54 protein-coding genes (1 of these 54 running past the window's edge) are annotated in these 55,805 nt (G+C 63.6%); 22 read left to right on the top strand and 32 right to left on the bottom strand.

Annotated features, from left to right (window positions below):
* Positions 1–314 carry the beginning of an HAL/PAL/TAL family ammonia-lyase gene (locus NKI37_RS28615; protein WP_352790996.1) on the bottom strand. Its footprint begins 1,195 nt before the window's first position, so only the first 314 of its 1,509 coding nucleotides appear in the window; it begins with the start codon at positions 312–314; the stop codon falls past the left edge of the window.
* A complete protein-coding gene (locus NKI37_RS28610; RefSeq protein ID WP_352790994.1) occupies positions 311–1,312 on the bottom strand; it encodes an ornithine cyclodeaminase family protein in 1,002 nt (333 codons plus the stop codon). Before NKI37_RS28610 ends, NKI37_RS28615 begins: the two co-directional genes overlap by 4 nt.
* Before the next feature lie 109 nt (positions 1,313–1,421).
* Between NKI37_RS28610 and NKI37_RS28605 the strand changes: the two genes are divergently transcribed.
* The 7 genes from NKI37_RS28605 to NKI37_RS28575 all read left to right on the top strand — a co-directional run bounded on the left by NKI37_RS28605 (position 1,422) and on the right by NKI37_RS28575 (position 10,594).
* A complete protein-coding gene (locus NKI37_RS28605; RefSeq protein ID WP_352790992.1) occupies positions 1,422–2,855 on the top strand; it encodes a DHA2 family efflux MFS transporter permease subunit in 1,434 nt (477 codons plus the stop codon).
* A 272-nt stretch (positions 2,856–3,127) separates the two neighbouring features.
* Positions 3,128–4,114, top strand: a complete 987-nt coding sequence (locus NKI37_RS28600) for an ABC transporter permease (protein WP_023668176.1) — start codon at positions 3,128–3,130, stop codon at positions 4,112–4,114.
* A gap of 59 nt (positions 4,115–4,173) precedes the next feature.
* The gene (locus tag NKI37_RS28595) at positions 4,174–5,199 is read left to right on the top strand and encodes a sugar ABC transporter substrate-binding protein (protein WP_023668177.1); all 1,026 of its coding nucleotides are present in this window, start codon (positions 4,174–4,176) and stop codon (positions 5,197–5,199) included.
* Between the two features lie 79 nt (positions 5,200–5,278).
* Positions 5,279–7,402, top strand: coding sequence for an ABC transporter permease (locus NKI37_RS28590; RefSeq protein ID WP_352518736.1), 2,124 nt, complete (start codon positions 5,279–5,281; stop codon positions 7,400–7,402).
* Positions 7,399–8,442 carry an SMP-30/gluconolactonase/LRE family protein gene (locus tag NKI37_RS28585; protein WP_023696217.1) on the top strand — a complete coding sequence of 348 codons (1,044 nt, stop codon included), beginning with the start codon at positions 7,399–7,401 and terminating at the stop codon, positions 8,440–8,442. Before NKI37_RS28590 ends, NKI37_RS28585 begins: the two co-directional genes overlap by 4 nt.
* Complete coding sequence (locus NKI37_RS28580) at positions 8,442–9,938, top strand: sugar ABC transporter ATP-binding protein (RefSeq protein ID WP_023736014.1); 1,497 nt, start codon at positions 8,442–8,444, stop codon at positions 9,936–9,938. The genes NKI37_RS28585 and NKI37_RS28580 overlap by 1 nt, the downstream gene beginning before the upstream one ends.
* A gap of 248 nt (positions 9,939–10,186) precedes the next feature.
* Complete coding sequence (locus tag NKI37_RS28575) at positions 10,187–10,594, top strand: carboxymuconolactone decarboxylase family protein (RefSeq protein WP_023736013.1); 408 nt, start codon at positions 10,187–10,189, stop codon at positions 10,592–10,594.
* Positions 10,595–10,639: 45 nt separating this feature from the next.
* Here NKI37_RS28575 and NKI37_RS28570 read toward each other — a convergent pair whose 3' ends face one another.
* The 12 genes from NKI37_RS28570 to NKI37_RS28515 form a co-directional block, all read right to left on the bottom strand.
* Complete coding sequence (locus NKI37_RS28570; RefSeq protein WP_023687944.1) at positions 10,640–11,527, bottom strand: amidohydrolase family protein; 888 nt, start codon at positions 11,525–11,527, stop codon at positions 10,640–10,642.
* The gene (locus tag NKI37_RS28565) at positions 11,527–12,663 is read right to left on the bottom strand and encodes a vWA domain-containing protein (RefSeq protein ID WP_023736012.1); all 1,137 of its coding nucleotides are present in this window, start codon (positions 12,661–12,663) and stop codon (positions 11,527–11,529) included. The genes NKI37_RS28570 and NKI37_RS28565 overlap by 1 nt, the downstream gene beginning before the upstream one ends.
* A 235-nt stretch (positions 12,664–12,898) precedes the next feature.
* On the bottom strand, positions 12,899–13,780 hold the full coding sequence (locus NKI37_RS28560; RefSeq protein WP_352790989.1) for an AAA family ATPase: 882 nt from the start codon (positions 13,778–13,780) through the stop codon (positions 12,899–12,901).
* A 7-nt stretch (positions 13,781–13,787) separates the two neighbouring features.
* Positions 13,788–14,792, bottom strand: coding sequence for a xanthine dehydrogenase family protein molybdopterin-binding subunit (locus NKI37_RS28555; RefSeq protein ID WP_023696212.1), 1,005 nt, complete (start codon positions 14,790–14,792; stop codon positions 13,788–13,790).
* A 1-nt stretch (position 14,793) separates the two neighbouring features.
* Positions 14,794–16,161, bottom strand: a complete 1,368-nt coding sequence (locus NKI37_RS28550) for a xanthine dehydrogenase family protein molybdopterin-binding subunit (protein ID WP_023673042.1) — start codon at positions 16,159–16,161, stop codon at positions 14,794–14,796.
* An 11-nt stretch (positions 16,162–16,172) separates the two neighbouring features.
* The gene (locus NKI37_RS28545; RefSeq protein WP_023673043.1) at positions 16,173–16,655 is read right to left on the bottom strand and encodes a (2Fe-2S)-binding protein; all 483 of its coding nucleotides are present in this window, start codon (positions 16,653–16,655) and stop codon (positions 16,173–16,175) included.
* A gap of 60 nt (positions 16,656–16,715) precedes the next feature.
* Positions 16,716–17,510 (bottom strand): FAD binding domain-containing protein, encoded by a 795-nt coding sequence (locus NKI37_RS28540; RefSeq protein WP_023673044.1) that lies wholly within the window; start codon positions 17,508–17,510, stop codon positions 16,716–16,718.
* A gap of 16 nt (positions 17,511–17,526) precedes the next feature.
* Positions 17,527–17,970: an SRPBCC family protein gene (locus NKI37_RS28535; RefSeq protein WP_023673045.1), complete on the bottom strand. Its 444-nt coding sequence runs from the start codon at positions 17,968–17,970 to the stop codon at positions 17,527–17,529.
* Positions 17,971–18,083: 113 nt separating this feature from the next.
* A complete protein-coding gene (locus NKI37_RS28530; protein WP_023712094.1) occupies positions 18,084–18,911 on the bottom strand; it encodes an AraC family transcriptional regulator in 828 nt (275 codons plus the stop codon).
* Positions 18,912–19,061: 150 nt separating this feature from the next.
* On the bottom strand, positions 19,062–19,832 hold the full coding sequence (locus NKI37_RS28525) for an SDR family oxidoreductase (RefSeq protein WP_023712093.1): 771 nt from the start codon (positions 19,830–19,832) through the stop codon (positions 19,062–19,064).
* 39 nt (positions 19,833–19,871) lie between these two features.
* Complete coding sequence (locus tag NKI37_RS28520; RefSeq protein WP_023673048.1) at positions 19,872–20,870, bottom strand: ABC transporter permease; 999 nt, start codon at positions 20,868–20,870, stop codon at positions 19,872–19,874.
* Positions 20,871–20,911: 41 nt separating this feature from the next.
* Positions 20,912–21,652 (bottom strand): ATP-binding cassette domain-containing protein, encoded by a 741-nt coding sequence (locus NKI37_RS28515; RefSeq protein ID WP_023682237.1) that lies wholly within the window; start codon positions 21,650–21,652, stop codon positions 20,912–20,914.
* Positions 21,653–22,118: 466 nt separating this feature from the next.
* On the opposite strand from NKI37_RS28515, the gene NKI37_RS28510 reads away from it, so the two are divergent.
* Positions 22,119–23,108 carry a sugar-binding protein gene (locus NKI37_RS28510; RefSeq protein WP_023673050.1) on the top strand — a complete coding sequence of 330 codons (990 nt, stop codon included), beginning with the start codon at positions 22,119–22,121 and terminating at the stop codon, positions 23,106–23,108.
* Positions 23,109–23,287: 179 nt separating this feature from the next.
* The gene (locus NKI37_RS28505; RefSeq protein WP_023673051.1) at positions 23,288–24,070 is read left to right on the top strand and encodes a FadR/GntR family transcriptional regulator; all 783 of its coding nucleotides are present in this window, start codon (positions 23,288–23,290) and stop codon (positions 24,068–24,070) included.
* Positions 24,071–24,088: 18 nt separating this feature from the next.
* Here NKI37_RS28505 and NKI37_RS28500 read toward each other — a convergent pair whose 3' ends face one another.
* Positions 24,089–25,027: an NAD(P)-dependent oxidoreductase gene (locus NKI37_RS28500; RefSeq protein ID WP_023687954.1), complete on the bottom strand. Its 939-nt coding sequence runs from the start codon at positions 25,025–25,027 to the stop codon at positions 24,089–24,091.
* Positions 25,028–25,144: 117 nt separating this feature from the next.
* Between NKI37_RS28500 and NKI37_RS28495 the strand changes: the two genes are divergently transcribed.
* Complete coding sequence (locus NKI37_RS28495; protein ID WP_023699664.1) at positions 25,145–26,035, top strand: NAD-dependent epimerase/dehydratase family protein; 891 nt, start codon at positions 25,145–25,147, stop codon at positions 26,033–26,035.
* Between the two features lie 107 nt (positions 26,036–26,142).
* Positions 26,143–26,919, top strand: coding sequence for a FadR/GntR family transcriptional regulator (locus NKI37_RS28490; protein WP_023736007.1), 777 nt, complete (start codon positions 26,143–26,145; stop codon positions 26,917–26,919).
* A gap of 140 nt (positions 26,920–27,059) precedes the next feature.
* On the opposite strand, the gene NKI37_RS28485 is transcribed toward NKI37_RS28490, so the two are convergent.
* The 5 genes from NKI37_RS28485 to NKI37_RS28465 form a co-directional block, all read right to left on the bottom strand.
* A complete protein-coding gene (locus NKI37_RS28485; RefSeq protein WP_352790985.1) occupies positions 27,060–28,166 on the bottom strand; it encodes a Gfo/Idh/MocA family protein in 1,107 nt (368 codons plus the stop codon).
* A 33-nt stretch (positions 28,167–28,199) separates the two neighbouring features.
* Positions 28,200–29,036, bottom strand: a complete 837-nt coding sequence (locus NKI37_RS28480) for an ATP-binding cassette domain-containing protein (RefSeq protein WP_023712088.1) — start codon at positions 29,034–29,036, stop codon at positions 28,200–28,202.
* Complete coding sequence (locus NKI37_RS28475; RefSeq protein WP_023815614.1) at positions 29,033–30,148, bottom strand: ABC transporter permease; 1,116 nt, start codon at positions 30,146–30,148, stop codon at positions 29,033–29,035. The genes NKI37_RS28480 and NKI37_RS28475 overlap by 4 nt, the downstream gene beginning before the upstream one ends.
* A gap of 157 nt (positions 30,149–30,305) precedes the next feature.
* Positions 30,306–31,274, bottom strand: a complete 969-nt coding sequence (locus NKI37_RS28470; protein WP_023687959.1) for a rhizopine catabolism ABC transporter substrate-binding protein — start codon at positions 31,272–31,274, stop codon at positions 30,306–30,308.
* A gap of 62 nt (positions 31,275–31,336) precedes the next feature.
* Positions 31,337–32,248 carry a polysaccharide deacetylase family protein gene (locus tag NKI37_RS28465; protein ID WP_352790983.1) on the bottom strand — a complete coding sequence of 304 codons (912 nt, stop codon included), beginning with the start codon at positions 32,246–32,248 and terminating at the stop codon, positions 31,337–31,339.
* 345 nt (positions 32,249–32,593) lie between these two features.
* On the opposite strand from NKI37_RS28465, the gene NKI37_RS28460 reads away from it, so the two are divergent.
* Positions 32,594–33,838 (top strand): DegT/DnrJ/EryC1/StrS family aminotransferase, encoded by a 1,245-nt coding sequence (locus NKI37_RS28460; protein WP_352790981.1) that lies wholly within the window; start codon positions 32,594–32,596, stop codon positions 33,836–33,838.
* 21 nt (positions 33,839–33,859) lie between these two features.
* On the opposite strand, the gene mocR is transcribed toward NKI37_RS28460, so the two are convergent.
* The 4 genes from mocR to NKI37_RS28440 all read right to left on the bottom strand — a co-directional run bounded on the left by mocR (position 33,860) and on the right by NKI37_RS28440 (position 37,156).
* A complete protein-coding gene (gene mocR, locus NKI37_RS28455) occupies positions 33,860–35,326 on the bottom strand; it encodes a rhizopine catabolism transcriptional regulator MocR (protein WP_352790980.1) in 1,467 nt (488 codons plus the stop codon).
* 1 nt (position 35,327) lies between these two features.
* On the bottom strand, positions 35,328–35,534 hold the full coding sequence (locus tag NKI37_RS28450; protein WP_352790978.1) for a LacI family DNA-binding transcriptional regulator: 207 nt from the start codon (positions 35,532–35,534) through the stop codon (positions 35,328–35,330).
* Positions 35,535–35,748: 214 nt separating this feature from the next.
* Positions 35,749–36,660: a myo-inosose-2 dehydratase gene (iolE, locus tag NKI37_RS28445; protein WP_023752959.1), complete on the bottom strand. Its 912-nt coding sequence runs from the start codon at positions 36,658–36,660 to the stop codon at positions 35,749–35,751.
* A gap of 208 nt (positions 36,661–36,868) precedes the next feature.
* Complete coding sequence (locus NKI37_RS28440; protein WP_023673065.1) at positions 36,869–37,156, bottom strand: DUF3175 domain-containing protein; 288 nt, start codon at positions 37,154–37,156, stop codon at positions 36,869–36,871.
* A gap of 231 nt (positions 37,157–37,387) precedes the next feature.
* Between NKI37_RS28440 and NKI37_RS28435 the strand changes: the two genes are divergently transcribed.
* From NKI37_RS28435 to NKI37_RS28405, 7 genes are all read left to right on the top strand, one after another.
* Positions 37,388–38,560, top strand: coding sequence for an MFS transporter (locus tag NKI37_RS28435; RefSeq protein ID WP_050589864.1), 1,173 nt, complete (start codon positions 37,388–37,390; stop codon positions 38,558–38,560).
* 159 nt (positions 38,561–38,719) lie between these two features.
* Positions 38,720–39,748 (top strand): HTH-type transcriptional regulator GntR, encoded by a 1,029-nt coding sequence (gene gntR / locus NKI37_RS28430; RefSeq protein WP_023682222.1) that lies wholly within the window; start codon positions 38,720–38,722, stop codon positions 39,746–39,748.
* Between the two features lie 324 nt (positions 39,749–40,072).
* Positions 40,073–41,197 carry a sugar ABC transporter substrate-binding protein gene (locus NKI37_RS28425; protein WP_023682221.1) on the top strand — a complete coding sequence of 375 codons (1,125 nt, stop codon included), beginning with the start codon at positions 40,073–40,075 and terminating at the stop codon, positions 41,195–41,197.
* Positions 41,198–41,290: 93 nt separating this feature from the next.
* A complete protein-coding gene (locus NKI37_RS28420; RefSeq protein ID WP_023714808.1) occupies positions 41,291–42,856 on the top strand; it encodes a sugar ABC transporter ATP-binding protein in 1,566 nt (521 codons plus the stop codon).
* A complete protein-coding gene (locus NKI37_RS28415; protein ID WP_023725417.1) occupies positions 42,853–43,833 on the top strand; it encodes an ABC transporter permease in 981 nt (326 codons plus the stop codon). The genes NKI37_RS28420 and NKI37_RS28415 overlap by 4 nt, the downstream gene beginning before the upstream one ends.
* Complete coding sequence (locus NKI37_RS28410; RefSeq protein ID WP_023673071.1) at positions 43,830–44,816, top strand: ABC transporter permease; 987 nt, start codon at positions 43,830–43,832, stop codon at positions 44,814–44,816. The genes NKI37_RS28415 and NKI37_RS28410 overlap by 4 nt, the downstream gene beginning before the upstream one ends.
* A 2-nt stretch (positions 44,817–44,818) precedes the next feature.
* Positions 44,819–45,373: a gluconokinase gene (locus tag NKI37_RS28405; RefSeq protein WP_023725416.1), complete on the top strand. Its 555-nt coding sequence runs from the start codon at positions 44,819–44,821 to the stop codon at positions 45,371–45,373.
* Here NKI37_RS28405 and NKI37_RS28400 read toward each other — a convergent pair.
* Positions 45,368–46,516: a hypothetical protein gene (locus NKI37_RS28400; protein WP_023725415.1), complete on the bottom strand. Its 1,149-nt coding sequence runs from the start codon at positions 46,514–46,516 to the stop codon at positions 45,368–45,370. The two genes, NKI37_RS28405 and NKI37_RS28400, sit on opposite strands and share 6 nt — an antisense overlap.
* 113 nt (positions 46,517–46,629) lie before the next feature.
* Here NKI37_RS28400 and NKI37_RS28395 point away from each other — a divergent pair, with 113 nt between their 5' ends.
* On the top strand, positions 46,630–48,171 hold the full coding sequence (locus NKI37_RS28395; protein WP_502896411.1) for an acyl--CoA ligase: 1,542 nt from the start codon (positions 46,630–46,632) through the stop codon (positions 48,169–48,171).
* 65 nt (positions 48,172–48,236) lie between these two features.
* On the opposite strand, the gene NKI37_RS28390 is transcribed toward NKI37_RS28395, so the two are convergent.
* The gene (locus NKI37_RS28390; RefSeq protein ID WP_023673075.1) at positions 48,237–48,686 is read right to left on the bottom strand and encodes an RrF2 family transcriptional regulator; all 450 of its coding nucleotides are present in this window, start codon (positions 48,684–48,686) and stop codon (positions 48,237–48,239) included.
* Positions 48,687–48,947: 261 nt separating this feature from the next.
* Positions 48,948–49,934: a sulfate ABC transporter substrate-binding protein gene (locus tag NKI37_RS28385; protein WP_023699658.1), complete on the bottom strand. Its 987-nt coding sequence runs from the start codon at positions 49,932–49,934 to the stop codon at positions 48,948–48,950.
* Positions 49,935–50,174: 240 nt separating this feature from the next.
* On the opposite strand from NKI37_RS28385, the gene NKI37_RS28380 reads away from it, so the two are divergent.
* On the top strand, positions 50,175–50,447 hold the full coding sequence (locus tag NKI37_RS28380) for an AbrB/MazE/SpoVT family DNA-binding domain-containing protein (protein WP_023682213.1): 273 nt from the start codon (positions 50,175–50,177) through the stop codon (positions 50,445–50,447).
* Positions 50,447–50,845 (top strand): type II toxin-antitoxin system VapC family toxin, encoded by a 399-nt coding sequence (locus NKI37_RS28375; protein WP_023699656.1) that lies wholly within the window; start codon positions 50,447–50,449, stop codon positions 50,843–50,845. The genes NKI37_RS28380 and NKI37_RS28375 overlap by 1 nt, the downstream gene beginning before the upstream one ends.
* A gap of 14 nt (positions 50,846–50,859) precedes the next feature.
* Here the strand turns inward: NKI37_RS28375 and NKI37_RS28370 are convergent, their stop codons facing one another.
* The 5 genes from NKI37_RS28370 to NKI37_RS28350 form a co-directional block, all read right to left on the bottom strand.
* A complete protein-coding gene (locus tag NKI37_RS28370) occupies positions 50,860–51,900 on the bottom strand; it encodes a sulfate/molybdate ABC transporter ATP-binding protein (RefSeq protein ID WP_023673079.1) in 1,041 nt (346 codons plus the stop codon).
* A gap of 69 nt (positions 51,901–51,969) precedes the next feature.
* Positions 51,970–52,854: a sulfate ABC transporter permease subunit CysW gene (gene cysW, locus NKI37_RS28365; protein WP_023690809.1), complete on the bottom strand. Its 885-nt coding sequence runs from the start codon at positions 52,852–52,854 to the stop codon at positions 51,970–51,972.
* On the bottom strand, positions 52,847–53,698 hold the full coding sequence (gene cysT / locus NKI37_RS28360; protein ID WP_352791675.1) for a sulfate ABC transporter permease subunit CysT: 852 nt from the start codon (positions 53,696–53,698) through the stop codon (positions 52,847–52,849). The genes cysW and cysT overlap by 8 nt, the downstream gene beginning before the upstream one ends.
* A gap of 18 nt (positions 53,699–53,716) precedes the next feature.
* The gene (locus tag NKI37_RS28355) at positions 53,717–54,745 is read right to left on the bottom strand and encodes a sulfate ABC transporter substrate-binding protein (RefSeq protein ID WP_023673082.1); all 1,029 of its coding nucleotides are present in this window, start codon (positions 54,743–54,745) and stop codon (positions 53,717–53,719) included.
* A 230-nt stretch (positions 54,746–54,975) separates the two neighbouring features.
* A complete protein-coding gene (locus NKI37_RS28350; protein ID WP_023826563.1) occupies positions 54,976–55,659 on the bottom strand; it encodes a M15 family metallopeptidase in 684 nt (227 codons plus the stop codon).
* Between the last annotated feature and the right edge of the window lie 146 nt (positions 55,660–55,805).

The following is a 55,805-nucleotide window of genomic DNA, read 5'->3' as shown; positions in this document are numbered from 1 at the left end:
GCTGCGCGCGCAAGCATGGTCGCCCGCACCGCCTCTTGGGGCAACGGTTCGCCGACAGCGCCGCTTCGCCCTTCCAGCAACTGGCGCTGGAAGGCGCTGGCATCGCCCTCGACCGATGTGCCGAGATTGGCGCCGAGCCCGGTGTTGAGCCCATAGATTTGCTGACCGGACGCGGCGACCTGATCGAGCACTTTTCGCGCTTTGTCGAGCCTCTCGATGACTGTCGGTTCAACCTCGACCTTGCGGCCGCCGCGGGCGACCTGCGCAACGTCCTCGACGCTGACGCCGGCGCCGGTGAGGACGAGCGCGCTCATGCGAAGCGCAGCCTCTGGCCGATGCCTTTATCAGCAGCCTTGGCCAGCATCGCCTTGCCCAGCGCAATGTCGGACAGCGACAGGCCGCGATGCCAGAACAGGATCGTCTCGTCGTCGCTCTGGCGTCCCGGCTTGAGACCGGCAGCGATCTGGCCGAGCTCGGCGTGCAGCGTCGCTTCGCCCAGCCGCCCGGTCTCGACATGGGCGCGCAGCGAGCCGAACTTGCCGCCTTTGCACTGGCCCCAGTCGTCGACGACCATTTTCTGCATGATGTCGGTCAATGACAGCTCCACCGCGCTCATCGTACCATAGGGCACGACCAGCGCACCGGGCTTGATCCATTCGGTCTTGAGCAGCGGCTGCGGCTCCGGCAGCCGCGAGGCCTCGACGACGATGTCGGCGCCCTTGACGCAGCTCTCCCAGTCGGCAACCGCGGTAACTTTCTTGCCGAGATCGGCCGAGAGTTTGGCAGCGAAGCCGTCGCGGCTTTTCGGGCGGCGCGAATGAACGCGGATCTCGTCGAAGTCGAAGAGATGGTCGAGCAGGCGGACATTCCAATAGGCGGTGCCACGTGCGCCGATATGGGCCAGCACCTTGGAGTTCTTGCGCGCCAGATGTTTGGCGCCGATAGCGGTGACGGCGCCGGTGCGCATGTCGGTGATGACGGTGGCGTCGAGAATGGCGCGCGGCGTGCCGGTGCGCGGATCGAACAGGTTTAGAATGCCAAATTCTGAAGGGAGCCCGTGCAGATAATTGTCGACATAGTCGCCGACGATTTTCACGCCCGCCGTATCGAGCGGCTCAACGTAGCCGCGCAGAACGTTGAAATGGCCATGGAAGGAAGGGTCGGGTTCAAGATGGACGCGCGGCTCGATCACCGTCTGGCCATTGCCTTGCGCGATAAGCCCGGCTTCGACAGCGGCAATGATTTCGCCGTCGGTCATCTCCAGGGCTTCGATATCGAGGCCATTGAGGTAGTCGATATAGATAGGCTTCATGCAATGTCCTTGGCCGCCCGCCCATCCATAACAGGCTGCGAGCCGACACGGAAGTTTGTTGGATAAGCTCTGGACGGGGCCAGCCATATGCTGTTCAACGCGGTTCGCCATGACTGCCGTTCCCGACACCGAGGCCTCCGCCGTAACCGCCAGCAATGCGCGGCGCGTGGCGTTGATCGTTGCCATCGCCTTTTTCATGCAGCTGCTGGATTCGACGATCATCTCGACCTCGCTGCCGCAGATGGGACAATCCTTCGGCGTGCCGGCGGTGGCGATGAGCATCGGCATCACCGCCTATATGCTGACCATGGCAGTGTTCGTGCCGCTGTCGGGCTGGCTTGCCGACCGCTTCGGCGCGCGCAACATCTTCCTGCTGGCGATCGTACTGTTCACGCTGGCCTCGCTGGCCTGCGGCTTCTCGCAAAGTCTGCCTCAGTTCGTTGCCGCTCGCGTCGTGCAAGGCCTTGGCAGCGCGCTGATGACGCCGGTCGGGCGAATTCTGGTGCTGCGCAATGCGTCGAAATCGGAGCTGCTCAACGCCACGGCGCTGATCACCTGGCCGGCGTTGTTTGCGCCCGTGGTCGGGCCGGTGCTTGGCGGCTTCATCACAACCTATCTCTCCTGGCACTGGAATTTCTTCATCAACATCCCGCTTGGGCTGGTCGGGCTGGCGCTGGTCGCGCGCTTCATTCCGGGCGACCGCGCGGCCGATCCCAAGCCGCTGGATTGGCCGGGGTTTTTCCTCACGTCGCTGGGGCTCGCGCTGCTGCTCTACGGCCTTGAGCGCATCGCACATCCGGAAGACGGCGCTTTGCCCGCCGTGCTGCTGATTGCCGCCGGCATCGTCATCGGCTGGCTGGCGGTGCGGCATCTCCGGCGCGCGCCGCATCCGCTGCTCGATCTCAGCGCGTTCAGGGTGCAGACCTTCGCCATCTCGACGCTTGCCGCCGGCACCATTTTTCGCGTGGCGATCAACGCCACGCCGTTCCTTTTGCCGCTGCTGTTTCAGGTCGGCTTTGGCCTTTCGCCGGTCGATGCCGGCTTGATGATCCTGGCCTACTTCCTCGGCAATCTCGGCATGAAGACGGTGACGACGCCGACGCTGCGGCGCTTTGGTTTTCGCACGGTCATGGTCGTCAACGGCCTGATCGCCTCGGCCTCGATCATGGCCTGCGCGGCGATCTCGCCGGAGACGCCGCAGGCGCTGGTGGTAGCGCTGATGCTGATCGCCGGCCTGACGCGCTCGATGCAGTTCACAGCGCTGAATACTCTGGCCTTCGCCGATATCGATGCGGCGCAGCGCAGCTCGGCGGCAACTTTGTCGTCCATGCTGCAGCAGATGTCGATGCTGTTCGGCGTAGCGGTGGCGGCTGCCATTCTGAACCTGTCGCAGATCGTCAGGCACCGGCCGGCGCTCGACCTCGTCGATTTTCGCATCGCCTTCCTGGTCATCGGCGCCATCGGGCTGGCGGCGGCGTTGCGGTTCCTCGTGCTGCCGCCCGGTGCAGGCGCCGAAGTTTCAGGCCACACGTCCAGGACCTGAATTCGCAATTTTCGCCGCTCAGGCGGCAATTAATTCCGCCTTGTGCTTTCGCCTCAGAACGGCACCTTCGCGCATACGCGCAATGGTGCAACCAAATGCCAAAAGCGCAGCCTTTTCCTAGGATTGCGCCAGTTCTAGCAATCGGTGCGTCCACTGGAAGATTATCACTGCCAACGGGTGTTCCGAGCGCGGATTCATTTGACGAAGCGGCGCCGAGCCGATTAGCTTTCTTCGGAAGGGGTGGCAGAGCTGCCATCGGGGCGAATGCAGACATGAACACGATTGGCTGGCCAAATGTCAGGAGCCTGAATCAGGAAGGCATTGTCTTTGCCATCGCCGTGGTGCTGTTCGTCGCCGCTGCCATTGGGCTGCCTGGTTTCATCGCTGCCAACAATCTCGTTGCCATCGTCCGCTCGGTGTCGGTGCTGGGCATTTTGGCGCTCGGCATGGCGGTCGTCATAATCGGCAGGGGCATCGACCTGTCGGCGGTGGCGATCATGGCGATGTCGGTCGCCTGGTATCTACAATTGCTCAACGCCGGAACGCCTGATGGGCTCGCCTTCGCCTATGTGCTGGCAGGCGTGCTCGCCATCGGCCTGCTCAACGGTTTTCTCGTCGCTTATGCCGACGTGCCGGCGATCTTCGTGACGCTGGCGACCGGCTCCTTCGTCTTCGGCTATGTCCGCTCGCAACTGATCACACAGGATGCGGTGCCGGTGCCTCAGGGCCATTGGGTGGAGTTGCTCGGCGGCCTGCGTTTCCTCGACATTCCGATCGAAGTGTTCGTCTTCGCCGGGCTCGCCTTCCTGTTCTTCCTGTTCCTGCGCTACACCAAATGGGGCCGCTACATCTATTTCGCCGGCGACAATCCGGTCGCCGCGCGCAACATCGGCATTCCGGTGCGGCCAATGCTGGTGCTGCGTTATGTGGTTTCGGCCTTCGTCGCGCTGATCGCCGGCCTGCTGACGGCGTCGAGCCTGCACTCGATCAACACCCGCGTCGTCAACTCGACGCTGCTCTATGACATCGTGCTGGTGGCGGTGATCGGCGGCATCGGCCTGTCCGGCGGGCGGGGCGGAGTGCGCAATGTGCTGGTGGGCGCTGCACTTATCGGCATCCTGTCGAACGCGATGACCATCATCGACATTCCGCTGCTCTATCAAAACCTGATCAAGGCGGCGATCCTGCTCGGAGCCATCATCGTCGACGGCATCATCAATCCGCGCGACGAACAGACCGCGCAGCAGGGCGACATCTAAGGGGTACCCGACGGGTCATGCGGACCGGCCGGCAATAAGTGAAAAACAGAGGATGTGACATGAAACTGATCAGAACACTGATGGCGGCCGCCACGGCGCTTGCCGCTACCGCCTTCGTCGCGCCGACCTTCGCCGCCGACGATCCGGGCCCGGCCGCATACGCGCAGGCGCTCAAGGGCAAGCGCGTCATGCTGGTGCCGCTGGCGATGGGCTTCGACCTTGCGCAGGGCTGGTCGCACTATCTGAAGACGGAAGTCGAGGCCTGGGGCGGCACCTTCGAAACACGCGATCCGAACTGGGTCGTCGATGCCGGCGCACAGGCGATCACCGACGCGATCTCGTCCGACACAAGGCCGGACGTGCTGATCATCCATGCGCCGGATCTCAACTCCTATTCCAAGCTGATGAAGAAGGCGCAGGCTGCCGGAACCTACGTCATACTGGTCGACAATCCCGCCAACTTCCCGGCCGACGCCTTTGTCGGCAGTGACTGGGACCGGCTCGGCCAACTCGAGGCCGAAGCGGCGATCAAGGGCTGCGGCGAGAATTCGTCGAAGAAGATCGGCCTTGTGCAGGGTGATCAGGCCAACTCGTCCAGTCTCTACCAGTATGCCGGCATCATGAAGGTGCTGGAGAAGCACCCCGACTTCAAAGTCGTGGCCAAGCCCGACTCCAACTGGGATCCGACGACGTCGCGCAACGTGACGACGACAATGCTGCAGCAGAACCCGGACATCTGCTCTATCATCGACTTCTGGGATGGCGACGCCACCGGCGCATCCGCCGCCATCCGCGACGCTAAGCTCGACGGCAAGGTGTTTTTGGTCACCACCGGCGGCGGTGAAAAGGCGGCCGATTGCGACAAGCTGCAGGACGGCACCTATGGCGCCGTTGTCATGACAGACCTTGCCCGCCAGTCCGGCGACATGAACGCTATCATCAAGTTCCTGCTGCAGAGCGGCCAGCCGGCCGGCACGTCGCACACCTACATCTACACACTGGAGAAGGCTACGACCAAGGCCGACCTCAAGCCCGACAGCTGCTGGGACCTGAAGGCGCTGCAGGCCGAAGCGGCGGCGAAGTAAGCCGCGCTTTTTCGACTGAAATAAACGAGGTGGCTGGACAATCCGGTCACCTCGTTCCCTCATGGAATAGCAGCCGCCGATGTCCTTTCGCGAACGCCTCCAGTCCTGGCGCTACAATCTCGTGCCCGACCATCTGGTCGGCGAAATCCTGACAAAACGCTGGACCGACAACGCCATTCCGTTCCTGGCGCTGGTGGCGACGCTCAGCGTGTTCGGCTCGATCATTCCCGGCTTCTTCAAGCTGACCTCGCTACAGGAATCGACCCGCCAGCTCGGCGAGTTCTCGATGGTGGTCACCGGCATGACGGTGGTGATGCTGGGCGGCGGCATCGATCTGTCCGTCGGTTCGATCTTCGCGCTGTCCTGCTTCTCCGCCGTCTATGTCTTCTTCATTCTCGAACAGTCTATCTGGCTGGCGGTGGCGGCATCGCTCGCCACCGGCCTCATCTTCGGCGCCGTCAACGGCTACCTCGTCGGCTATCTCAGGCTGCGCGCCTTTCTGACTACGCTGGTCACCTTCATTTTTGGCCGGGCGCTGTTCGATATTCTCGTCACCACCTATGCCGCAGACGTGCAGCTTTCCCAGGCGACATCCGATGTGCTCGACTTCATCGGCGACAGCACCTTCTGGGGGCTTTCGGTCTCGGTGTGGCTGGCGATCATTCTTGCCATCGTCACCCATATCGCGCTGACGCGCTCACGGCCGGGCTGGCATGTGCTGGCGGTCGGCGGATCCAGGCGCTCGGCGCACAATGCCGGCATTCGCGTGCGCCGCACCGTGTTCATGACCTATGTCTTTTCCGGCTTCTGCGCCTCGATCGGCGGCTTCCTGATCGCTTGCCGCCTGAGTGGGGCAGGGCCGGGCACCGGCCTCAACCTTGAGATCATGGCGCTGACGGCGGCGGTGGTCGGCGGCGTCAGCCTGGGTGGTGGCCGCGGCTCGGTCATCAAGGGGCTGATGGGCGCCATCATCGTGCTGACCATGACCAACGGGCTGATCCGGCTGGGCTATGGCACCGGCACCAACCAGATGGTGCTGGGCATCATGCTGGCGGTGGCGGTGACGATCGACATTCGCTGGCTGAAGAACCGCCATAAGGTGCTCAACGAAGTCTATGTCGCGCCGGTCTATCTCAAGATGGGCGAGACACAGTCTGCGGTGCCGGGCTCAGGCACGCCCTACGCGCTCGACAACCGGCTGTCGGCGGCCGACCATATCGGGCTCGGCGAGTTGGAAGGGCCGGAAGACGTCATCCTCGACCGCGACGATCACCTCTATTGCGGCACGCGCCATGGCGAGATCGTCCGCTTCTTCGCGCCGGACTATGTGAAATCGGAGGTGTTTGCCCACATCGGCGGCTTTCCGCTGGGCCTGGCCTTCGACAAATCGGGCAATCTGATCAGCTGCGTCGGCGCCATGGGGCTCTATTCCGTCTCGCCGGATCGGGAAGTGAAGCGCCTGTCGGCCGAGACGTCGCGCTCCTGGACCTCGATCGTCGACGATGCGCGGCTGCGCGACCCCAATGATTGCGACATCGCGCCGGACGGGCGCATCTATTTCACTGACTCCACCAAGCGCTATGACGCCCACGATTGGGCACTGGACTCGATCGAGAACCGCGCCACCGGCCGGCTGCTGGTCTATGACCCGAAGGACGGTTCGACGAAGACACTGCTCGACGGCTACCGCTACACCAACGGTGTGTGCATGGCGCATGACGGCAAGTCGCTGTTCTTCGCTGAGAGCTGGGCCTGCCGCGTGCATCGCTACTGGCTGGAAGGGCCGAAGGCGGGCGCCGCCGAATGCGTCATCCGCGACATGCCGGGCTATCCCGACAACATCAACCGCGCCTCCGACGGCAATTACTGGATGGCATGGCTCGGCATGCGCACGCCGAGCTTCGACCTGTCGCTGCGCCATCCCGATATGCGCAAGCGCATGACGCGCCGGCTGCCGCAGGACGAGTGGCTGTTCCCCAACATCAACACCGGCGGCGTGGTGAAATTCAACGACAAGGGCGGCATTATCGAGGCGATGGGCGACCTCACCGGCGGCGCGCATCCGATGGTCACCTCGATGCGCGAGCACAAGGGTTTCCTGTTCGTCGGCGGCATCCTCAACAACCGCATCGGCCGCTACAAGATTGCGGGCGCGGACCCGACCTGGACCAGCTCCGCTTCTTATTGGGGAACGCAGCCATGATCCTCGATCCCATCTTGGACATGTTTCGCGGCAAGGCCGTCACCATCCCGCCGCTCGACGGCGCCTTCCGGCCCAACACGCGGCTCGATGATGCGCCGGTTTTTGCCGGACTGATCGAACCCGACAATCTGCTGGTTGCCGATGGCCGGCTGCTCGCTTCCAGCGGCAACGCCATCTATTCGCTTGCCGCAGAAGTGGAGCCGAAGGTTGTCGAGACCTTTCCTTCCCCCATCACTGCGCTGGCTCTATCACTGTCGGGAGAACTGACGGTCGGACTTGAGAGCGGCAAGCTGCTGGTCGCCGGCAAGGAGGTTTCGCTGCCGTCTGGCGTCAGCTGCATCACCGCGCTTGCCTATGCCGAGGACGACACGTTGTGGCTGGCCAATGGCTCGGCTGAGCATGCGCCGTCGCTATGGGCCGCCGACCTGATGAAGAAGGGCGCGTCCGGATCGCTTTGGAGGCGGGACGCAGCCGGCGGCGGGTTCCGCAAAGTGGCCGGCGAGATCGCCTTTCCCTATGGGCTCCATCCCACGGGGCGAGATGTGCTGGTCAGCGAAAGCTGGCGTCACCAGCTCGTTCGCTTCGATGGTGCAACCGGTAGCCGCTCGACCGTGCTGACGCATCTGCCCGGCTATCCCGCGCGCCTTGCGCCGGCCGGCGATGGCGGCGCGTGGCTGGCCCTGTTCGCGCCGCGCAACCGGCTGATCGAATTCGTGCTGCAGGAAACGCATTACCGGCGCGACATGATCGACCAAGTGCCTCCGGCCTATTGGATCGCGCCGGCGCTGGCCTCCAACCGCAGCTTCCTCGAACCGCTGCAATGTGGCGGCATCCGCACCATGGGCATCCACAAGCCCTGGTCGCCGAGCCGCTCCTACGGGCTGGTGGTGAAGCTCGACCGGACCATGCAGCCGCAATTCAGCCTGCACAGCCGCGCCGACGGCACGCGCCACGGCATTTGCAGCGTGGCGGAGAAGGACGGACTTCTATTCATCGCCTCCAGGGGCGGCGATTGCGTGCTCGACGCGGGAGGTTTCTGATGGAACCGATCGTGCGCCTGGAAAATGTCACCAAGAACTATCGCGGCGTGCCCGCGGTCAGACAAGTCAGCTTCGAACTGCGCAAGGGCGAAATCCACGCGCTGCTCGGCGAGAATGGCGCCGGAAAATCGACACTGACCAAGATCATTGCCGGCGTCGTCGACGCCACTTCCGGCAAGATGTTCCACAAAGGCCGCGAGATCGCCTACGCCTCGCCGCATGCGGCGCTCGAGGCCGGCATCGCCATGGTGTTCCAGGAGACCAGCCTGGTGCCGTCGATGACAGTGGCGCAGAACCTCTATCTCGGCACCGAAAAGTTTCTCAACCGGCTGCGCGGCACCTACATTTCGGCGCAACAGTTTTTGCAATCGCTGAACTTCCCGGTCGACCCGAACGCCATGGTGGCAACGCTCGGCGCGGCCAAGCGTCAGATGGTCGAGATCGCGCGCGCCGTTCACCACAATGCCGAGATTATCATCTTCGACGAGCCGACGGCGACGCTGACGCCGGAGGAGAAGCGGCACTTTTTCGCACTGATCCGGCGGCTGAAGGCGAACGGCGTCTCGATCGTCTTCATCAGCCATGCATTGGAAGAGGCGCTAATGATCGCCGACCGCATCACAATCCTGCGCGATGGCGAGTTGGTCATAACCGACGACACATCGGCCTTCGATCGCGACAAGATCGTCGCCGCCATGGTAGGGCGCACTTTGTCGGGACAGATCTACCGCCAGCGCGACGAGGCGAAGCTGCGCAAGGCCGGCAAGAAGGTGCTGTCGGTGCAGGACATTTCGATGAGCAATGTCGTGCGCAACACCTCCTTCTCGATCTTTCAGGGACAGATCACCGGCGTGTTCGGGCTGATCGGCTCGGGCCGCACCGAGACCTTCAAGATCGTGTCGGGCATCTACAAGCGCGATTTCCTGCGCGGCGGCGCCATCGAGCTGGACGACCGGCCGGTACGCTATCTCGTGCCGAGCGAAGCGGTCGCCGACGGCATCGTCTACGTCTCCGAGGACCGCAAAAGCGAGGGCATTTTCGAGACGATGGGCATTGCCGAGAATTTGTTCGGCGGGCTCCTGGCGGCGGGCCGCGAAAAGGCCTGGGTGATCAACCAGCAGGAGATGCGCACGCTTTCCGCAGAATGGACGAAGACGCTGAACATCAAGGCGATAAACGACAACGCCCGCGTGGTCGAGCTTTCCGGTGGCAACCAGCAGAAGGTGGTGATCGGCAAGGGGCTGGTGCAGCAGCCGCGCATCGTCATCTTCGACGAGCCGACGCGCGGCGTCGATGTCGGCGCCATCGCCGAGATCCACCAGATCATCAACCGGCTGGCCGATGAGGGGCTGGCGGTGGTGGTGATCTCGTCCTACCTGCCGGAAATCATGAACCTGTCGGATCGGATTCTGGTGTGCCGACAGGGGCGCATCGTGGAGGAGTTCTCGCCGGCGGAGGCGACGGAGGAGAAGATCATGTATGCGGCAGTGCACTAGGTTGCCGGTCGGTGTTTGACGGTGCGCATACGTCACCAATTGGCGAAGGCCTCAGCGCCTTCGTCATCCTCGGGTCTCCGCGACGGCGCTTCGCGCCTGCTTCGCCCGTGAATGACGAAGCTGAGATGCTTCGGCCAATCGCCATGGTTCTGTCAGCATCAAAAACTGAATCGGAATAGCCGGTTAGCCGCCCTTGCTCGAAACCTGATTCAACCACCTGATCCACCGATTCAACGAAAGGAAACGCCATGGCCGCCACAAAACTCCTCAGCGATGCCGAGGTCGAAAAAATCCCGGTTGCGAAGGCTGTGTTCGACGACATCCGCGCGACGCGCAAGTCGGACTTCGTCAACAATTTCTGGCGCGGGCTGGCCAACGATCCGGCCTTGCTGAAACGGACATGGGACCAGGTGAAAGTGGTGATGGCTACGGAAAGCGCCATCGATCCGCTGACCAAGGAGATGATCTACATCGCTGTGTCGACCGCCAATGGCTGTTCCTATTGCGTCCATTCGCATACGGCAGCTGCCCGCGCCAAAGGCTTGACCGATGCGCAGCATGGCGAGCTGGCGTCGATCATCGGGCTGGCCGGGCAGACCAACCATCTGGTGACTGCGATGCAGATTCCGGTCGATCCTGAGTTTGAAGTGAAGTGAGGGGCGGCTTTCGCTTCTCCCCTGTGGGAGAAGGGAAAGCGTGCGCTATGCCGGTCTGTAAACCTTCTCTGCTGTATTCCAAAAGATATCCGCTTCCGCCACCGGACCGTGCTTCGCCACGGCTGCACGATGCGCCTTGATCAGTTCGGCGTGGCTGGTCCAGAGCTTCTCTATCGGGAAGTTGGAGCCGAACATCAGGTGGTCAGCGCCCAGAATGTCGATCGCATTGTCGACGATGTAGGCAATCAACGCCGGATCGTTGCGGTGGGCGAAGGTGCCGAGGCCCGACAGCTTGGCGTAGAAGTTCGGCGCTGTTGATAGAGTACTCAGGCCGGCTTTCCAGGCCTCGGTGGTTTCCGGCTCCATGCCGGTCAGCATGCCGGCATGGGTGAGGATGAAGTTGATCTGCGGGTTCTCGCCGACCAGCGTCAGCCCGTCCTTCATCTGGGCAGGGAAAAGCTGCAGGTCGAAGGACAGGCCATAGTCTTTAAGCCGCGCGACATTGGCCCGCACCTTGGGGTCGATGACCTGATCGGCCGAGGCAGCGAAGCGGAAGGCCGGCGTCTCGTGCCAATGCAGCTGCATGCGCACGCCGCGCAGCAGCGGGTACTTTTTCAATCGATCGATCTGGGGCCGGACATCGTCGACAGTCATATCGGTATAGCCGACGATAGCGTGCGGCCAGCCGGTCTCGTCGGCAGTCTTCTGCAGGAAGGCGACTTCTTTTTCGAAATCCTCCTTGGCCCAGTTGGTCTGGACATAGACGGCCTTCTCGACACCTGCGCCTTGCTGATCGGCGAGAAATTCCTCGATCGGATAGTCGCGGCGAATCGGCTCGTAGGGGCCAAAAATGCGCGGCACCATCGGGCCGACCAGCCAGGGCTGATCCTGCTGGCGCCAGATGTGGAAATGCGCGTCGATGGCTTTCTGCATCACGATACCCTTTTCCAGATTGCCGACGCCGCCGGGGCAGGGCGGGCGAGCGACAGGATGAAATCGGTGAGGCTCCCGGGCGACGAGCCGTCGATGAGATCGTCGAGATCAGGCAGGATGGCGCGGAGTGCTGCCGTGGCGGGAAGGAAACGCGGGTCACCGGCCAGCGGTGTGGCCAGCGACAGGCGAAAGGCGCGGGCGCTCAGGCGGCGTATCGCGGTCTCGAGATCGGCATGGTCGCCGCGCTCCAGCGCGTCCGACAGGATGATCACAGCGGCACCGCGCGTGAAGGCCGAGAACCGCGGCACAGAGAGGAAGGCGAGCAGGGTCGGTCCCATGCGCGTGCCGCCGTCCCAGTCGTCTACGAGTGCCGCCGCTCGGGCGAGAGCCTGGTCGCGATCGCGGATACGCAGTGCGGACGTGATTCGGGTGAGCTGCGTGCCGAAGGTGAAGATTTCGGCACGGTCAGCACCTTGTACGGCGGCGTGCGCCAATTTGAGATAATCCGATGTGTGCAGCTTCATCGAGCCGGAGACGTCGATGAGGATCAGCAGTTTGCGCGGCACCGTCTGGCGGCGGCGGAGCTGCGGCGAGGGGATATCGCCATCGGCGCTGACGATTTCCCTGAGCGAGCGGCGCAGGTCGAGCTTGCCGCGCGAATGGGTGCGCACGGTGCGGAATGAGCGGCGCGCGGGGAGGGCAGCCGACAGCTTGCGGCGAAAGGCGGTCAGCCTGTCATCGTCGCGCTGAAAATCGCGCGTGCTCAGTTGCTCCAGGCCCGACGACAGCTCGCCGCCTTTCTCCTGGCGCGTCGTCTGTTTCTCCTCCTGGCGCGTGCCGTGATCGTCTTTGATGCGGGTTTCCTCGTCTTCCTCGCCTTCGATCGAGGGTTGGCCATCGCCATGGAAGTGATTGCGAAAATGCGCCTCGAATTCGCCGCGGCGATCGGGCGGGGGGGCAAGCGTTGCGAGCGCCGCCTCGCGGATGTCGGCCATGGAGCGCGGGCCGAGCAGGGTTATGGCCTGCATGAAGCTGCAGACCTGCTCGGGGGCGACGGCAAAGGCGTGGCGGCGCAGCAGCCGGGCGAAGTCGAGGAAGGGCGCGGAGGCGAGAGGAAGGGTTCCCTGACGCATCATTCCTTCGCGCCCCCCTCTGTCCTGCCGGACATCTCCCCCACAAGGGGGGAGATCAGCAGCTTTGGCGCTTCGGTTCTTTCTGCGCCGCTGGAGATTGGCGAAAGCCAGGATGACGGCTGATCTCCCCCCTTGTGGGGGAGATGTCCGGCAGGACAGAGGGGGGCGCTGTCCCGCCAGCGTTGCAGAGTGCCCAGGTGAGGCCACCTCGCTGTGAACGAGCTGTTGACCTCACACGTCACCCCAGCGCCTCCTCGACGATGGCACCAAGCTCCGGCGCGATCGCGGACAAATCCTCCTCGTCCTTGATCAGCACGCCGATGGCGCGGCGGAAGGCTTGCGGCCATGGGCTGCCGCCTTTCTCCAGTATGGTGGCGGCGTTGGCCCATTCGACGGCCTCGGAGATGCCGGGCGGCTTGGCCAGTGGCCGCGCGCGGATCGACTGCACGGCATTCGCCACGGCGCGCGCGGTGGTCTCGGCGACATCGCCGGCGCGCAGCATGATGATGGCGGCTTCGCGCTCGGCGTCGGGATAGCCGATCCAGTGATAGACGCAACGCCGACGCAGCGCCTCCGCCAGTTCGCGGGTTCGGTTCGAGGTCAGGATGACGATCGGCTGCGCCTCGGCGCGGATCGTGCCGCGCTCAGGGATGCTGATCTGGAAGTCGGAGAGGAATTCGAGAAGCAGCGCTTCGAATTCGTGGTCGGAGCGGTCGATCTCGTCGACCAGCAGCACGCGCTGCTCCGGCGCCCGCAGCACCTGCAGCAATGGCCGCGCGATCAGAAAGCGGTCGTCATAGATGTCGATCTCATGCTCGCCGGCATGGCGGATGGCGAGCAGCTGGCGCTGGTAGTTCCATTCGTAGAGCGCGTGTGCTGCGTCGATGCCTTCATAGCATTGCAGCCGCACCAGATCGCGGCCAAGCAGTTGCGCGATCGCCTTCGCAGCTTCGGTCTTGCCAACGCCGGGCGCGCCTTCCAGCAGCAGCGGCTTGCCGAGCCGTATGGCCAGGAAGATGGCGGTGGCCAGGCTGTCGTCGGCGAGGTAGCGCGATCCAGCGAGGTGGCATGCCACCGCCTCCGGCGAGGTCGCGACAGTCTCGGCATTCGGCTCCTGCATGTCGTCCTCAGTTCGCCGCTTGCGCCTTCAGCGCGCGCAATATGCGCTCCGGTGTGATCGGCAGCGTGTCGATGCGCACGCCGACGGCGTCGAAGACGGCATTGGCAACCGCGGGGATCTGCGGGTTCGCGCACATTTCGCCTGGTCCTTTGGCACCGTAAGGACCATCCGCCGACGGCCGCTCCAGCACGATGATCTCGGTTTGGGCGAGATCGCCCGGTCCCGGCATCAGATACTGGTTGAAGTCGGTGCCGCCATGGTCGCGGTTGGGATAATAGGGCTCGGTCGTTTCGTAGAGCGCGTGGCTGATGCCCATCCAGGAACCGCCGACCAGTTGCTGCTCGACCATTTTCGGGTTCAGCGCGCGGCCGATCTCAAAGACGTTCTTGACGGTCAGCACCGTAACCTCGCCCGTCTCGTCATCGACCTCGACCTCGGCCACCGTGCAGGCATGGGCGTAGCAGGTCGACGGCTTCATCGCGCCGGTCTCTTTCTCCGGATAGGAGCGCGGGATCAGGAACATGCCGCGGCCTGAGATCGAGCGGCCACGCTTGAAATGAGCCGACAGCGCGACATCGAAGATCGAGATCGACTTTTGCGGCGCGCCCTTGACCAGAATGTTGCCCTCGCCATCAGTTTCGAGATCGGAGGCGTTCACCTCCAGCTCTTCCGCCGCCACTTCCAGCATCACCTGGCGCGCTTCCTTGGCCGCCTGGATGACGGCGTTGCCGGCGCGGTGGGTGCCGCGCGAGGCGAAGGTGCCCATGCAGTGCGGACCGGTGTCGGTGTCGGCGGTGTCGATGGTAACCCGGTCCGTCGGCACGCCGATGGTCTCGGCGCAGATCTGCGCCATGATCTGCTTCAAGCCCTGACCGAGATCGACGCTGGAAAGCGTCACCATGAAATTGCCGGTCGGCGTCGAATGCACCAGCGCCTGCGTCGGGTCGCCGCCAAGGTTCATGCCCGTCGGATAGTTGATCGCGGCGACGCCGCGTCCGCGCCTTAGCGCCATCTCAAGCTCCCTTCTTGTAGGAGGACATCGCCATATACTTCTCCGCCACAGGCCAGTTGGCGGCGCGCGACGCCTCCTGCATACACTCGATCAGCGCCGCTCCTTCGGTCGGCTGGCGATGCGCCTTCATGTCGCCATCGCGATAGGCGTTGATGAAGCGGAATTCGAGCGGGTCCATGCCGATCAGCCGCGCCAGCTTGTCCATCTGCACCTCAAGCGCGAAGTCGCCGATGGTGACGCCGAAGCCGCGCATCGCGGAGGAGGGTGTGCGGTTGGTGTAGACGCAGTAGGTGTCGATCCAGACATTGGGGATGGTGTAGGGGCCGGGATAGTGCGCGGCACCCTTCTGCGCCCCATAAGGCGAGTGGCGCGAATAGGCGCCGGCATCGGTATAGCCGGTCACCTTGCGCGCAACGATGCGGCCATCGTTCATCACGCCGTCCTTGATGATTATCTTTTCGGCGGCGCGGGGTGAGGAGATCTGCATCTCCTCTTCGCGGCTGTAGATGAAGGAGACGGGACGTCCTGTCAGCCTGGCGCCAAGAATGGCGATCGGCTCGACGATGACGTCGACCTTGCCGCCAAAGCCGCCGCCGACAGTGCCGCCGACGAAATGCAGTTTGGAGCCGGGCATCTGCAGGATGATCGACGCGTTGTCGAGGGTGAAGAACATCGCCTGGGTGTTGGTGTAGCAGGTGAAGCGGTCATTGCCTTCGGGCACCACGACGCAGCCCGTGGTCTCGGTCGGCGCATGCTCGATCGGCGAGGACTGGTAGCTCTGTTCCAGGATGTGGTCGGCGCCAGCGAAGCCCGCCTCGACATCGCCGAAGCGCACCTTGCGGCATTCGCCGCTGTCATAGAGGTAATAATTCTGGCCGTGATATTCGTTGACCAAAGGCGCGCCGGGCTTCAGCGCTTCTTCCATGTCGAAGACGGCCGGCAGCACCTCATAATCGACCTTGACCTTGGCTGCCGCTTCCTGAGCCGCGCGCTCGGTCTCGGCCAGCACCGCCACCACGGCCTCGCCCTTCCAGCGCACCTTGCCGTCGGCCAGCACCGTTTCGTCTTCCGGTCCGACCTGGATCAGGATCAGGATGGTGTAGACATTGTGCGGCACATCCTTGGCGGTGAGGATTTTCACCACGCCGGGATGCTTCTCCGCTTCGGAAGTGTCGATCGAACGGATGCGGGCATGGTGGTGCGGACTGCGCACCATTTTCAGGTGAAGCATATTCGGGAAGTTGCGGTCGGCGAAATAGGCGGTCTTGCCCGTCACATGTCCCGGCGAATCCAGCCGAGGCCGCCCATGGCCGATCTCGTGCAGGCCGTCCTTGCGCTGATCGGCGAAATAGTTTTTGCGCAGTTCCATTCTTTTGGTCCTTAGGCCGCGTTCTGCGAATTGGCTCGGGCCGCGGTCAGCACCGCCTGGATGATCGGCTCGTAGCCGGTGCAGCGGCAGATATTGCCGGACAGCGCCTCGACCACATCCTCGCGGCTCGGATTGGGCGTGTGGTCAAGCAGCACCTTGGCGGCCATGATCATGCCCGGCGTGCAGAAGCCGCATTGTGTGGCGAAGGCGTCGAGGAAGGCACGCTGCAGCGGATGCAGGACGCCGGCCTCAGCGAGGCCCGATGTGGTGCGAATGTCGGCGCCGCCGCAGGTCTCGGCCAGCGTCAGGCAAGAGAGCCGGAGTTCGCCGTCGATGATGACCGAACAGGCGCCGCAGGTGCCCTGGTGGCAGCCGCCCTTGGGCGAGGTGTCGCCGATCTTGTCGCGCAGCGCGTGCAGCAGCGTCGTGCCGCTGTCGACAAATTCGGCCTTCTCCGAGCCGTTGAGCGTGAACTGAACCGGAACCTTTGCCATGTTTTCCTCCCAGCGCGCCTGCCCGGTTGATCGGACAGACGCGCGCCCCCCAAGCGGTGGTTAAGTAAGCAGCAGCCGGCCGAGATGGACCGGCAGAACCTCGGCGCGATACCAGGCGCTGGCGATCGGGTCGGTGATTGGCGAGGTGCCTTCACCGGCTGCAGCCAGCGCCGCTGCGACGCCGTCCTGCTCGAGCCTGCTGCCGATCAGTGCCTTTTCCGCAGCACGGGCGCGCATCGGCCGGTCTGCCATGCAGCCGAGCGCGATCCGCGCCGAGGAGACAGTGCCGTCGCCGGCCTGTTCGAGAACGGCGGCGATGCTGAGCACGGAGACGCCCTTCGGCTTGACCCGCGACACTTTCAGGAAGCGGAAATTCTCGGCCTTCGGCAACGCGAAGGCGACTGATGTGACGATGGCGCGGCTGTCGTCCCGCCTGGCCAGAAAATCCTCGATAGGCAATTCCCCATCATCGGTGCCGACCGTCGCATCCAACGCCAGCAGGGCGACAGCGAAATCACCGTAGGGCGCGGGTGCGAACAGATTGCCGCCGACAGTCGCCATATTGCGGATCGCCGGGCCGCCGACGGCGCGCGCAGCCCTGGACAGCGCCGCAAGCTCGGGATGGCGGGCGATGGCCGCCATTGTCACCGAAGCTCCGATGCGGACCTTGCCGCCGGCAACGGTGATCCCGGAGAGGGCCGGATCAGTCGAGCGGACGAGGCCGGTGACGGAGACATCGCCTTCATTGGCGGCGCGCACGACCAGCGTGCCGCCGCCGAGATAGCGGGTGCCGGGCGCCTTCAGCGCCGCGTTGGCATCCCTGACGGCCGAAAAGGTCTGGAGGGCAAGCGCCATGGCAGTCTCCCCTGACTCAGCTCTGGCCAGAAAAATGGCTCTTCAACGCATTGAAGCCACCCTGGAAGACATTGGCGGCCATGCCGGCGGCGATCTTGTCGGCCTCTTCGGGCGCCGCGTCGAAAGTTGCTGTCCATTCGGCATAGGTGCGGTCGCCGTCGGTAACGCGGCGCAATTGCAGCGTCGCTTTGTGATTGGTCAACGGCTGCGGCGTCTCCAGGATGGAGTAGCTGACGCGGAAATTCGCGTCGGAGAAGTCGAGCAGTTTTTCGCGGATACGCGCGCCGCTGGCGAGCTCGAAATTACGCACGCAGCCGATGGTTTCGGCGCTCTTGCCGTCTTCGATATGGCTCTTGACCATGCGCGGATGCCAGCCCGGCAGGCCGTTGAAGTCGCGTATGCGCGCCCAGACCTTTTCGACCGGCGCGTCGATGACGCTGGAGACGGTGACTTCAGCCATATGATCATTCCCCTACGAATTCGATACGCAGCAGGGTAGGGCGGCGGCCGGTGCTGCGCTTATCAATGGGTCTTGCGGCCCTATCAAGGAGTCTGAAAAACGAGCGGCTTGGCTCAGGCCATAGCCCGCGCCGCCTCGCGGTAAAGCGTCGGCGGCACGCCGACATGGTCGCGGAAGAAGCGCGAGAAATTGCCCTGGGTGGTGAAGCCGAGATTGCAGGCGACCGAGATCAGCGGCTCCTGCGACCACTGCAACTGCCGCACGGCTTCCTCCATGCGCAGCGTGTTCCAGTAGACGTTGGGCGTCAGATTGGTCTGTTCCTTGAACAAAGCGAAGAAATGCGGCCGCGACAGGCCGACGCTGCGGGCGACGTCGTCGAACGAAATGCGCTCGCAGACATTGGCCTTCATCAGCTGGATCGCCTTGCGGACGCGGAAATCCTGCATGGTGTTGACGCGGATGCGCGTCTCCTGCGGCGCCGAGGCGTCGGCGGCGTCGAGCACGCTATCGATGAAGCGCTCGATCTCGTAATTGGCGACGTCGTCGATGCTTTCATTATCGCTCAAATGATCGAGCAGGTTGGCGGCGGCCTGGTGCAGCCATGGTTCGAGCGTGATCGCAGCCTGTGCAAACAACGGCGCCGACGAAGGCAGGTCGCGGCGCCGGCGCGCCCAATCCGGATCGATGTAGAAGGCGAGGAACAGGCCGGGCCTGCCGTTGTGCGACAGAATGTGGCTGTGTGGCTGGTAGGAATTGATGCCGGCGGCGGTGCCGGGACCCAGCGGCACCGTCTCGCGGCCGACGGTCATCTCGCCGGCCGTGCCCTCCAGCCAGATGATGATGTGGGCCTCGACATGCGCATGGGTGACGAAGTCGCTGGCGACATTCAGGACAGAAACATGTCCGAACCGGCCCCAATAGAGCCTGATCGCGTCCGTCATGGGTTATACCTCCCGCAGACGACTGGCCTCCCTTCGCCTGCAACGGGATTGTGCGGCTGAGTTCGGGCTCGCGTCAAGGCGCGGGGCGAAAGCCGCTGTGTGCTGCCGGCCGTAGTGGTGGATTTTCAGACTGAGCGATAGGGTTTCCCGTCAAACCGAAGCCGTCATGCCGCCGTCGACATAAAGCGTATGGCCGTTGACGAAGGATGAGGCGTCGGAGGCGAGGAACACGGCGGCGCCGATCAGTTCGTCGACATACCCCCAGCGGCCAGCCGGCGTGCGCTTTTCCAGCCAGGCGGAGAATTCCTGGTTGTCGACCAGCGCCTGGTTCATCTCGGTGCGGAAATAGCCGGGGGCGATGGCATTGATCTGCAAGCCGTATTTCGCCCAGTCGGTGCACATGCCACGGGTCAAATTGCGGATCGCGCCCTTGGTCGCCGTATAGGGCGCGATGTTGGGCCGGGCGAGTTCGCTCTGCACCGAGCCGATGTTTATGATCTTGCCTTTGCCGCGCGCGATCATGTTGCGGGCGACCGCCTTGCCGGCATGGAAGGCGCCGGAGACATTGGTCTTGAACAGCCGCTCCCACTGCTCCTCGGGAAAGTCCTCGAGCGGGGCGCGAAACTGCACGCCGGCATTGTTGATCAGGATGTCGATGGCGCCGATCTCGGCCTCGATGCGGGCGACATCGGCATCGACCGCGCGAAAATCAGTCACGTCGAAGGTCGAGGGGTGCGCTTTGAAGCCGGCGTCGCGCAAGCCGGCGACAGCACCGGCAACCTTGCCGGCATCGCGGCCGTTGAGCACGACACTTGCGCCATGCTCGGCAAGGCCGCGCGCCAGCGCCAGGCCGATGCCTTGGCCGGAGCCGGTGATCAGCGCCAGCCGCCCGTTGAGGTCGAACAGGGATTTCGATGTCAAGGCAACGGTTTCCAGCCGGAAGATTCAGTCCAAAAACATTCAGTCATTGCGCCTGAAGTTGCGGATCCGGTCGAACAGCACCGCGAGCAGGATGGCGCCGCCGATGAACACGCCTTGCCAGAAAGCATTGATGCCGAGCAGACCAAGGCTGTTGCGGATCACTTCGATGAGCGCGGCACCGACAATGGCGCCGAAGGCGGTGCCGACGCCGCCGGCGAGATTGGCGCCGCCGATGACGGTGGCGGCGATGACCTGCAGTTCCATGCCGGTTCCGAGATTGGTGGTGACGGCGCCAAGCCATCCGGTCTGGATGATGCCGGCAATGCCCGCCGCCAGCGCCGAGATCATATAGACGGCGACCTTGATCTGCTTGACGGGAACGCCGGTCAGCGTCGCGGCGTGCTCATTGCCGCCAATGGCGAAGATGTGGCGGCCAAACTTGGTCCAGCGCAGCGTGAAGCCGGTGATCAGCGCCAAAAGGATCATGTAGAGCACCGGATTGGCGATGCCGAACACCCAGGCGCCGCCGCCCAGCGCCAGAAGCTTGTCGTGATCGGGGCCGAACTGGAAGACGACGGTGTTGTTGGAGGCGACCATGGCGAGGCTGCGCGCAATCGACAGCATGCCGAGCGTCACCACGAAGGGTGGAAAGCCGAGATAGGCGATCATGATGCCGTTGAAGGCGCCTATGGCGAGCGCGGTGGCGATCGAGGCGAGGATGCCGACCTCGATGGAGTAGCCGGCATGCATGGTGACGGCCAGCACCATTGACGACAGGCAGAGCACCGAACCGACCGACAGGTCGATGCCACCGGTGATGATGACGAAGGTCATGCCGAGCGCGATGATGGCGACGAAGGTGATGTTGCGGGTGATGTTGTAAAGGTTCTTCGACGTTGCGAAGGCGTCGGTGGCAAAAGACAGGAACAGGCAGGCCAGGATGACCGCGATCACCACCCAGAAGGTCTGGCTGGCAAACAGTCTTGCCGGCAAGGATTGCTGCTTTTGTTCGATCGGCTGGTCAATTGTCAGTGCCATCGTCGACCTTCATCTGCTGTGCGTGGTGAAATTCGCTGAGATCAAACCTGTTCGATGGCGCCGGTGATCAGCCCGGTGACTTCCTCGGGCGAACTTGACGCAATCGTCTTGTCGGCGACCTTGCGGCCGCGCCGCATGACGATGACGCGGTCGGCGACGGTGAACACGTCAGGCATGCGGTGGCTGATCAGCACCACTGCGATGCCCTGGTCGCGCAAATGGCGGATCAGGTTCAGCACTTCGGCGACCTGGCGCACCGAGATCGCGGCCGTCGGTTCGTCCATCAACACGATCTTGGCCTGCGACAGCATGGTGCGCGCGATCGCCACCGCCTGACGCTGGCCGCCCGACATCTGCTTGACGAGGTCGCGCGGACGGGTCTCGGACTTCAACTCGGCGAATAGCTGGCCGGCGCGCTTGTACATGGCGGCATAGTCGAGGATGCGTAAAGGGCCGAGGCCGCGGCGCAATTCACGGCCGAGATAGACATTGGCGGCAGCGGTCAGATTGTTGCACAGCGCCAGGTCCTGGTGGACGATCTCGATGCCGTGCTGGCGAGCTTCCGCCGGCTTGTGCAGGATCAACTCCTTGCCGTCCATCCGCATGACGCCATGGCTGGGGCGGAAATTGCCGGCGATCATCTTGACCAGCGTCGACTTGCCGGCGCCGTTGTCGCCCATCAGGCCGACCACCTGTCCGGGCTCGATCGACAGCGATACGTCGTTGACCGCCTGGATTGCGCCGAAATGCCTCGAGATATTGGTGAGTTCGAGAACCGCCACCAGTCTTTGCCTCCCCGTGTTTTGCGACCCGCTGCTGTTCCCGGCGTGAATGCCGGCGCTGCTTTGGCCCCGCTCTCCCCATCTCCTCCCGGAAACAGCGTCAGCGTTGTTTTACGCAAAAGCCGGCGCTCGTCAATCAATTGTCGGACGAATTGAAGCGTTGGTTATCCAAAAATCCGTTTTGTAGGACAAATAGCATTGACGTTGGCCGCAAGCCGATATTAGCTAAGCGTCGGAGGAGATTGTGCCGATGTCGCTGGCGGTTAGCCGGGCGGAATCGGCGGAGGTTTATCGGTCGAGGTTGCGGCGCCACCCATGTGTTGAGCCGGGCCAATGCCGCATCTGGAAATGCTTATCGATCTGTCTTGGCGACACGAGTGCTCGTGAAACGAACCTCGGTCATTAAGCATCCGGTCGATCTGTGTGGCGGGCACGCCGTGTCCGTCTGTTTCAAGGGAGGACTGACATGAGGAAAACACTTTTGCTCGCCGCCGTCGCCGCCATGGCGCTGGGCGCCGGGCCGGCTTTGGCCAAGAAACAGCTCGTCATCGTGGTGAAGGGTCTCGACAATCCATTCTTCGAAGCCATCCACCAGGGCTGCGAGAAATGGAACAAGGAAAATGCAAGCTCGGAATATGAATGCTTCTACACCGGCCCGGCATCGACCTCCGACGAGGCCGGCGAAGCGCAGATCGTTCAGGACATGCTGAGCAAGGCCGACACGGTGGCAATGGCGATTTCGCCATCCAACGCGCCGCTGATCGCTCAGACGATCAAGACCGCCAATCCGACGATCCCGATCATGACGCTCGACGCCGATCTCAGCAAGGAAGATGCCGCGCTGCGCAAGACCTATCTCGGCACCGACAACTATTTGATGGGTCACAAGATCGGCGAGTACATCAAGAAGGGCAAGCCGAACGGCGGCACGATCTGTACCATCGAAGGCAATCCCGCGGCCGACAACATCCTGCGCCGCGCGCAGGGCATGCGTGACGCGCTGTCGGGCAAGGAAGGCCTGGCGGCACTTGCCGGCGAAGGCGGCTGGACCGAAGTCGCCGGTTGCCCGGTGTTCACCAATGACGACGGCGCCAAGGGCGTGCAGGCGATGACCGACATCCTCGCCGCCAATCCCAAGCTCGACGCCTTCGGCATCATGGGCGGCTGGCCGCTGTTTGGCGCACCGCAGCCCTATCGCGACCTGTTCGGGCCGCTCAAGGACCGCATCGCCAGCAACGACTTCGTCATCGGCGCCGCCGATACGATCGGCGATGAAGTAGCGATCGCCCGTGACGGCCTTGTGACTGCTCTGGTCGGTCAGCGGCCGTTCGAAATGGGCTACAAGGCACCGTCGGTGATGATCGATCTGGTCGAAGGCAAGGCCGTCGCCGATCCGGTGTTCACCGGCCTCGACGAATGCACCAAGGACACGGTCGACACCTGCATCCAGAAGTAGGTTCTCGATTTCGGGGCGCCCTTTGACGGGCGCCCCGTCTCTTCCCGGACGGACGCAACGGTTGGGGCAGCAGGCTCCGGCTTTGACGCGTCTGTAGTTTGGATTTTCGGCAACGAGATCGGCGCGCCGTGCAGGTTCGGACCAGTCCGGACGCAGACGGCCGACGCATTGGAACGTGAATGCCGGACGAGAAATCAAAGAAGCGAACCGAGCGGGCCAAGGCACAAGCCAGCCGCGGTCCGGCTGTCATGCGCAGGGCCGGTGCCGCGCATTTTCCGGGAGCGAGCGTCCATGTCTCGCTGGCCGGCGAGATCGGCCTCAGAATCGTGCGCGGCGATTATCCGCCCGGCACCATTCTGCCCAACGAGGCCAAATGGGCCGAGATCTTCGATGTCAGTCGTTCGGCGGTGCGCGAAGCCATCAAGATGCTGATGGCCAAAAGCCTGCTGGCTTCACGGCCCAAGATCGGCAGCTGGGTCGAGCCCAGGGAACGCTGGAACCTGCTCGACCGCGATGTGCTGGCCTGGTACGCGACCGGGCCGGACCGGGAAGCCTTCCTGCGCACGGTGCAGGAGTTCCGTCACATCATCGAGCCGGAAGCGTCGGCCTTTGCCGCTACGCGGCGCAACGACGAGCAGATGGACGAGATCAGCCAGGCCTGTCGTGAGATGGGCGAGGCTCTGAACCTGCAGGAGCGTATCCGCGCCGATACGCGTTTTCACCTCGCCATACTGCGCGCCTCGGGCAACGATCTGCTGGTGCCGCTTGGCGTTCTGATCGAGTCGGCGCTCGATCATCTCTTTGTCTTCGTCACACGCGAGACCAGCGATCAGCGGCGGGCGCAGGCGCTGCATGAGGCGATCGAGAAGAACATCCGCCTGCAGCGTCCTGCGGCCGCGCGCAATGCGGTGCACAAACTGCTCGCCAACACCGACGATGTTATCGGCCGGTCGAGGCGCTGACACAGGCTTTTCGCCACCTCAAATCGTCTGCTTCTTGCCATCCTTGCTGGGCATCAGGTCGACGCCGTTGACCTTGCCGATATATGTCGCCAGCATCGGCACGAATTGCTCGGCCGGGCCAGTGGCATGGGCACCGGCGAAGGAGTTCTTGGTGGCGTTGCCGAGCGGGTTGGCGATGCCGGCCGCGCCCGCCATCGATTCCAGATAGGTCAGGTCCTTGAAGGCGTTGGCGATGGTGAATTTATGTGCGTCGCGGTCGCCCTCCAGCGTCCAGCGCATGAAGGTCTGGTAGAAGCCGCAATCCATGCGGCCGTTGCGGATGACGCTGTCGAAACGCGGTGGCGAGATGCCGACCTTTTCGGCCAGCGCCAGCGCCTCGGAATAGATCGCGGCATAGCCCAGCGAGATGAAGTTGTTGAGCAGCTTCATGCGGTGGCCGTCACCTGTATCGCCAATATGAACGATGCGGCCGGCCCAGGTTTCGATGACCGGCTTCACACGGGCAAACAGCGCGTCGGGCGCGCCGACCATGGCGTCGAGCGTGCCTTCCCAGGCTTCCTTCGGGGTGCGGCTGAGCGGTGCATCGACGAAGTCGACGCCGATCTCCTTCAGTTCCGCCGCCAGCGCCACCGTCGAGACCGGATCGGCGGTCGAGCAGTCGACGACGACCGAACCCTTCTTCAAGCCCTCCTTGAGGCCGCCGGGGCCGCGGATGATGGCTTCCACTTCGCGCGAGCCGGTGACGCAGATGAAGACGATGTCGGACGCCGCCGCCACGTCGCGCGAAGTCGCCGCCTCCTTGGCGCCCCGGCCAATCAGGTCCTCCGCCGGCTTGCGGTTCTTGCGGCCGAGGAAGGTCAGGCCATAGCCCTTGTCGACGATGTTCTTGGCAATGCCGTGCCCCATCAGGCCAAGGCCGATAAAGCCGATCTTTTCGCTCGCGGCGGTCGTGGTCATGTCTTGAAGTCCTGTTGCGATGATTGATAGTGGGCGCCGCCGTGTGGCGGGCGAGGGTGGTTGCGGAATGCCATATTGTCTGACAATACACGGAAATCCTAGGCATTGGAGACGAAAATGACGAAGCGGATCATGTTCACCGGCGGCAGCGGCAAGGCCGGTCGCCATGTCGTGCAATATCTGGTCGAACAGGGCTGCCAGGTGCTCAACATCGACACCAGGCCGCTCGACAATCCCAAGGTGCGCACGCTGATCACCGACATCACCGACAGCGGCCAGGTGTTCAACGCGCTGTCGAGCTATATGGGCCTGCATGAATTCGATCCGTCGCTGCGCCCGCAGCCGGTCGATGCCGTGGTGCATTTCGCCGCCATACCGCGCATCATGATCACGACCGACAATGAGGCGTTCCGCATCAATGCGATGGGCACCTACAACGTCATCGAGGCGGCGGTGAAGCTCGGCATCCCGAAGGTGGTGATCGCGTCCAGCGAGACCACCTACGGCGTGGTGTTCGCCAACGAGCCGCGCGATCCCAAATATTTCCCACTCGACGAAGAATACGACGTCGATCCGATGGACAGCTATGCTCTGTCCAAGGTCGTCAACGAGCACACGGCGCGCGCCTTTGCGCAGCGCAACGGCACCGATATCTATGCCTTGCGCATCGGCAACGTCATCGAACCGCACGAATATTCGCTGTTTCCGAAGTGGTTTGCCGATCCGGGCTTTCGCAAGCGCATCGCCTGGAGCTATGTCGACGCGCGCGATCTCGGCCAGATCACGCTGCGCGCCGTTGAAACGGACGGGCTCGGCTTCCAGGTGTTCAACGCCGCCAATGACGACACCTCGTCCGACCTGCCGACGGCCGAACTTTTGAAGCGGTTTTACCCCGACGTGCCGGTCAAGGCGGATCTCGGCGAATATGAAACGCTGCTCTCGAACCGCAAGGCCAGGGACATGCTCGGCTTCCGTCCCGAGCACAGCTGGCGCAAATACGTCAAATAGGACGGCCGGGGGCAAGGTTGCGACCTGATCTGTGCACAGCCGCAGGCTTTGCCGTCAACGTCCCGTCCTTTGCTTGACAGCTTTCGAAATCCGGACTTTGTGGACGCATGAGGGACGGAAAGCCGAATAAGGGAAAGAAGCCTGAAAAGGCGGCATCCGGCGAGCGCCCGGCGACCCTTCGCCGGGCTGACGCCACCCGGATGCCCGGCACCAGCGTGCATGCCTCGCTGGCCAGCGAAATCGGGCTTCGGATCGTGCGCGGCGACTATCCGCCAGGCACCATCCTGCCCAATGAAGCCAAATGGTCCGAAACCTTCAACGTCAGTCGCTCTGCGGTGCGCGAAGCGATCAAGATGCTGATGGCCAAAAGCCTTTTGGCGTCGCGCCCCAAGATCGGCAGTTGGGTGGAGCCCAGGGAGCGCTGGAACCTGCTCGATCGCGATGTGCTCGCCTGGTACGCGACCGCGCCCGACCGTGAGGTGTTCCTGAAGACGGTGCAGGAATTCCGCCACATCATCGAGCCGGAAGCGACTGCCTTCGCAGCCATGCGACGCACCGAGGAGCAGATGGCCGAGATCAGCCAGGCCTGCCGCGAGATGGGCGAGGCGCCGAGCCTGCAGGAGCGCACGCGCGCCGATACGCGTTTCCATCTGGCCATCCTGCGCGCCTCCGGCAACGATCTGCTGGTGCCGCTCGGCGTGCTGATCGAATCCGCCTTCGATCATCTGTTCACCTATACGACGCGCGAACTCGACGATCTGCAGCATGCACAGCAACTGCACGAGGCGATCGAGAAGGCCATCCGCCTGCAGCGGCCGGAGGCGGCCCGCAACGCGGTGCGCAAGCTGCTCGCCAATACCGACGGCGTCATCAACACCCGGTAGGATATGCTGATATTCAGGTGAGGCCGGCCTGCAAACGCCGGCTTTCGCGCTTCACGTACTTAAGTACGCTCCGCTCCGGTTCTCGAAATCCAACGTTTTCGGCGCGGCCTGACCTGAATCTCAACACATCCTGCGAGCGCTCAGCCGGCCTGCGAAGTGGCCAGGTGCTGCCTGGTCAGCGCGACCAGCAGCGCCTGGTCGCGGGCGGCGTGCTCGGGGCGGTTGACCACCTCGTCGCCATTGACGATCGCACCCCAGAAGCCGCGCAGTTCCTCGACGAAGGCTTCGCCGTAGCCGGCACGCAGATCCTTCGTCGACAGTGTGTGGCCGTCCGAGGTCTTCACAGTCAGCCGGGTCGGATGATGGTTGAGCCAGGGCGAGGGGAATTCGAGCTCAAGGCTGGCATCGTCGAAGAACAGCGTGATGCGTTCCTTGTAGTCGGCGAGCTTCGGCACGGTGAGATGCGTCATCGTCCACAGCGCCTGGCCGTCGAGCAGTTTTACCGCGCCCTGGCCGCCATCGCCATTGGCGAAGATCTGCGCGCCGACAACCTCGCCCTCCGGCACGCTGAGCGCGTCGAGCAGGCCGTGCACGGCATTCACATCGTGAATCAAGGCGGAGCTGTAAGCGCCGGTAAACCCACGGAAAGCCAGATCGGTCATGGGCTGGCCGATGGCGCGCTCGACCTGTTGTTTCTGCTTGCTTTGCGCGGCGGCAATCAGCTCCTCGGGAATGTCGTTGCCTCGCTTGTAGCGCTGGTGGGCGATGAACGGCCAGGCATCGGGATCGTTGACCTCGACCGAGACGGACCGCAACGTCTTTGCCGTGCCGGGCAGCGAGGCCAGCGCCAGCCGGTAGCTCGGATCGAAGCGTTTCATATAGCCGACCTGCATGACCTTGCCGGCCTTGTCGCGCGCGGCGATGATCTCGGCGATTTCCGCCGGGGAATAGCAGAGCGGCTTTTCGCAGAAGACATGCAGGCCGCACCCAAGGGCGGCCAGTACCTGCTCGTGATGAAGCGGGTCGGGCGAGCCGATGACGACGGCGTCGAGCTTCTGGCCGAACAGTTGCTCCGGCGTTTCGAAATTGGCGATGCCGTGAATTTCGCTGACATATTCCCGCGAAATCCTTGACGGGTCGGCAACGCCGACCAGTTCGAACAGGTCGCCGAGCCGCAACAGGTTTGGAATATGCTCGACCTGCGAAATCATGCCGGCGCCGATGACGCCGACGCGTATCCTGCTCATGCTGTTAATACTCTCTGCAAAAGTGTTCCAGGCTCAGGGTGCGGCGGCCGGCCGGTTGCCGATCTGCGCCAACAGCCCGGCAATCTCAGCTTCCACCGCCTTCAAATCCTCGCCGCCCGACATGATGGAAATCACCTCGTCGCGCGAGATCTCGGACTTGGCGTATGTACCGCGATTGCGGCCGCGGTTGAGCAGCGTGAAAGTGTCACCTACAGGGTAGGCGTGGTGGATGTTGTGGCTGATGAAGATCACGGCCAGGCCGCGCATGCGCGCCTCGATGATGAATTTCAGCACCATCGCCGCCTGATGCACGCCGAGCGCCGAGGTCGGTTCGTCCAAAATCAGCACCTTGGCGCCGAAATGCACGGCGCGTGCGATCGCCACCGACTGGCGCTCGCCGCCCGACAGCGTGCCGACGGCCTGCGTCGGGTCGCGCACGTCGATGCCGATATCGGCCATCGCCTGGCGGGCAATTGTGTTGGCGCGCTCCTTGTCGAAGCGCGAGAAGGGCAGGCGGCTTCTGGTCGGCTCGCGGCCGAGGAAGAAGTTGCGCGTGATCGACATCAGCGAGATCATGCCGAGGTCCTGGAAGACCGTCGCGACGCCGAGGTCCTGCGCGTCGCGCGGGCTGCGGAACGTGACGGGCTTGCCGTCGACGAAAATCTCGCCCTTGGTCGGCCGGTGCACGCCCGACAGAACCTTGATCAGCGTCGACTTGCCGGCGCCGTTGTCGCCCAGCAAGCAGTGCACCTCGCCGGGATAGACCTTGATGTCGATATCCTGCAGCGCGCGCACCGAGCCGAAATTGACCGATACACCACGCAATTCCATGGCTGGCTGGATGGCCGGGGATGGGTTTGGATAGGTCATTTGCCACCTCCGCGTCCGAGCGCCTTGAGGCGGATGTAGTTGTTGACGAGCACGGCCATCAAGATGACGATGCCGAGGAAGACCTTGAACCAGTCGGTGTCGATGCCGGTGTAGAAGATGCCCATCTGCACCAGGCCGAAGATCAGCGCGCCGAACAGCACGCCATAGACGGTGCCGTAGCCGCCGGTGAGCAGCACGCCGCCGATGACCGCGGCGATGATCGCCTCGAATTCCTTGAGCAGGCCGCGCGTGGTGTCGGCGGAGCCGGCCTCCATCACCTGGATGGTGGCAAGCAAGGTCGCGGCACAGGCGGTGTAGATGAACAGCGCGATCTTAACCCGGTCGACCGGCACGCCGACATTGCGGGCGGCATTGAGGTCGCCGCCGGTGGCGAAGATCCAGTTGCCGTATTTGGTCTGGGTCAAGACATAGCCGGCAAGCGCTGTCAGTCCGAGCCACCAGACGATCGACATCGGAATGCCGACGACGAAGGGAATGCCGTCGGTGCGGGTGGCGATCCAACCTTGCGTGCCCATCCATTGGAAGAAGCCAGTCAGGAGATGGCCGTTGAACAGGCCCGCGGTTGCCGGGTCCGGCGCGCCGTCGAGGATGTAGGGGATCTGCGTGCGGCCGGTGACGGCGCGGGTGATGCCGATCGACAGGCCGCGCAGGATGTAGAGCGACGCCAGCGTCACGATGAAGGAGGGCAGGCGGGTCTTCACAACGATCAGGCCGTTGACGTAGCCGGTGAGGATGGCGACAGCGAAGGCGCAGGCGATGCCGCCCCACAGCGGCAAGCCCCAATATTTCACCGTCAGTCCGATGACGACGCCGGCGAAGCCGACCATCGAGCCGACGGAGAGATCGAACTCGCCGGCGATGATGAGAAGGGCTGCGGCCGTGGCGATGATGCCGAGTTCGGCTGCCAGCGTCAGGAAGGTCATCGACCCCTGCAGCGAATAGAGGTTCGACGCACCCGGCAGCAGGGCGAAGATGATGATGGTGGCGATGAGGCCGCCGGCGGCACCGGCTTCGGGCCGGCGCAGCCATTGCGTCAGCCGGCCGGTGCTGGCCAGCCGCTCGTCAGTGCCGGCAGCCCGTTTCGACGTCATGCCGAAACGGTCCTTGCCCAGTACCCCGGGGGCCGGCGCTTCTGGAGGTATCGCCTTGTCTTCCACAACAGCCATTAGGCTCCCCAATCGCTCACTTCGCAATCTCGACCAGAGACGGGGAGCGCATGGCGGCTCCCCGATCCGTTTTGGTCTTGCCTTAGCGGATGCCGTCCTTGGCGAGCGCCAGGATCGCCTTGGCCTTGTCGGGCGAGTCGATGAACAGCGGCCCGGTGTAGGCGTTGTTCTGCGGCCAGAAGCCATGTGTGGCATGCTCGACCAGATAGATCACCGGCAGGTATCCCATCAGATATTGCTGGGCGTCCATGCCGAAGCCCATTTCGCCGGCGACGACGGAATCCAGGACTTCGGGGCTGATGTCGAAGGTGTAGAGCTTGATCTTGCCGAACAGTTCCTTCTGCCGGAAGAACGGGATCAGCGGATTGGCGGCGGTGGCGCCGAGCGCAAACACCGCCTGGGTGTCGGGATGCGCCGACAGATAGGCTTCGGTGCGGCGCTGGATGTCGGCCGGATCGGGCGACACGGTAAGCACCTCGGTGCCGCCGCCTGACGGCTTCAGCCCGTCATTCAACCCCTGGCAGCGCTGGTCGAGACTGACATTGCCGACCTCGTGGTTGATGCAGACGACCTTGAGTGTGCCTTCCTTGGCCAGCCGCTCGCCGGCCTTCTTGCCGGAATCATATTCGGAGACGGTGCCGACATAGAGAGAGGTGCCGAGTTCGGCGCCTTCCTTCTCGCCGGAATCCAGGACGACCATCGGAATGTTGGCGGCAAGTCCGGCCTTGACCGATTTACCAAGTGCATTGGCGTCGGCAATGGAGACGGCGATGCCGTCTGGATTGGTGGCGATGGCCGCGTCGAGCAGGCGGGCCTGCTCGACCACGTCGAACACTTGCGGCGCATAATATTCGACCTTGGCGCCGGTGAGCGCCGCCGCATCGTCGACGCCGCGCTTGACCACCGACCAGTAGGGATCGGAGGCCGAGCCATGCACCACGAAGGTGATGCGGACATCCTTCGGGTCCTTCAGGCCCGCGGCCTGCACGACACCCGCCAGCATACTCATCGAGACAAGCGCGCCGAGCGCCAGTTTCAGAACAGTCTTCATGTCATTCTCCCATTGTCGTTGCAGTTCCAATTCCCTCTTTGCGCCTCGGCCGACGGATCGGCTTACGGCGCTGACCGGGTGGCCGCTTTGCGGGCCTTTGCCGGTGTCGATGCCCCGAGCCGTGCACGAAGCTCCTCGCGCAGCGGCTTCATGCCGATGATGTCGATGTCCTGCGCGCCGAGCCAGTCGCGGAAAGCCTGGTCGCGGAAGAGTTCGTATTCCTCGGTGCGGATATAGGCGGAGCGCGGCTCGATGAGTTCCAACTCGCCCGGCGCGTTGAAGTGCAGGCAAAAGAAGGTCAGGCCTTCGCGCACCCCTTCGACCAATGCCCTGTAGGCGGGCCCTATCGGCTTGGAGCGTGGACGGCCCCAGGTCGTCTGAATGGCGGCGTCGAAGATGACAAAGCCCTTGGCCCGGGCTTCAGTGACGCCGCGCTGGAACGCCGCTTCGGTGACGCCAACCAGATTGTCGTTGGGCGAATAGGCCGACAGCGTTTTGGTCAACAGCACCGGCAAGCGATATTCCAGGCCGAGCTTGATGTAGACGTCGCAAAATTCGGGCGACAGCGCTGCCCCCATATGGGCGTCAAGATGAGTGACGTCGATGCCGGCGCGGTAGGCGGTGTCGATCTGGGCGCGAAGCTCGGTTTCCACCGCTTGCGGTGCTGCCTTGCGGCGGGTGGTCGCGACATCGGGCCAGAAATAGCCGAACTCGTCCGTCAGGCCGGCCGCGCGCGACGGCGACGTCAGCGGCCGCCATTTGTAGTGCTGCTTTTCGCTGTTCAGCGTCAGGTGGACGCCGAGATCGAGCCGGGGATCGGCGGCTGCCGCTTCGGCCATCTCAGGGAACCATGGGCACGGCACCATCACGGCGCCGGAGCTGCAGGCGCCGTGTGCGGTCAGTTCGAGGAAGGCGCTGTTGGCGCCATGGCACATGCCGACATCGTCTTCATGCAGGACGAGCTGTCGCGTCATGGACGGCCACCGTCTTGCCGGCCACCATCTTGCCGGCACCCCGGTTTCGAGGGTCTTCCAAAGTGTGTCCCGTGCTGCATGGAACCGACCGTTTGCCCAACTGGACGCGATGGAACGCCCAAAGCCGGCCTTCCGACAGGGCCACTTCAGCGAATTCGGATGGGTACGATTTTTCCGTGAGCCTGCGTTCTGGAATGTCGATTTCATTCGATATGCCCACATTCGGCGTCAAACCCGGCCATCAAGCAACCGGGATGGCTTGGTCAGATCGCAGCGGAGTGGTTCTTTCAAACAGCGGCCGCAGGCGTACTGCTTTCATACCATCAGCGATGTGGGGGACTTGCCATGTACACTGCCGGCGAAGAAGAGATCGAAGCCATTGCCAGGGTGATCCGCTCGGGTGCGCTGTTTCGCTATGGCGAGAACAGCGAGTGCAACCGCTTCGAGGCGCGCTATGCAAGGCATCTCGGCGTCGAGCATTTCGCGCTTGCCGCCAGCGGCACCTATGGGCTCGCCGCCGGCCTGATCGGCCTCGGCATCGGCCCGGGCGATGAGGTGCTGGTGCCGGCGCACACCTATATGGCGACCGCCACAGCAGTGCTGTCGGTCGGCGCCATTCCGGTCATTGTCGATATCGACGAGAGCCTGACCATCGACCCGGCCGCTCTGCGCGACGCCATCGGCCCGCGCACCAAGGCGGTCATCCCGGTACATATGTGGGGTGCGGCCTGCAACATGAACGCCATCATGGACATCGCTAAAAAACGCGGTCTGCTCGTGCTGGAAGATGTCTGCCAGGGCATTGGCGGCGGCTATGAGGGCAGGAAGCTCGGCTCCATCGGCCATGCCGGCGCCTACTCCTTCAACTACTTCAAGAACATCACGTCGGGCGAGGGCGGCGGCATCGCCACCAGCGATCCGAAAGTGGCCGAGCGCGCGCGCTGCGCCATCGACCCCTGCCACTTCTACTGGCAGGGCCGCAGCGACAGCATCAAGCCGTTCGCCGGCATCGGCGCGCGCGCCTCGGAATTGATGGGCGCGATGCTCAATGTCCAGCTCGACCGTCTGGACGGCATCATCGAGGCGATGCGGGCGGAGAAGAAGAAGGTGCTGGCCGGCACGCGCCATCTCGGCAATCTCGGCCTGACGCCGTCGCCGATGAACAGCCCCGACGACGATTGCGCGGCACAGGCAATGTATCTGCTGCCCAGCGAACAGGCGGCGCAGACTTTTTCGAAGACCATTCCGAGCGTCATTGCCGGCCAGACCGGCCGCCACAATTTCACCCAGTGGGACCAGGTGCTGATGCATGAGGGCGCGCATCATCCGGCGCTCAATCCGTACACGCTGCCGGAAAACAAGGGCCTGCGGCTGACCTATGCCGACGACCTCGGCAAGGGTTCTCTCGACATCCTCAACCGCACGGTGATGATCGCGATGAATCCGGCGCATGGCGACGCCGACATCGACGACATGATCCATAACATCGATGCGGCGGCCCGTGTGGCGCTGGAGAATGCCTCGCTGGACGATGTCGAGGTGCGCAAGGCAGCGCCCGTCGATCTGCAGAAATTCGATAGTGTGAATTGAAGCGCTCAGCGCTGGATCGGCCTATTGCCGGTCCAGCCGCATGAAGGCAGCGCGCAACGCCAGCACCGCGCGCAGGATCTGGCGTTCGTCCATCGCGGCGTAGCCAAGCAGCAGGCCGTGTTCCGGCTCGCTCGAATGGTAGTTGATCGAGATGCCCTGCACGTCGAGGCCCTCCTTGACGGCAGCGGCGACGACGTCACTGTCCTTGTAGGGTCGGACGAAACTGGCCAGCAGTTGCATGCCGGAATCGTTCTCGGTCACTGTCAGCCATTCGGCCAGATGCTCTTGGCACTGCTTGACGAAATTGGCTTGCCGGCGCGCATAAAGGCGGCGCATGCGTTTCAGATGTGTGGCGAAATAGCCTTGCGTGATGAAGTCGTTGACCGTCGCCTGCAGGATCAGCGGCGCGAACTGGCCGGTGATCGAGACGGCACGGTCGAAGGGCACGGACAGTTCGCGGGGTACGATGAGATAGCCGATGCGAAGCGCCGGGATCAGCGTCTTGCCGAAGGAACCAATATAGACGACGCGGTCGGCATGATCGAGGCCGCGCAGCGCCGGCACCGGCCGGCCACGGTACCGGTACTCGCCGTCATAATCGTCCTCGACGATCCAGGCGCCGTGGCGCTCGGCGATGTCGAGCAGCTGCAGCCGTTCCTCGATGCGCATGATGGTGCCGAACGGCCACTGGCAGGATGGCGTCACATAGATCAGGCGCGGCGGCGGCAGCTCTGGGTCTGCGAGATGCCATCCAAGGCGATCGACCTTCAAGGGCGCAAGCTGCGCGCCGCTGGCGAGAAAGGCGCTCTTGGCGCCGAGATAGCCGGGCTCCTCCATCCAGACATGGTCGCCTTCGTCCATCAGCACGCGCGAAGCGAGGTCGAGTGCCGCCTGCGCGCCGGTGACGATGATGACCTGGTCGGCGGTGCAGTTGATGCCGCGCGACAGGCTGATGGTCGACGCAATGGCCTGGCGCAGACCGGGATGGCCGGCAAAGGAGATATAGCCGAGCAAGTTCTCGTCGCGGCTGCGCGCATTGCGCACCAGAAGGCTGGACCAGATGGTGAAGGGGAAGGAGGCGGTTTCCGGCACGCCGGGATGGAAGTTGATGACGCCGGCATTGCGTGGCGGCTGCGGGCCGTTGACGATGGTCTGACCGCGCCGCGAGAGTTTTTGCGGGGCGGCGAGGCCGGCACGCAGCGCGGTCGGCGGGCGTTTCTGCTGGATCGGCGCCACCCAGGTGCCGGACCCGGCGCGCGCCTCGATAAAACCTTCGGCGAGCAGCTGGTCGTAGGCGGCGATCACCGTGTTTCGGCCGACCTTGAGATCCTCGGCCAGCGAGCGTGTCGATGGCAGCAGCGTGTTCTGCTGGATCTGGCCGTCGAGGATGAAGCGCCGCAGGGCGCCATAGATCTGTCGGTGCATGGGTTCGTCCGAGCCGCGGTCGACCGACATGATGTCGAGGGAAAGGCGCATGTGGTCGGCCAAGCTAGTCTCCGACGAGCCTGGCTGCGCGCGCGATCTTTGCTTCGTTAAGCAGGCAAACGGTCTCGAGCACCAGCCGTCTGGTTGCGGGACGGACCTCACGGCTGTTCTTCAGCGCGCGGTGAACGGTTGCCGCGCCGAGTTCCGCCTTCTCGGCGATCTCACGGATGGTGCAAAGCCGTTCCATGCCGAGTGCCGCCTCGAATGCCATGTCGCTCCTCCATCCGCATCAAGGCATGCCTCGTCGCCAGCCTCAAGCTTGAAACGCCGGGCCGGCAACTCGGGGGCAAAAATTTCGATGCCAAGAACTGTGCGATCCGCGCCGCCAAGGGAGGGCGGCGGCGCGGATCGCCGGGCGCTTTCGCGTCGCTACCCCTACCGAGGCGCGCGCCCAACCGGCCCAACCACCAGCCCCCCGGCGGTGGTTAGGCCAAGTCTCGTATCGCGACGTCGAACCCGGCCGCGCAGGCCGATTTGAGAAGCGAAGCGTAACCTTTCGTCGCATAGGTCAAGGGGTGTGCCTTGGCCGGATCCTGCTCGGCCTCGACGACGATCCAGCCTTCGAAGCCGCGCTTGGCCAGCGGCTTCAACAGCGACAGGAAATCGACGGAACCGTCGCCGGGCACAGTGAAGATTCCTTCCATCACTGCCGCCATGAAACTCATGTCCTCGCGCCGTGCCTTCTCCAGCACGGCCGCGCGGACGTCCTTGCAATGGAAATGCACGATGCGGTCGAGATGCCGGTTCAGGAGGGAGGCCGGGTCGCCGCCTGAGAACAGACAATGGCCGGTATCGAACAGCAGGCCGACGCTCTTGCCGGTTGCGGCTATCAGCCTGTCGACCTCGTCATCGCTCTCGACGATGGTGCCCATATGGTGATGGAAAGCCATGCCGACGCCGAAGGCAGCCATGCGGTCGGCGAGTTCGGTCAGCTTCTCGCCATAGGCGGTCCATTCGCCGTCAGCGAGGCGCGGACGCTGTGAGATCGGCGCGAAAATGCCGTCATGACGGCCGCGCGAGGTGTCGGCATAGACGACGACCTTGGCGCCGAGGTCGCGCAGCAGGGTCAGATGCGAGGTGAGGGCGGCGAATTCCTCGTCGACCGTGCGGTCCAGAATGCGGCCGTCATACCAGCCGGAGACGAGCTCCAGTCCGTAAGAAGACAGGATCGGTCCAAGCTCGTCGCTTCGCCTGGGGAATTTGCCGCCGAGTTCGGTGCCGCGATAGCCGGCCTGCCTGGTTTCCGACAGGCATGTCGCGAGCGGCGTATCGCCGCCGAGTGCGGGAACATCGTCATTGCTCCAGGTGATGGGATTGATGCCGATCTTGACCGTCATGCCGCTACTTCAAAGGGCTCGGGGAAACACAAAGCCGAGGCCGGCAAACTGAGGGGAAAGAGGACCTGTCACTAGGTCCAGTTGAGGTGAATTTGGTAGAGCCAATCGGGAGCGCTAAAGCGCGTCCCGTTTGAACGGACTAAGTCGACGCGCTTAGGTCTTTGCATGTCGTTGTCTCAAAACCGGCGCCACTTTTGAGCGACATGCATTAATCCTGCTGCGGCCTTCCGAAGGCCGCGCGCAGTTCGTCCTTGGCGTCCTCGAGCACTTTCCGGCGCGCCTGCGGCAGGTTCTTGCCGGCGCGGTTGATGTAGAAATTCAGCATCGACATGGCCGACTGAAACGGCTCGGCCTTGCGGCGGTCGCTGTGCTCGGCCGAGCGCTTGAGCGAGGCCGCGATCTTCCTGGCGTCGTCGGCTTCGAAGATGTGGTCCTCGAGGTCCATCGCATCGCTGTGCTCGGTCACCTCGGCCGACCATTTCTTTTTCGCGGTCATGACAAACTCCTTCCTGTCGCAAAAACTCGGGCAGGCCGCCGCCGGTTCCCGAGAAAGTCGCCGGGCCGCTGGAGCCACGGATCATGGCCCTGTGGCGCTGCCCGTCGCGGTGAATGCGCCGATAGTGGCGACACAACGGTCGACTTCCCAGGACCGTAGACAGGAAACGCCTTGACCCCGATCGTCGCCAATCAGGCGGATAGCCCCGGCATCGACAGCAGCTACGCCTGGATGCGGCTTGCCATCTCCATGCTGCTGGCGACGATCGGTGCAGTCGGCATGTGGGCCGTCGTCGTCGTGCTGCCGGCCGTGCAGGCCGAGTTCGGCGTTGACCGCGCCGCGGCATCGATGCCCTACACCGCAACCATGGTCGGCTTCGCCGCCGGCAATGTGCTGGTTGGCCGCGCGGTCGATCGCATGGGGTATTGGATCCCGGCACTGCTATCCTCGGTGGCTCTCGCCGCCGGCCTGCTGCTCGCCGCGCTGTCGACCTCTATCCTGCAATTCACCCTTGCCCAGGGCGTGCTGATTGGTGTCGGCACATCGGTGATCTTCGGGCCGCTGATCGCCGACATCTCGCACTGGTTCAACCATCGGCGCGGCGTCGCCGTCACGGCGGCGGCTGCTGGCAACTATCTCGCCGGAGCGCTCTGGCCAACCATCATGCCGACACTGATCAAGGCGGAAGGCTGGCGCTTCACCTATGCCGGCATCGGTGTCTTCTGCCTGGTCACCATGGTGCCACTGGTGCTGTTGTTGCGGCGCGCTGCTCCGACGGCGGCTGCCGCCGGTTCGCCCGGAAGCCGGCCAGTGCAGTCGATTTCGCTGTCGCCGGCGGCGTTACAGGTGCTGCTGATCGTTGCCGGTCTCGGCTGCTGCGTGGCGATGTCGATGCCGCAGGTGCACATCGTCGCCTATTGCATGGATCTTGGCTACGGCATTGCGCATGGCGCCGACATGCTGTCGATCATGATGGCGGCGGGCGTCGTCAGCCGGCTTGCCTCCGGCTTTGTCGCCGACCGCATCGGCGGCGTGAAAACCCTGCTTATCGGTTCCGTGCTGCAATGCCTGTCGCTTTTGTTTTACATCCCGTTCGACGGGCTTGCCTCGCTCTATGTGGTGTCGCTGGTGTTCGGCCTGTCGCAAGGCGGCATCGTGCCTTGCTATGCCATCATCGTGCGCGAATACCTGCCCGCCAAGGAGGCCGGCCAGCGTATCGGCATCGTCATGATGGCGACCATCTTCGGCATGGCGATCGGTGGCTGGATGTCGGGCTGGATCTACGACCTGACTGGCTCTTACGCCGCCGCGTTCCTCAACGGGATCGCGTGGAACTTGCTGAACATAGTGGCCATCGGGCTGCTGCTGTGGAAAGCAAAACGCAGTGCTGCCCTGATGGCTTAGGAAGGCAGGATTGCCCTGTTGCTTGACAAGGGCGATTGGCTGCGCGACGCCAGCAGGCGAGTGGGTGCGGCAGCAGCCGGTTGGCATGGTGGCAGTGGAAAAGCTGGACATGGTTTCGCAAGGGCGCAGCGGCCGGGGCCCGGCACGTGGAGGATGTCCATGACCAAGCCGCGCTCGCGTCGTGGGGGCGGCCGCCCGACCCTATCAGATGTGGCGCGCAAGGCCGGCGTCGGCGCCATCACCGTGTCGCGGGCGCTGCGCGAACCGGAACGCGTCAGCCAAGATCTGCGGCGCCAGATCCAGGCCGCCGTCGACGAACTCGGTTATGTCCCGGATCCCAATGCACGGGCGCTGGCCTCGGCGCGCGCCGATGTGTTCGGCGTGCTGGTGCCGTCGCTGACCAACAACGTCTTCGCAGAAGTGGTGCGCGGCATCTATGACAGCCTGTCGGACGGCCCGTTCCGCGTCCAGCTCGGCAACACCCATTATTCCGGCCTCGAGGAGGAGCGCCTGCTGCAGGTGTTCGCACCGCAGCGCCCGGCGGCGCTGATCGTGGCCGGCATCGACCAGACGCCGACCTCGCGAAAGCTGCTGGAGAGCGCGGGCTGCCCGGTGGTGCAGGTGATGGAGACCGGGCCCGATCCGGTCGACATGCTGGTCGGCTTCTCGCATTTCGACGGCGGCCGCACCGCGACCGAGCATCTGATCGAGGCGGGCTACCGGCGGATCGGCTTCATCGGCGCACGCATGGACCCGCGCTCGCAGCGGCGGCTTGCCGGCTATCGCGCGGCAATGGAGAAGGCCGGCCTGTTCGACCCGCGGCTGGTCACCACCACGCCGCTACTGTCCAGCGTGACGCTCGGCCGCGAGCTGCTTCGCGATGCGCTGGCCAAGATGCCGGCGCTCGACGGCGTCTTCTGCAACAATGACGACATCGCGCTCGGCGTTTTGTTCGAATGCCATAGCGCCGCGCTCAACGTGCCGAAAACAATCGGCATTGTCGGCTTCAACGACCTCGAAATGATGCAGGCGGCGTTCCCGCCGCTCACCAGTATCCGCACCCCTCGCTATGAAATCGGCCGTCGGTCTGTCGCCATGGCGCTGGCGGCGATCGCAGGACGAAGGCCTGAGCAGCGGGTCGTCGATCTTGGTTTCGAACTCAAGCCCCGCGAGAGCACCGCACGCTGAACACGCTTTGGCCGGCCTCAGCAAATGGTGCTTTACACAACGTCATGGTAGCGCTACCATTTTCGTCGGGCAGACGTTTTGATGAAAGGCCGCCCCTGTTTATTATACATAAGCAACAGCTCATGCTTGTTTATTATGTATAATATGCTAGTTTCGTTTCTCGCCTGTGAAGCGGCGAGGGGGAGGGGATCGGGCCGGCTTCGGCCCTTGAGACGTGGCGCCGGCCAGGCTGGAGGGCCTTCGGCAGGCGTGGAAACACACCACGACAAACAGCATCAAATAAACAAGCAGCAGCAAACAAAACTACAACTGGGAGGAATATCGATGATCAAGTCACTTGTTGGTGGCATCGTTGCCGCCACTGCATTCGTCATGCTGAGTTCGTCGGCCATGGCCGACCCGGAAGTTGTCAAGGGCCCGTCGGCTGAGCCGGATTGCTTTGCGCCCTGGGCGGCCGATACGCAGTTCTTCAAGTTCCCCAAGAAAGACGGCCCATACCGCATCGCGCTCGCCAATGGCTATATCGCCAACACCTGGCGCATCCAGATGGTGCAGACCGCCAAGGCCTATGCGGCCCAGCCGGAGGTCGCCGCTAAACTGAAGGAATTCAAGGTCGTCTCGACCGGCGAGGACGTGCCGGCTCAGATTTCGGCGATCAACAACTTCATCGATTCCGGCTATGACGCGATCGTCGTCAACGCCCAGAACCCGACCGCTTTCGGGCCGGTCATCAAGCGCGCCAAGGAAGCTGGCGTCATCCTCGTCGCCTTCGACAATATTCTCGATACCAAGGACGCCATCAACGTCAATGTCGACCAGAAGGGCCTTGGCGAATTGTGGGGCAAATGGCTGGTCGGCCATGTGCCGAATGGCGGCAAGGTGCTCGAAGTGCGCGGCGTTGCCGGAACTTCCGTGGACACCGACCGTCACAACGGCATCCATGAAGCGCTCGATGCCTCCGGCAAGAAATGGGACGTCACCGAGGTGGTCGGCAAATGGGACGACGGCGTGGCGCAGAAAGCCACGGCCGACGCCATTGCCACCAACGGCCCGTTCGACGGCATCACCGGGCAAGGCGGCGACACCGGCATCGTGCAGGCGATGATCGATGCCAAGCATGCTTTCGTGCCGTTCGGCGGCGAGACCGAGAACGGTTTCCGCAAGTTCTGCGCGGCACATGCCGGCGACGGGCTGAAATGCTCATCGGCCGGCACCGGTCCGGCGCAGGTCGCGGTCGCCATCAAGACGGCGATTGCCGCGCTCGAAGGCAACGTTGTGCCGCAAGCGGTGAAGCTGCCGCTGGCGATCGTCGAGGACCCGAACTTCAAGGCCGGTCAGGATTTCTTCCCCGACCAGTCCGACAATTTCTTCGTCGGCAATTCCTTCCCGACCTGCGGCATCAATTTCACCGCGCAGGAAATTATGGGCCAGACCAAAGCTGACCAATAGGGCTGACCAATAGGCGGCATATCCGGCGCCGCGGGATCTCCGCGGCGCCGGCCACTCGATATCCCTTGAAGTCAAACTGCCTCGGGAGGGCCGATGGACGGTGCGGTTCCGCTCTTCCGGATGGAAGGCATATCCAAGCGCTATGGTGGTGTGCGGGCGCTGGAAAAGGCCGAGCTTTCGGTCTCGTCCGGTAGCATCCACGCCATTCTCGGCGAAAACGGCGCCGGCAAATCGACGCTGATCAAGGTCATGGCGGGCGTCGTCGCGCCCGACGAAGGCCGCATGATGCTGAACGGCAGCGAGGTGACGTTCGCTTCGCCTGCTGCTGCAAACAAGTCCGGCATCGTCTGCATCTTCCAGGAGCTGTCGCTGGTTCCCGAACTCAGCGTTGCCGACAACATCGTCATCTCCGATCCGCCGAAGCGTTTCGGCATGATCGACCGCAAGGCGCAGCGCCGCATTGCCGAGGATGCGCTGGCACGCGCAGGTGCGGCCGACATCCATCCATTGGCGCTGGTCAAGGATCTTCCGCTTTCAAGAAGACAGATGGTCGAGATCGCCAAGGCATTGGCCAGGAAGCCGCGCATCCTGATCCTCGACGAGGCGACCTCGGCCCTGACCGCGACGGACGTCGCCAGGATATTCAGCGTGCTCAAGCGATTGCGCTCGGAAGGGCTGGCGCTGCTTTACATTTCGCACCGCATGAACGAGATCGCCGAGCTTGCCGACCACTGCACGGTGTTTCGCAACGGCCGCAATGTCGCCAGCTACAAGGCAGGCACAAAGAGCGACAACGAAGTCGTCGAACTGATGATCGGGCGCGAATACAGCCATATTTTCCCGCCGAAACCCGCGCGCGCTGCCGCCGCCGCCGTTCCTGTGCTGGAGGCGCGCAAGCTGTCCTGGACGGACCGGCTGGACAATGTCTCGCTGACCGTCGGGGCAGGCGAGGTCGTCGGCCTTGGCGGCCTGGACGGCCAGGGCCAGCGCGAATTGCTGCTTGCCTTTTTCGGTGTGCTGCGCGGCCTCGGCGGCCAGATCCTTATCGACGGCAAGCCTGTTTCGATCGCCAGCCCCCAAGCGGCGCGCGACGACCGCATCGGCATGGCGCTGATCCCGGAGGACCGCAAGACCGAAGGCCTGATGCTGCCGATGACGGTGCGCGAGAACCTCTCCTTTGCCGCCCTAGACCGGCTGTCCAAGGCCGGCATCATCGACCGCGCCGCCGAACAGCGGCTGATCGACGACATGGTCGGGCTGCTGGCGATCAAGACGGCCGGCCTCGACATTCCGGTCGGTGCGCTGTCGGGGGGCAACCAGCAGAAGGTGGTCATCGCCAAATGGCTGATGCGCCAGCCGCGGATCATCCTGCTCAACGATCCGACGCGCGGCATCGACGTCGGCACCAAGCAGGAACTCTATCAACTGATGCGCAAGCTGGCGGATGCGGGGGCGGCGATCCTGTTCTATTCGACCGACTATGACGAACTGATCGGCTGCTGCGACCGCGTGCTGGTGCTCTATGACGGCGCGGTCAAGCGCGAGCTGGTCGGGGCCGAGATCACCGAGCGGGCGCTCATTGCAAGCGCGCTCAACATCCACGGCGATGACGGCGGCGCGAGAGACGATGCCGGCGCAAGACAGGGAGCGGACGCGTGAAAGAGTGGCGCTACTGGCTGGCCGAGCAGCGCGGAACACTGATGGCACTCGGCATATTCATTGTCATGTTCGTCATCTACACCTCGAACCATCCGGCGGGCTTCACCGCCAATGTCGTGCAGACGGCGTCCAACAAGGGCGTGCTGCTCGCCTTCGTCGCCATGGCGCAGACACTGGTCGTGATCACCGCCGGCATCGACCTCTCCGTCGGCATGATCTTCACGCTGACCAATTGCCTCGCCTCCTGGCTGGTCATCGGCACCGGCCTCGAGACCGCTTTCGGCGTCATCGCCGTGCTCGGCACCGGGCTCCTTTGCGGGGCGATCAACGGCGCCATCGTCATCTACGGCCGCCTGCAGCCGATCGTCGCCACGATCGCCACGGGTGCGGTCTATTTCGGCATCGCGCTGCTGCTCAGGCCGTTTCCCGGCGGTTCGGTCAACGAAGGTCTCGCCGACGCGCTGACCGGACGCCTGTTCGGCGTGATGCCGGCGAGCCTGGTCGTGCTGCTCGCCGTCGTGCTCGTGGTCTGGGTACCGTTCAGCCGCTCGGTGCTCGGGCGGGCGGCCTATGCGGCCGGCTCGTCGGAGACGGCGGCCTACATGTCCGGTGTGCCGATAAGGCGCGGCAAGTTCGCTGCCTACGCGCTCGCAGGCCTGTTGGCCGCGATCGGCGGACTGTTCCTGACCTTCTTCACCTATACCGGCGATGCAGCCTATGCCAGCGGCAACGCCTATACGCTGTTTTCGATTGCCGCCGTGGTGCTGGGCGGCGTCTCGCTGTTTGGCGGCAAGGGCAGCGCCATCGGCGCCATCTTCGGCGCGCTGGCCTTCCGCACCATCGGCGACCTGTTGTTCGTTTTCGATTTCGATCCGCTATGGCAGCCGCTGTTCCAGGGCGTTATCCTGCTGGTCGCGGTCAGCCTTGGCGCCTTTGCGCTGTTTCGGGTCCGCAACCGGCTGGAGTGGTTCCTGTGAGCGAAACGACATTGGGCGGTATCGCCGGCCGCATGCCGAAATTCATCCGCCGCGCCGATCCGGCGGTGCTGACGGCCTTCGCCTGCATCGTGCTGTTGCTGTTCCTAGGCAGCCTCTATTCCAGGAGCTTTCTGTCGCCTGAATATCTCTTGCAGCAGCTCAAGGTGGCCTCGTTCCTCGGCGTCATCGCCACAGGCATGATGCTGGTCATCCTGCTAGGCCAGATCGACCTGTCGGTGCCGTGGGCGGTGGCGGCGGGCGCGATGATGGCGTGTGCGGCCGCGGCCTATGGCCCGATCGGTGTGGCGCTGGCCATCCCGTTCGGCATCTTCTGCGGGGTGCTGATCGGCATCGTCAACGGCTTTGGCGTCGCCTATTTGCGCATACCCTCGATGATCATCACGCTCGCCACCAACGCTGTCGCGCAAGGGCTCATGGTCGTTTATACCGGCGGCTACTCGCCACAGGATTCGGCCACCGGCGCCATGCGCTATCTTGCGACAGGTTTTACCATTCCTGGCGTGCCTAACGCCGTCATCATCTGGGCGCTGATTGGTGCCGCGATGGTGTTCGTGCTGTCCCGCACCAGCTTCGGCCGCACCGTCTACGGCATCGGCAACCGCGAGCGTGCCGCCTATCTCTCCGGCATCGATACAAGGCGCGTGGTGATGATCGCCTTCGCTATCTCAGGCGGGCTGTCCGCCTTTGGCGGGGTGCTTCTCGCCGGCTATGCCTCCAAGGCGGCGCAATCGATGGGCGATGCCTATCTCTTGCCGTCGATCGCCGCCGTGGTTCTGGGCGGCACCTCGATCCTGGGTGGCCGCGGCTCCTATCTCGGCACCGTCGCCGGTGTCATCCTGATTACGCTCCTGCAGTCCATCCTCTCGGTCATGCAGATGCCGGAGGCGGGGCGGCAGATCGTCTATGGCCTGGTCATCGTTGCCATGCTCCTGCTCTACGGCCGCGCGCCGGCAAGCCGCTGACCGTGGACGAAAAGACGGCACAGGCGCCAATGGGCGCTACCGGCTCAGTGCCTCGGGCCATTGTGGTGATGGGCGTCGCCGGCTGCGGAAAGTCGGCTGTCGGCAAAGCATTGGCAGCAGAGGAAGGGGCCGTCTTTGTCGAAGGCGACAGGCTGCACCCGCCCGAAAACGTCGCCCGCATGGCGAGCGGTGAGCCGCTCACAGATCAACTGCGTGAGGGCTGGCTCGATGCCATTGGCGAGCGGATCGCGGACCTGACCGGCAGCGGCCAAAGCGTGGTTGCCGCCTGCTCGGCGCTGAAGCGCAGCTACCGCGATCGTCTGAGCGGCTTCCGCCGGGACATCGTTTTCATCTATCTGAAGATCGATCCCGCTACCGCCAAGCAGCGTGTCGCCAGCCGCAAGGGGCATTTCATGCCGGCAAGCCTGGTCGAAAGCCAGTTCGCCATCCTTGAACCGCCTGGCGCCGACGAGCGGGCGCTGACGGCCGACGCCACACTTCCAGTGGCTGAAATCGTCACCGCCGTTGCCAGCCTGCTGGCCGGCGCAAAATCATGAACCACCCTCGTCGGGCAAGGCGGTTTCCGGCCGTTCGGTGAACCGGTCATGGCCTGACCAGACCATCATTTGCTCGGGATAGAGTTTCAGCGCCTCCAGCAAGCGGTCGCGCTTGAGCAATATGTACTCGGCCTGAAGCGCCATGTTCTTGGCGCCGCCGGCTCTGGTCGCGGGCTCGCCGGCCTCTGCCGGGGCCGGCACCAGTTCGGGACTTAGGACGGCGCGGTATTGGCGGAACGGATCGGTCTCGAAGGTCGACATGGAAAACAGCGCCGCCTTGCCTCTGGCAGCGAAATTCGTCGGCGCCGAAGCCAGGTGGGTCCAGCCGCTCTCGCCAAGGCCGACTTCGGTGAATGTCGAGCCGGCATGCACCGTGTTGGTCACCAACACCACGCCGTTGCTGCCAAGGATCTTCTGGATCCGGCCGGTGACCTGGTAGGCGTCACTGCGGTCGAACACGATCCGGCTTTTCAGGAAACGGTTCTCGACCCGAACCATCGGCGGGTTCAGGAAGCGCAAGCCGAAGGTCGAATCGGATATGCCGTGAGCCCTGACGCTGAGCTGGTGTGTCTCGATGCCGGCTTCATGGAGAGCGCGTTTGCCGATGATGGTCTGGGTCGTGAACTGATCGCACCAGATGATAGCGCCGTGGCCGCGCTTCAGCGCCGCTTGCAGGCCTTCCAGGCCCTCCAGCCGGATATCAGGTGACCAGCGGCGGCCGATGAGATGCGCGGCAAGTAGCAAACGCCGGCGGTGGTTGGCGCAGAGCAAGGCCCTGAACTGCCTTTGCGCATCGATGCCATTGCCGAGCACGGCGCGCGTCGCGGCAGCGTAGCGCACGAAATCCTTGCGGATATGGCGCTTGAGGCGCAGCCCCGATACGCGGCTGCAGATCGCGGCCCACCAATTGACCGGTAGCAATGCCGCGACCCCGAGATAAAAGGCGGCCAGCAGCAGCTCGCGGAGATCCCTGTTGTTGAAGGTGCGCAACTTGCCGGCGCGGACCTGCTTGCGGCTGAAGAAGCGAACATTCTCGGCGCGTTCGGGCACCAGGATGTCGGCGATGATTTCCGTATGATAAATGACGGCGGAAGATGGTGTCCGGTCGGCTTTCCGGGATTTTCCCAACCACGGCAGCCTCATCCGATCGGTGTCCACCTGTTCTTGCGTGCGTCCGGAAATCGCTTTACTGCGTCTGCCACGGGCGCGCAATCGGCGCCGACAAGGCCATGGTGAACGCCATTCAGGGTTCGAACTTGAAACAGGCCCTATCGGTAGCACTTCCCCAACTGGCGCCCTGGCGGCCGGCTGCGGTGGCGCTGATGGCGCCGGACCGGCCATCCCTGAGCTTTGCCGGCCTCGCCAATCTTGTCGACAAGCTCTGCGGCGATCTCGCCAGGCGTGGCGTTGCCCGCGGCACGGCCGTCGGCATCGTCTTGCCCAACGGCCCGGAAATGGCGGCCTGTTTCCTGGCGGTCTCGGCGTTGGCGACGGCGGCGCCGCTCAATCCGGCTTACGGCGAAGACGAATTCCGCTTCTATCTCGGCGATCTCGATGTGAAGCTGCTGCTGTGCGGACAAGGCATGGGCGATGCGGCGCGCAACGCCGCAAAGGGGCTCGGCATTGCGGTGCTCGACGTCGTCGTGACTGACGGCGCCAAGGCCGGCGAGTTTCTGCTGGCGGGCGACGCCGAGGTGGAGGCTGCCAGCGAGGCTCGCCTCGACGATATGCAGCTCAACGGGCCGGACGATTTCGCGCTTGTCCTGCACACATCGGGAACCACGGCGCGGCCGAAGATCGTCGGCTTGCGGCAGCGCAATCTGCTGGCATCAATGGCCAACATCGCCCGCACCTTGGCGCTTTCGGCAGACGATATCTGTCTCAACGTGATGCCGCTGTTCCACATTCACGGGCTGATGGCGGCGCTCAGCGCACAGCTGGCAGTCGGCGGCGCTGTTGTCTGCACGCCGGGCTTCAACCCGCTAAAATTCTACGGCTGGCTGGGCGACTTCAGGCCGAGCTGGTACAGCGCGGTGCCGACCATGCATCAGGCGATCCTGGCGCGCGCCGCCCGCAATGGCGAAACCATCGCGGCTGCGCGGCTGCGCTTCATCCGCTCGTCTTCGGCAGCGCTTCCCGACACCGTGTTCCGCGACCTCGAGCGCGTCTTCGGCTGTCCGGTGGTCGAGGCCTATGGCATGACCGAGGCGGCGCACCAGATGACATCCAATGGCCTGCCGCCTGCGCGCCGCAAGCCAGGCTCGGTCGGCCTGCCTGCGGGTCCGCAGGTGACGATCCTGGACGACAAGGGGACGATCCTTCCGGCGGGTGAAAAGGGCGAGATCGCGGTGCGCGGCGCCAACATCCATGATGGCTATCTCAACAATCCGGTGGCCAATGAAGCTGCCTTCAGCGATGGCTGGTTCCGCACCGGCGACCAGGGCCTGATCGACGAGGATGGCGATCTGAAGATCACCGGGCGGCTGAAGGAGATCATCAATCGCGGCGGCGAAAAGATCTCGCCGCTCGAAGTCGACAATGTCCTGCTCGATCATCCGCTGGTGGCGCAGGCGGTGACCTTTGCCGTGCCGCACGCCATGCTCGGCGAAGAGGTGGGTGCGGCCATCGTGCTGGCCGAGGGCGCCACCGCCGATGCCGAGCAGATACGCGATTTCGCGCGCAGCCGGATCGTCGAGTTCAAGGTGCCGCGCCACATCCTGTTTCTTCAGGAGATACCCAAGGGTCCCACAGGCAAGATCCAGCGCGTCGGCCTGGCCGGCAAGCTCGGCCTGGTCTGAGGACTCTCATTTGAGCATGATCTTGTCCGAAAACCGGTTCCCACTTTTCGGGACTATGCTCTAATTTAGATCTGCGATGTCAGCTCGACCGGAAAATCATCATTGTCGGCGTCGCGCATGGCGGCGAGGCTGCGATTGTCCAGCACTTCGGCGATCGCCTGGCGCACTTCCAGCATCATGTGCCGGACCTGACAGGTCGCCTCGTCGCAATCCTCGCAGCGCTGGTATTGCGTGCGGCTGGCGCAGGGTATGGGAGCGAGCGGGCCGTCCAGCACGCGCACGACGTGGCCGATCTTGATTTCGGAAGCCGGCCGGGCGAGGCGATAACCGCCTTCCTTGCCCTTGCGGCTGAGGACGAAGCCGGCATTGCGCAGCTCGCCCAGAATGGCATCCAGGAATTTCTTCGGGATGTTGTTGGCGATCGCGATGTCGTTGACGAATGCAAGCTGGCCGACCGGCAGGCCGGAAAGATGCACGAGGGCCTTGAGGCCGTATTTGCCTTTTTTGGTAAGCATGCCCGCTTCAGTTCATGAAAACCCCAACCACCCGCATCTGGCGGTTGTTTGTGTGCAAATCATGACGTTTCGCCTGAACAACCCGGTTTCGCGTAGAACAAGCCGCCCGGTTGAGACGTTAGGCACAAAGGCGTTGATTCTTTGTAACGTTTTTCGCCGATCGCGACAGATTCCGCATGAAAGCCGTTTGTCGGCGCGCGAAATCAAAAAAGCCGGCAAAGCGCCGGCTTTCTTGTGAGGTGAGGTCGAACGCTGCTGATATCAGCGGCTGCCATAGGTCTGGTCGAGCAGACCGCCGGCGGCGAAGTGCTCCTTCTGTACCTTGTCCCAGCCGCCGAAGACGTCTTCCACAGTCAGCAGGCGGACATCGGGGAAGTCGGCCTTGTATTTTGCCGCGACTTCAGCGTTGCGGGCGCGCAGGCCATTTTCAGCCGCGATGGTCTGGCCCTCGGGCGTGTAGAGGAAATCGAGATAGGTCTTGGCGAGGTCACGGCTGCCGTGCTCGTCGGCGACCTTGTCGACGATCGCCACCGGGAATTCGGCGAGCAGGCTGACCGTTGGCGTGACCTGTTCGAACTTGTCGTTGCCATACTCCTTGCGGATGCCGCGCGTTTCCGACTCGAAGGTGATCAGCACGTCGCCGATCTCGCGCTGCACGAAGGTGGTGGTGGCGGCGCGCCCGCCGGTGTCGAAGATCGGCACGTTGTTGAACAGCTTGGTGACGAACTCCTTCACCTTGGCGTCGTCGCCCTTGAAGGCTTCCTTGGCGTAGGCGGTTGCGGCCAGATAGGTGTAGCGCGCATTGCCCGAGGTCTTGGGGTTGGGGAAGATCACCTGCACGTCGTCGCGCACGAGGTCGTTCCAGTCCTTGATGTGCTTGGGGTTGCCCGCGCGGACGAGAAACGAAGGGAGCGAATAGAAGGGCGAGGCGTTGTCGGGGAAATCCTTCTGCCAGTCGGCGGAGACGAGGCCTTTCTTGACCAGAAAGTCGATGTCGGTGACCTGGTTGAAGGTGACGACATCGGCGCCCAAGCCTTCGGCAATGGCGCGCGCCTGCGCCGAAGTGCCGGCATGCGACTGGTCGACCGTGACGCCGGGATGGCCGGCGGTGAAAGCCTTGTTGATCTGGACGAACAGTTCGCGGCCGACATCATAGGAAGCGTTGAGCAATTTGTCGGCCGACCAGGCCTGCGAACAGGCGAGGATCAGGCCGGCGACAGTGGCGACGCTGAGGAAAAATCGCTTCATGAAAACAGGCTCCGATGTGCAATGCGTTGCCAGAACATAGCCGGGCCGGAGGGTGTACTGCGAGGCACACGGGGCAGACGTATGGCGTTACAGCGAAAAAGAAATCGCTGAAGCAGGTTATCGGCGAAATTTCATTCCAGTCGAAATGCCGATGCGTTGGGGTTTTCTGTGGTTTGCAACTCGAGGCCGAGTGGCATATACAAATGGCATATACAAGTGGAACAGACAGGGGAGGCTGCCATGCCGCAGCACCGTCACTCAATACCACCGCCCAGGGAGGCGAAGTTGTTTCGCAACAACCGCAGTCAGGCGGTTCGCATCCCTGTCGAATTCGAGCTGCCTGGCGAGAAGGTCCTGATCAGCCGCGATGGCGACCGGCTGATCATCGAGCCGGTCCGTCAACCAGGCCTCACCGCCTTGCTCACCCAATGGGCGAAAGAGCCGCCGCTTGGTCCTGAAGACGACTTTCCCGAGATCCATGATGCGCCCGTGGGGCCTGAGGATATCTTTTGATGCGGTTCATGCTGGACACCAACATTCTCAGCGACATGATCCGAAACCCTGCCGGCAAGGCTGCCAGTGCGGCGGTTCGCGCGGGAGACGGTGCCCTGTGCACCAGCATCGTTGTCGCCTCGGAGCTGCGCTATGGCTGCGCCCGCAAGGGATCGGCCAAGCTGCTCGCCAAGGTGGAGGAATTGCTCGCCGAGTTACCTGTGCTGCCGCTCGACGTGCCGGTGGATGCCGAATACGGCGCACTTCGTGCCGAACTGGAAGCAAGGGGCCAGGTCATCGGCCACAATGATCTTTTCATTGCTGCCCATGCCTGTGTGTTGGGGACGACACTGGTGACGGCCAACACCGCTGAGTTCCGTCGGATCAAGGGCCTGACGGTCGAGAACTGGCTGGAGTAGCGCCGGATCGATGTCTATGCCGCCGGGAAAAGCTTCCAGCGCCTTGGCCTGAACGCCACCCGGCTCTTCTGCGCCGCAGGATGGTCCACAGGCAGTTCGATCTCGACGCGCTGGCGCTCGCCGCCGATTTCCAGTTCGACGCGTCTTGTGCCGGCGACGCGGCGGCTGGCGGCGACCGTGCCGGCGATGCAGCCGCTGCAGCCGTCGAGCAGTTCGATATCGTGCGGGCGGAAATACAGCGTCGCATCGCCCTCGGGTGCGTGCGGCGCCGACACGCCGATCGGACGGTCGGCGAGCCAGATTTCGCCATTCTCAACCTTGACCGGCAGCATGCTCGATTCGCCGATGAAGGAGTAGACGAAGGGCGAGTTCGGCGTGTCGTAGATCTCGTCGGCGGAGCCGACCTGCTCGATGCGGCCCTGGCTCATCACCACGACGCGGTCGGCAAGCTCGAGCGCCTCTTCCTGGTCGTGGGTGACGAAGACGGTGGTGTGGCCGGTACGGTCATGGATCTCGCGCAGCCAGCGGCGGAGTTCCCGGCGCACCTGCGCATCGAGCGCGCCGAACGGCTCGTCGAGCAACAGCACCTTGGGCTCGATGGCCATGGCCCGGGCGAGCGCCACGCGCTGGCGCTGGCCACCGGAAAGTTGCGCCGGATAGCGCTTTTCCAGGCCGGAAAGCTGAACGAGATCGAGCAGTTCGGAGGCGCGTCGGCGGATTTCGGCCGCCGGTGGTCGCGACGGTCCATGCCGCACCTTGAGGCCGAAGCCGATATTGTCGGCGACCGTCATGTGCCGGAAGAGCGCATAGTGCTGGAAGACGAAGCCGACATTGCGCTCCTGGATCGAGCGGTGCGAGGCGTCCTCGTCGCCGAAGAAGATCTTTCCGCGCGTCGGCCGCTCCAGGCCGGCGATAAGCCTCAGCAGCGTCGTCTTGCCGGAGCCGGATGGCCCAAGCAGCGCGATCAGCTCACCCGACTTGATGTCAAGCGATACGTCATGGAGGGCCGGAAACCGGTCAAACTCCTTGCGTACGTTGGCAACGCGAACTTCCATCAAATGTCCCTTTTTAGTGGATGCATGTCGTTATCCCAAAACCGCTTCACACTTTTGGGCGACATGCATCTAATGTCCGCGCGTCGCGGCGATCTCGGCGCCGTAGCGCATCTCGAGAAGTGTTTTCAAGACCAGCGTGACCAGCGCCAGGCCGGCAAGCAGCGAAGCGACGGCAAAAGCGCCGACGGCGTTGTACTCGTTGTAGAGGATTTCGACATGCAACGGCATGGTGTTGGTCAGCCCGCGTATGTGGCCCGACACGACCGAGACCGCGCCGAATTCGCCCATCGAGCGGGCGTTGCACAGAAGCACGCCGTAGAGCAATCCCCATTTGACGTTGGGCAGCGTCACGTACCAGAAGGTCTGCCAGCCATTGGCGCCCAGAGAGAGCGCGGCTTCCTCGTCGCCGTTGCCCTGTTCCTGCATCAGCGGGATCAGTTCGCGGGCAACGAAGGGGAAGGTGACGAAGATGGTCGCGAGCACGATGCCGGGCACGGCGAACAAGATCTGGATGCCGTGCGCCTTCAGCCACTCACCGAACAGTCCCTGAGCGCCAAACAAAAGCACATAGACCAGGCCGGAAATGACCGGCGAGACCGAGAAGGGCAGGTCGATCAGCGTGGTTAGAAAAGCCTTGCCCTTGAACTCGAACTTGGCGATCGCCCAGGCAGCCGAAATGCCGAAGACGACGTTGAGCGGAACGGCGATCACCGCCACCAGCAGCGTCAGCCGGATCGCCGAGCGCGTATCGGGATTGGAGAGCGATTCCGTGTAGGCGCCAATGCCTTTCGCCAGCGCCTCGTGGAAGACGATGATCAGCGGCAGCAGCAGGAAGATGGCGAGGAAGGCGAAGGCCACCGCCATCAGCAGCAGCCGCACCGGCCGGCTTTCGGTCACCGCCGCCGACCGGCTCTCGTGATGCGGTTCGTAGGATTTGATCTCGGGGTCAGCCATAGCGCTTGCGACTCCATGACTGCGCCAGGTTGATGACCAGCAGCATCACGAACGACAGCAAAAGCATGATCGCCGCGATCGCGGTGGCCGCCGGATAATTGTACTCCTCGAGCCGGATGACGATCAGAAGCGGTGCGATCTCCGACTTGTAGGGAAGGTTGCCGGCGATGAAGATGACCGAGCCGTATTCGCCGACGCCGCGCGCGAAGGCGAGTGAGAAGCCGGTGATGATGGCCGGCGCCAGACCGGGAAACAGGATGCGGGTGATGATCTGGAAGCGGTTGGCGCCGAGCGTCGCGGCGGCCTCCTCCACTTCCTTGTCGATCTCCTCCATGATCGGCTGCACCGTGCGCACGACAAACGGCAGGCCGATGAAGACAAGCGCCACGACAATGCCGAGCGGCGTGTAGGCGACCTTGATGCCGAGCGGCGCCAGGAGATGGCCGATCCAGCCATTGGGCGCATAAAGAGTGGTCAGCGCGATACCGGCCACTGCCGTCGGCAGCGCGAAGGGCAGGTCGACCATGGCGTCGACGACGCGGCGGCCGGGGAAGCGGTAGCGCACCAGCACCCAGGCGACGAGCGTGCCGAAGACGACGTTGACGGCGGCTGCGATGAAGGCTGTGCCGAAGCTGATTTCGAGTGCGTTGATGGTCCGGCGGTCGGTGGCGATCGCCCAGAAATCGGTCCAGCCGAGGGCTGCCGAGCGCCAGATCAGGCCCGACAGGGGGATGAGGATGATGAGCGTGAGGTAGGCAAGCGAGAAGCCGAGCGTCAATCCGAAACCCGGAATGACACTCGGCTGTCTGAATCGCCACCTCGCCTTGGCGGGTGCTATGGTCATGTCGTCCTGATCTAAATCCTACTGGGCCGGCTTGTAGATCTGGTCGAATATACCACCGTCGCCGAAATGATAAGGCTGTGCCTTCTTCCAGCCGCCAAAAAGCGGATCGTCGATGGAGATCAGCTTGATTTCGGGCGTCTTCGGAATGTCAGCCGCATCCACCAGCTCGGGCTTGGCCGGACGATAGTGGTTCTTGGCGATGATCGTCTGGGCTTCCTTGGAATAGAGCCAGCCGAGATAGGCTTCGGCGACCTTGCGGGTGCCCTTGGCATCGACATTGGCGTCGACGATCGCCACCGGCGGCTCGGCCAGGATCGAGGTCGGGGGATAGACGATCTCGAAATTGTCGGCTCCGAATTCATTGAGCGCCAGATAGGCGTCGTTTTCCCAGCCGATCAGCACGTCGCCGATGCCCTTTTGCGCGAAGGTGACCGTCGAGCCGCGTGCACCGGTGTCGAGCACCGGAGCATTGGCGTAGAGCTTGCCGACGAATTCCTTGTTCTTGGCTTCGTCGCCGCCATCATTGGCGTTGGCATAAGCCCAGGCGGCAAGGTAGTTCCAGCGCGCACCGCCGGAGGTCTTGGGGTTCGGCGTGATCACCTGGACGCCGTCCTTGACCAGATCGCTCCAGTCGTGGATGCCCTTCGGGTTGCCCTTGCGGACCAGGAAGATGATGGTCGAGGTGTAAGGCGCCGAATTGTTTTCGAATTTCTTGCGCCAGTCCGGATTGATCTTCTTCGACTTGGTGACGATGGCGTTGATGTCGCCTTCGAGCGCCAGCGTGACCACATCGGCATCGAGGCCGTCGATCACGGCGCGGGCCTGGGCGCCGGAGCCGCCATGCGATTGCTGGATGGTGACCGTCTCGCCGGTCTCGGCCTTCCAGTGTGCGACGAAGGCTTCGTCATAGGCCTTGTAGAGTTCGCGTGTCGGGTCGTAGGACACGTTCAGAATGGTCGTATCGGCAAACGCGAAACCGAGCGTGCCGAACTGGATCGATGTGGCGACCAGTGCGCCGAGCAGTTTCTTGAAATGAGGTTTGGTCATTCCCGCCTCCGTTGATGACGGCTGAACTCTATCGAATTGATAGAAATTAGATGCATTCAACGTTGCCTTTTTTGTCCGCTCGAAGGAAATTTTCGCCGATATTGGGTCTCGGAAGGAAATATTTTCCTCATATTGGTCTAACCCAAATCCGGCCGGTTTGACGCTATCTAGGAGCTGACACCGCAGAAGCAAGGCCGAGCGAGGGAAGGCTCGGTGTAGCACCGGGCGGTTCAGCCCGCAGTGATAGGAAAATCGAAGCGCAGCTTTGGAAACGGCTCATCCCGAAGCGTGTAGTGCCACCACTCGCGCGCATAATTCTTGAAGCCGCCGGCGCGCATGGCGTCGAGCAGCCTTTTGCGGTTTGCCGCCGCTTCTGCCGCCAATGGGCGATGGGCGGTTTCGCTTGCCGGGTCGAAACAGTCGAAGCTGGTGCCGAAACCGAGCGTGCCGGCGCCGGCCGCGCCGCAAGCGGCGGATGACTTGTTCTTGCCGTCGCTGCGGGCGATGGCTACATCGACGGTCGAGCCGCGCGAATGGGTGGACAATTCGCCGATATAGCCCTTGGCGATGAGGTCGCCGCGCTGCACCTGAGGGTACCATTGCGGATCGGGCGGGCCGCCCTCTCTGGTCCATTTGCCCATGTCGGCAACGGCGCGGGCCGGGCGGTAGCAGTCGAAGACGACCAGCGTCAGGCCATCGGCGGCGAGCGCTTTCTGCACACCGGACAGCGCTTGCGCAGCTTGCTTCGTGAGTATGCAGACCGGCGCGTCATAGCCGTCGGCCTTGCGATGCAGGAAGTTTTCCAGGCCGGCATAGCGGATATCCTGGCGGATCGAGGGATCGACATCGGCCAGGCGGACGAAGCCGGCGGGCAGGGGATCGGCGGCGGCGGGGGAGCAAGTCGAAACGAACATGGATACGGCTAAGGCCAATCCTCGATGCAAGCGCTTCGGCACACCCCCCTGGGGGGGGGGGGGGGGGGGGGGGGGGGGGGGGGGAGGCGGGGGGCGGGCGGGGCGGGGGGGGGGGGCGGCTCGGGGGCGGCGCCGGGGGATGGGCG

It is taken from the genome of Mesorhizobium sp. M0626 (assembly GCF_040320665.1).
Classification (GTDB): Bacteria; Pseudomonadota; Alphaproteobacteria; order Rhizobiales; family Rhizobiaceae; genus Mesorhizobium.
The sequence above is the reverse complement of the archived record's forward strand: the minus strand, read 5'-3'. Positions and strand labels throughout refer to the sequence as shown.

What these genes read in the sequence shown, in the direction of transcription:
- NKI37_RS28420 (WP_023714808.1), top strand. Translation starts at nt 41,291, where the DNA reads ATGGACGGTGCGGTTCCGCTCTTCCGGATGGAAGGCATATCCAAGCGC.
- NKI37_RS28570 (WP_023687944.1), bottom strand. Translation starts at nt 11,527, where the DNA reads ATGCAGAAAGCCATCGACGCGCATTTCCACATCTGGCGCCAGCAGGAT.
- NKI37_RS28600 (WP_023668176.1), top strand. Translation starts at nt 3,128, where the DNA reads ATGAACACGATTGGCTGGCCAAATGTCAGGAGCCTGAATCAGGAAGGC.
- NKI37_RS28540 (WP_023673044.1), bottom strand. Translation starts at nt 17,510, where the DNA reads ATGGCGCTTGCCCTCCAGACCTTTTCGGCCGTCAGGGATGCCAACGCG.
- NKI37_RS28465 (WP_352790983.1), bottom strand. Translation starts at nt 32,248, where the DNA reads ATGACGCGACAGCTCGTCCTGCATGAAGACGATGTCGGCATGTGCCAT.
- NKI37_RS28500 (WP_023687954.1), bottom strand. Translation starts at nt 25,027, where the DNA reads ATGACCACGACCGCCGCGAGCGAAAAGATCGGCTTTATCGGCCTTGGC.
- NKI37_RS28580 (WP_023736014.1), top strand. Translation starts at nt 8,442, where the DNA reads ATGGAACCGATCGTGCGCCTGGAAAATGTCACCAAGAACTATCGCGGC.
- NKI37_RS28480 (WP_023712088.1), bottom strand. Translation starts at nt 29,036, where the DNA reads ATGACCTATCCAAACCCATCCCCGGCCATCCAGCCAGCCATGGAATTG.
- NKI37_RS28470 (WP_023687959.1), bottom strand. Translation starts at nt 31,274, where the DNA reads ATGAAGACTGTTCTGAAACTGGCGCTCGGCGCGCTTGTCTCGATGAGT.
- NKI37_RS28450 (WP_352790978.1), bottom strand. Translation starts at nt 35,534, where the DNA reads ATGGCATTCGAGGCGGCACTCGGCATGGAACGGCTTTGCACCATCCGT.
- NKI37_RS28375 (WP_023699656.1), top strand. Translation starts at nt 50,447, where the DNA reads ATGCGGTTCATGCTGGACACCAACATTCTCAGCGACATGATCCGAAAC.
- NKI37_RS28605 (WP_352790992.1), top strand. Translation starts at nt 1,422, where the DNA reads ATGACTGCCGTTCCCGACACCGAGGCCTCCGCCGTAACCGCCAGCAAT.
- NKI37_RS28575 (WP_023736013.1), top strand. Translation starts at nt 10,187, where the DNA reads ATGGCCGCCACAAAACTCCTCAGCGATGCCGAGGTCGAAAAAATCCCG.
- cysW (WP_023690809.1), bottom strand. Translation starts at nt 52,854, where the DNA reads ATGGCTGACCCCGAGATCAAATCCTACGAACCGCATCACGAGAGCCGG.
- NKI37_RS28505 (WP_023673051.1), top strand. Translation starts at nt 23,288, where the DNA reads ATGCCGGACGAGAAATCAAAGAAGCGAACCGAGCGGGCCAAGGCACAA.
- NKI37_RS28560 (WP_352790989.1), bottom strand. Translation starts at nt 13,780, where the DNA reads ATGCAGGAGCCGAATGCCGAGACTGTCGCGACCTCGCCGGAGGCGGTG.
- NKI37_RS28385 (WP_023699658.1), bottom strand. Translation starts at nt 49,934, where the DNA reads ATGAAGCGATTTTTCCTCAGCGTCGCCACTGTCGCCGGCCTGATCCTC.
- NKI37_RS28520 (WP_023673048.1), bottom strand. Translation starts at nt 20,870, where the DNA reads ATGGCACTGACAATTGACCAGCCGATCGAACAAAAGCAGCAATCCTTG.
- NKI37_RS28545 (WP_023673043.1), bottom strand. Translation starts at nt 16,655, where the DNA reads ATGGCAAAGGTTCCGGTTCAGTTCACGCTCAACGGCTCGGAGAAGGCC.
- NKI37_RS28355 (WP_023673082.1), bottom strand. Translation starts at nt 54,745, where the DNA reads ATGACCAAACCTCATTTCAAGAAACTGCTCGGCGCACTGGTCGCCACA.
- NKI37_RS28490 (WP_023736007.1), top strand. Translation starts at nt 26,143, where the DNA reads ATGAGGGACGGAAAGCCGAATAAGGGAAAGAAGCCTGAAAAGGCGGCA.
- NKI37_RS28610 (WP_352790994.1), bottom strand. Translation starts at nt 1,312, where the DNA reads ATGAAGCCTATCTATATCGACTACCTCAATGGCCTCGATATCGAAGCC.
- NKI37_RS28390 (WP_023673075.1), bottom strand. Translation starts at nt 48,686, where the DNA reads ATGCTTACCAAAAAAGGCAAATACGGCCTCAAGGCCCTCGTGCATCTT.
- NKI37_RS28565 (WP_023736012.1), bottom strand. Translation starts at nt 12,663, where the DNA reads ATGATGCGTCAGGGAACCCTTCCTCTCGCCTCCGCGCCCTTCCTCGAC.
- NKI37_RS28550 (WP_023673042.1), bottom strand. Translation starts at nt 16,161, where the DNA reads ATGGAACTGCGCAAAAACTATTTCGCCGATCAGCGCAAGGACGGCCTG.
- gntR (WP_023682222.1), top strand. Translation starts at nt 38,720, where the DNA reads ATGACCAAGCCGCGCTCGCGTCGTGGGGGCGGCCGCCCGACCCTATCA.
- NKI37_RS28440 (WP_023673065.1), bottom strand. Translation starts at nt 37,156, where the DNA reads ATGACCGCGAAAAAGAAATGGTCGGCCGAGGTGACCGAGCACAGCGAT.
- NKI37_RS28585 (WP_023696217.1), top strand. Translation starts at nt 7,399, where the DNA reads ATGATCCTCGATCCCATCTTGGACATGTTTCGCGGCAAGGCCGTCACC.
- NKI37_RS28535 (WP_023673045.1), bottom strand. Translation starts at nt 17,970, where the DNA reads ATGGCTGAAGTCACCGTCTCCAGCGTCATCGACGCGCCGGTCGAAAAG.
- NKI37_RS28370 (WP_023673079.1), bottom strand. Translation starts at nt 51,900, where the DNA reads ATGGAAGTTCGCGTTGCCAACGTACGCAAGGAGTTTGACCGGTTTCCG.
- NKI37_RS28595 (WP_023668177.1), top strand. Translation starts at nt 4,174, where the DNA reads ATGAAACTGATCAGAACACTGATGGCGGCCGCCACGGCGCTTGCCGCT.
- NKI37_RS28435 (WP_050589864.1), top strand. Translation starts at nt 37,388, where the DNA reads ATGCGGCTTGCCATCTCCATGCTGCTGGCGACGATCGGTGCAGTCGGC.
- NKI37_RS28530 (WP_023712094.1), bottom strand. Translation starts at nt 18,911, where the DNA reads ATGACGGACGCGATCAGGCTCTATTGGGGCCGGTTCGGACATGTTTCT.
- NKI37_RS28380 (WP_023682213.1), top strand. Translation starts at nt 50,175, where the DNA reads ATGCCGCAGCACCGTCACTCAATACCACCGCCCAGGGAGGCGAAGTTG.
- NKI37_RS28475 (WP_023815614.1), bottom strand. Translation starts at nt 30,148, where the DNA reads ATGACGTCGAAACGGGCTGCCGGCACTGACGAGCGGCTGGCCAGCACC.
- NKI37_RS28425 (WP_023682221.1), top strand. Translation starts at nt 40,073, where the DNA reads ATGATCAAGTCACTTGTTGGTGGCATCGTTGCCGCCACTGCATTCGTC.
- iolE (WP_023752959.1), bottom strand. Translation starts at nt 36,660, where the DNA reads ATGACGGTCAAGATCGGCATCAATCCCATCACCTGGAGCAATGACGAT.
- NKI37_RS28555 (WP_023696212.1), bottom strand. Translation starts at nt 14,792, where the DNA reads ATGGCGCTAAGGCGCGGACGCGGCGTCGCCGCGATCAACTATCCGACG.
- NKI37_RS28510 (WP_023673050.1), top strand. Translation starts at nt 22,119, where the DNA reads ATGAGGAAAACACTTTTGCTCGCCGCCGTCGCCGCCATGGCGCTGGGC.
- NKI37_RS28400 (WP_023725415.1), bottom strand. Translation starts at nt 46,516, where the DNA reads ATGAGGCTGCCGTGGTTGGGAAAATCCCGGAAAGCCGACCGGACACCA.
- NKI37_RS28350 (WP_023826563.1), bottom strand. Translation starts at nt 55,659, where the DNA reads ATGTTCGTTTCGACTTGCTCCCCCGCCGCCGCCGATCCCCTGCCCGCC.
- cysT (WP_352791675.1), bottom strand. Translation starts at nt 53,698, where the DNA reads ATGACCATAGCACCCGCCAAGGCGAGGTGGCGATTCAGACAGCCGAGT.
- NKI37_RS28460 (WP_352790981.1), top strand. Translation starts at nt 32,594, where the DNA reads ATGTACACTGCCGGCGAAGAAGAGATCGAAGCCATTGCCAGGGTGATC.
- NKI37_RS28485 (WP_352790985.1), bottom strand. Translation starts at nt 28,166, where the DNA reads ATGAGCAGGATACGCGTCGGCGTCATCGGCGCCGGCATGATTTCGCAG.
- NKI37_RS28590 (WP_352518736.1), top strand. Translation starts at nt 5,279, where the DNA reads ATGTCCTTTCGCGAACGCCTCCAGTCCTGGCGCTACAATCTCGTGCCC.
- NKI37_RS28495 (WP_023699664.1), top strand. Translation starts at nt 25,145, where the DNA reads ATGACGAAGCGGATCATGTTCACCGGCGGCAGCGGCAAGGCCGGTCGC.